The sequence below is a fragment of the Rhodoferax sp. genome, assembly GCF_028714215.1.
Taxonomy (GTDB): domain Bacteria; phylum Pseudomonadota; class Gammaproteobacteria; order Burkholderiales; family Burkholderiaceae_C; genus Rhodoferax.
This window is the reverse complement of sequence record NZ_JAQTMS010000003.1, coordinates 115,343-171,257: the sequence shown is the minus strand read 5'-3', so window position 1 is coordinate 171,257 and position 55,915 is coordinate 115,343. Positions and strand designations below refer to the sequence as shown.

Annotated in this window: 53 protein-coding genes (1 of these 53 only partly in view); 22 read left to right on the top strand and 31 right to left on the bottom strand. The window is 60.4% G+C overall.

The window, feature by feature from the left end:
- Positions 1–122: 122 nt before the first annotated feature.
- Positions 123–572 (bottom strand): GrpB family protein, encoded by a 450-nt coding sequence (locus tag PHS32_RS02715; protein ID WP_301077248.1) that lies wholly within the window; start codon positions 570–572, stop codon positions 123–125.
- A 350-nt stretch (positions 573–922) separates the two neighbouring features.
- Between PHS32_RS02715 and rlmB the strand changes: the two genes are divergently transcribed.
- The 4 genes from rlmB (at position 923) to PHS32_RS02695 (ending at position 4,199) form a co-directional block, all read left to right on the top strand.
- Positions 923–1,690: a 23S rRNA (guanosine(2251)-2'-O)-methyltransferase RlmB gene (gene rlmB, locus PHS32_RS02710; protein WP_301077247.1), complete on the top strand. Its 768-nt coding sequence runs from the start codon at positions 923–925 to the stop codon at positions 1,688–1,690.
- A 42-nt stretch (positions 1,691–1,732) separates the two neighbouring features.
- Positions 1,733–2,173 (top strand): hypothetical protein, encoded by a 441-nt coding sequence (locus tag PHS32_RS02705; RefSeq protein WP_301077246.1) that lies wholly within the window; start codon positions 1,733–1,735, stop codon positions 2,171–2,173.
- Between the two features lie 13 nt (positions 2,174–2,186).
- Positions 2,187–3,062, top strand: coding sequence for a TIGR00730 family Rossman fold protein (locus PHS32_RS02700; protein ID WP_301077245.1), 876 nt, complete (start codon positions 2,187–2,189; stop codon positions 3,060–3,062).
- Between the two features lie 78 nt (positions 3,063–3,140).
- A complete protein-coding gene (locus PHS32_RS02695) occupies positions 3,141–4,199 on the top strand; it encodes an amidohydrolase family protein (protein ID WP_301077244.1) in 1,059 nt (352 codons plus the stop codon).
- Between the two features lie 43 nt (positions 4,200–4,242).
- On the opposite strand, the gene fnr is transcribed toward PHS32_RS02695, so the two are convergent.
- The 8 genes from fnr to PHS32_RS02655 all read right to left on the bottom strand — a co-directional run bounded on the left by fnr (position 4,243) and on the right by PHS32_RS02655 (position 11,357).
- Positions 4,243–5,046, bottom strand: coding sequence for a fumarate/nitrate reduction transcriptional regulator Fnr (gene fnr, locus PHS32_RS02690; RefSeq protein ID WP_301077243.1), 804 nt, complete (start codon positions 5,044–5,046; stop codon positions 4,243–4,245).
- A 179-nt stretch (positions 5,047–5,225) separates the two neighbouring features.
- Positions 5,226–6,179 carry a Gfo/Idh/MocA family oxidoreductase gene (locus tag PHS32_RS02685; RefSeq protein ID WP_301077241.1) on the bottom strand — a complete coding sequence of 318 codons (954 nt, stop codon included), beginning with the start codon at positions 6,177–6,179 and terminating at the stop codon, positions 5,226–5,228.
- A complete protein-coding gene (locus tag PHS32_RS02680) occupies positions 6,169–7,032 on the bottom strand; it encodes a class III extradiol dioxygenase subunit beta (RefSeq protein ID WP_301077259.1) in 864 nt (287 codons plus the stop codon). The genes PHS32_RS02685 and PHS32_RS02680 overlap by 11 nt, the downstream gene beginning before the upstream one ends.
- A gap of 2 nt (positions 7,033–7,034) precedes the next feature.
- Complete coding sequence (gene ligA / locus PHS32_RS02675) at positions 7,035–7,478, bottom strand: protocatechuate 4,5-dioxygenase subunit alpha (RefSeq protein ID WP_301077240.1); 444 nt, start codon at positions 7,476–7,478, stop codon at positions 7,035–7,037.
- Positions 7,479–7,591: 113 nt separating this feature from the next.
- The gene (locus PHS32_RS02670; RefSeq protein WP_301077239.1) at positions 7,592–8,509 is read right to left on the bottom strand and encodes an amidohydrolase family protein; all 918 of its coding nucleotides are present in this window, start codon (positions 8,507–8,509) and stop codon (positions 7,592–7,594) included.
- Between the two features lie 195 nt (positions 8,510–8,704).
- A complete protein-coding gene (gene ligK, locus PHS32_RS02665) occupies positions 8,705–9,388 on the bottom strand; it encodes a 4-carboxy-4-hydroxy-2-oxoadipate aldolase/oxaloacetate decarboxylase (protein WP_301077237.1) in 684 nt (227 codons plus the stop codon).
- Positions 9,389–9,470: 82 nt separating this feature from the next.
- A complete protein-coding gene (locus PHS32_RS02660) occupies positions 9,471–10,499 on the bottom strand; it encodes an amidohydrolase family protein (protein WP_301077258.1) in 1,029 nt (342 codons plus the stop codon).
- Positions 10,500–10,667: 168 nt separating this feature from the next.
- Positions 10,668–11,357, bottom strand: a complete 690-nt coding sequence (locus PHS32_RS02655; RefSeq protein WP_301077235.1) for a substrate-binding domain-containing protein — start codon at positions 11,355–11,357, stop codon at positions 10,668–10,670.
- A 128-nt stretch (positions 11,358–11,485) separates the two neighbouring features.
- Here PHS32_RS02655 and PHS32_RS02650 point away from each other — a divergent pair, with 128 nt between their 5' ends.
- Both PHS32_RS02650 and PHS32_RS02645 read left to right on the top strand, forming a co-directional pair.
- Positions 11,486–12,397 (top strand): LysR substrate-binding domain-containing protein, encoded by a 912-nt coding sequence (locus PHS32_RS02650; RefSeq protein WP_301077234.1) that lies wholly within the window; start codon positions 11,486–11,488, stop codon positions 12,395–12,397.
- Positions 12,398–12,776: 379 nt separating this feature from the next.
- Entirely contained in the window at positions 12,777–13,181 is a 405-nt protein-coding gene (locus tag PHS32_RS02645) for a type II toxin-antitoxin system VapC family toxin (protein ID WP_301077233.1), read from the top strand.
- A gap of 74 nt (positions 13,182–13,255) precedes the next feature.
- Here PHS32_RS02645 and PHS32_RS02640 read toward each other — a convergent pair whose 3' ends face one another.
- On the bottom strand, positions 13,256–14,227 hold the full coding sequence (locus PHS32_RS02640; protein WP_301077232.1) for a tripartite tricarboxylate transporter substrate binding protein: 972 nt from the start codon (positions 14,225–14,227) through the stop codon (positions 13,256–13,258).
- 222 nt (positions 14,228–14,449) lie between these two features.
- Complete coding sequence (locus PHS32_RS02635) at positions 14,450–15,574, bottom strand: 5-methyltetrahydropteroyltriglutamate--homocysteine S-methyltransferase (protein ID WP_301077231.1); 1,125 nt, start codon at positions 15,572–15,574, stop codon at positions 14,450–14,452.
- Positions 15,575–15,757: 183 nt separating this feature from the next.
- On the opposite strand from PHS32_RS02635, the gene PHS32_RS02630 reads away from it, so the two are divergent.
- The 8 genes from PHS32_RS02630 (at position 15,758) to PHS32_RS02595 (ending at position 23,313) form a co-directional block, all read left to right on the top strand.
- Positions 15,758–16,930, top strand: a complete 1,173-nt coding sequence (locus tag PHS32_RS02630) for an ABC transporter substrate-binding protein (protein ID WP_301077230.1) — start codon at positions 15,758–15,760, stop codon at positions 16,928–16,930.
- 178 nt (positions 16,931–17,108) lie between these two features.
- The gene (locus PHS32_RS02625) at positions 17,109–17,981 is read left to right on the top strand and encodes a branched-chain amino acid ABC transporter permease (RefSeq protein ID WP_301077229.1); all 873 of its coding nucleotides are present in this window, start codon (positions 17,109–17,111) and stop codon (positions 17,979–17,981) included.
- Complete coding sequence (locus PHS32_RS02620; RefSeq protein WP_301077228.1) at positions 17,981–18,958, top strand: branched-chain amino acid ABC transporter permease; 978 nt, start codon at positions 17,981–17,983, stop codon at positions 18,956–18,958. Before PHS32_RS02625 ends, PHS32_RS02620 begins: the two co-directional genes overlap by 1 nt.
- 98 nt (positions 18,959–19,056) lie before the next feature.
- Entirely contained in the window at positions 19,057–19,821 is a 765-nt protein-coding gene (locus tag PHS32_RS02615) for an ABC transporter ATP-binding protein (protein ID WP_301077257.1), read from the top strand.
- The gene (locus PHS32_RS02610) at positions 19,818–20,543 is read left to right on the top strand and encodes an ABC transporter ATP-binding protein (RefSeq protein ID WP_301077227.1); all 726 of its coding nucleotides are present in this window, start codon (positions 19,818–19,820) and stop codon (positions 20,541–20,543) included. Before PHS32_RS02615 ends, PHS32_RS02610 begins: the two co-directional genes overlap by 4 nt.
- Before the next feature lie 43 nt (positions 20,544–20,586).
- Positions 20,587–21,495 carry an NAD(P)-dependent oxidoreductase gene (locus PHS32_RS02605; protein WP_301077226.1) on the top strand — a complete coding sequence of 303 codons (909 nt, stop codon included), beginning with the start codon at positions 20,587–20,589 and terminating at the stop codon, positions 21,493–21,495.
- A 23-nt stretch (positions 21,496–21,518) separates the two neighbouring features.
- Positions 21,519–22,703, top strand: coding sequence for a 4-hydroxybenzoate 3-monooxygenase (gene pobA / locus PHS32_RS02600; protein ID WP_301077225.1), 1,185 nt, complete (start codon positions 21,519–21,521; stop codon positions 22,701–22,703).
- A 31-nt stretch (positions 22,704–22,734) separates the two neighbouring features.
- Positions 22,735–23,313, top strand: coding sequence for a hemerythrin domain-containing protein (locus PHS32_RS02595; RefSeq protein WP_301077224.1), 579 nt, complete (start codon positions 22,735–22,737; stop codon positions 23,311–23,313).
- Positions 23,314–23,322: 9 nt separating this feature from the next.
- Here the strand turns inward: PHS32_RS02595 and PHS32_RS02590 are convergent, their stop codons facing one another.
- Positions 23,323–26,421, bottom strand: a complete 3,099-nt coding sequence (locus PHS32_RS02590; RefSeq protein WP_301077223.1) for an EAL domain-containing protein — start codon at positions 26,419–26,421, stop codon at positions 23,323–23,325.
- A gap of 431 nt (positions 26,422–26,852) precedes the next feature.
- On the opposite strand from PHS32_RS02590, the gene PHS32_RS02585 reads away from it, so the two are divergent.
- Both PHS32_RS02585 and PHS32_RS02580 read left to right on the top strand, forming a co-directional pair.
- Complete coding sequence (locus tag PHS32_RS02585) at positions 26,853–29,348, top strand: PocR ligand-binding domain-containing protein (protein ID WP_301077222.1); 2,496 nt, start codon at positions 26,853–26,855, stop codon at positions 29,346–29,348.
- Entirely contained in the window at positions 29,338–30,936 is a 1,599-nt protein-coding gene (locus PHS32_RS02580; protein WP_301077221.1) for an HD domain-containing phosphohydrolase, read from the top strand. The genes PHS32_RS02585 and PHS32_RS02580 overlap by 11 nt, the downstream gene beginning before the upstream one ends.
- Before the next feature lie 284 nt (positions 30,937–31,220).
- Here PHS32_RS02580 and PHS32_RS02575 read toward each other — a convergent pair whose 3' ends face one another.
- The 12 genes from PHS32_RS02575 to PHS32_RS02520 form a co-directional block, all read right to left on the bottom strand.
- Positions 31,221–31,484, bottom strand: a complete 264-nt coding sequence (locus tag PHS32_RS02575; protein WP_301077220.1) for a hypothetical protein — start codon at positions 31,482–31,484, stop codon at positions 31,221–31,223.
- 165 nt (positions 31,485–31,649) lie between these two features.
- Positions 31,650–32,249 carry a short chain dehydrogenase gene (locus PHS32_RS02570; RefSeq protein ID WP_301077219.1) on the bottom strand — a complete coding sequence of 200 codons (600 nt, stop codon included), beginning with the start codon at positions 32,247–32,249 and terminating at the stop codon, positions 31,650–31,652.
- Positions 32,246–33,139 (bottom strand): DMT family transporter, encoded by an 894-nt coding sequence (locus tag PHS32_RS02565; protein ID WP_301077218.1) that lies wholly within the window; start codon positions 33,137–33,139, stop codon positions 32,246–32,248. Before PHS32_RS02565 ends, PHS32_RS02570 begins: the two co-directional genes overlap by 4 nt.
- A complete protein-coding gene (locus PHS32_RS02560; RefSeq protein ID WP_301077217.1) occupies positions 33,136–33,771 on the bottom strand; it encodes a hypothetical protein in 636 nt (211 codons plus the stop codon). Before PHS32_RS02560 ends, PHS32_RS02565 begins: the two co-directional genes overlap by 4 nt.
- Before the next feature lie 29 nt (positions 33,772–33,800).
- Positions 33,801–34,757: an ornithine cyclodeaminase family protein gene (locus PHS32_RS02555; protein ID WP_301077216.1), complete on the bottom strand. Its 957-nt coding sequence runs from the start codon at positions 34,755–34,757 to the stop codon at positions 33,801–33,803.
- Positions 34,758–34,798: 41 nt separating this feature from the next.
- Positions 34,799–35,404 carry an XRE family transcriptional regulator gene (locus tag PHS32_RS02550; protein ID WP_301077215.1) on the bottom strand — a complete coding sequence of 202 codons (606 nt, stop codon included), beginning with the start codon at positions 35,402–35,404 and terminating at the stop codon, positions 34,799–34,801.
- A 44-nt stretch (positions 35,405–35,448) separates the two neighbouring features.
- On the bottom strand, positions 35,449–36,153 hold the full coding sequence (locus PHS32_RS02545) for an ABC transporter ATP-binding protein (protein WP_301077256.1): 705 nt from the start codon (positions 36,151–36,153) through the stop codon (positions 35,449–35,451).
- Positions 36,154–36,161: 8 nt separating this feature from the next.
- A complete protein-coding gene (locus PHS32_RS02540) occupies positions 36,162–36,995 on the bottom strand; it encodes an ATP-binding cassette domain-containing protein (protein ID WP_301077214.1) in 834 nt (277 codons plus the stop codon).
- A 3-nt stretch (positions 36,996–36,998) separates the two neighbouring features.
- Positions 36,999–38,306, bottom strand: a complete 1,308-nt coding sequence (gene livM, locus PHS32_RS02535) for a high-affinity branched-chain amino acid ABC transporter permease LivM (protein WP_301077212.1) — start codon at positions 38,304–38,306, stop codon at positions 36,999–37,001.
- Entirely contained in the window at positions 38,303–39,229 is a 927-nt protein-coding gene (locus PHS32_RS02530) for a branched-chain amino acid ABC transporter permease LivH (RefSeq protein ID WP_301077211.1), read from the bottom strand. The genes livM and PHS32_RS02530 overlap by 4 nt, the downstream gene beginning before the upstream one ends.
- 127 nt (positions 39,230–39,356) lie before the next feature.
- On the bottom strand, positions 39,357–40,490 hold the full coding sequence (locus PHS32_RS02525; RefSeq protein WP_301077210.1) for a branched-chain amino acid ABC transporter substrate-binding protein: 1,134 nt from the start codon (positions 40,488–40,490) through the stop codon (positions 39,357–39,359).
- 76 nt (positions 40,491–40,566) lie between these two features.
- The gene (locus tag PHS32_RS02520; protein WP_301077209.1) at positions 40,567–42,081 is read right to left on the bottom strand and encodes an aldehyde dehydrogenase family protein; all 1,515 of its coding nucleotides are present in this window, start codon (positions 42,079–42,081) and stop codon (positions 40,567–40,569) included.
- A gap of 92 nt (positions 42,082–42,173) precedes the next feature.
- Here PHS32_RS02520 and PHS32_RS02515 point away from each other — a divergent pair, with 92 nt between their 5' ends.
- From PHS32_RS02515 to PHS32_RS02505, 3 genes are all read left to right on the top strand, one after another.
- Entirely contained in the window at positions 42,174–43,349 is a 1,176-nt protein-coding gene (locus PHS32_RS02515; RefSeq protein ID WP_301077208.1) for an FAD-binding oxidoreductase, read from the top strand.
- Between the two features lie 99 nt (positions 43,350–43,448).
- A complete protein-coding gene (locus PHS32_RS02510) occupies positions 43,449–45,173 on the top strand; it encodes a thiamine pyrophosphate-binding protein (protein ID WP_301077207.1) in 1,725 nt (574 codons plus the stop codon).
- A 2-nt stretch (positions 45,174–45,175) separates the two neighbouring features.
- Entirely contained in the window at positions 45,176–46,300 is a 1,125-nt protein-coding gene (locus PHS32_RS02505) for an FAD-binding oxidoreductase (protein ID WP_301077255.1), read from the top strand.
- A gap of 35 nt (positions 46,301–46,335) precedes the next feature.
- On the opposite strand, the gene PHS32_RS02500 is transcribed toward PHS32_RS02505, so the two are convergent.
- From PHS32_RS02500 to PHS32_RS02475, 6 genes are all read right to left on the bottom strand, one after another.
- Positions 46,336–46,932 carry a chromate transporter gene (locus tag PHS32_RS02500; RefSeq protein ID WP_301077206.1) on the bottom strand — a complete coding sequence of 199 codons (597 nt, stop codon included), beginning with the start codon at positions 46,930–46,932 and terminating at the stop codon, positions 46,336–46,338.
- Positions 46,929–47,546, bottom strand: a complete 618-nt coding sequence (locus PHS32_RS02495; protein WP_301077205.1) for a chromate transporter — start codon at positions 47,544–47,546, stop codon at positions 46,929–46,931. The genes PHS32_RS02500 and PHS32_RS02495 overlap by 4 nt, the downstream gene beginning before the upstream one ends.
- A gap of 7 nt (positions 47,547–47,553) precedes the next feature.
- Entirely contained in the window at positions 47,554–48,468 is a 915-nt protein-coding gene (locus PHS32_RS02490; protein ID WP_301077204.1) for a DMT family transporter, read from the bottom strand.
- Positions 48,465–49,403, bottom strand: a complete 939-nt coding sequence (locus PHS32_RS02485; protein ID WP_301077203.1) for a helix-turn-helix domain-containing GNAT family N-acetyltransferase — start codon at positions 49,401–49,403, stop codon at positions 48,465–48,467. The genes PHS32_RS02490 and PHS32_RS02485 overlap by 4 nt, the downstream gene beginning before the upstream one ends.
- A 65-nt stretch (positions 49,404–49,468) precedes the next feature.
- Positions 49,469–51,640 (bottom strand): 3-hydroxyacyl-CoA dehydrogenase NAD-binding domain-containing protein, encoded by a 2,172-nt coding sequence (locus PHS32_RS02480; RefSeq protein WP_301077201.1) that lies wholly within the window; start codon positions 51,638–51,640, stop codon positions 49,469–49,471.
- Entirely contained in the window at positions 51,640–52,845 is a 1,206-nt protein-coding gene (locus PHS32_RS02475; protein ID WP_301077200.1) for an acetyl-CoA C-acetyltransferase, read from the bottom strand. Before PHS32_RS02475 ends, PHS32_RS02480 begins: the two co-directional genes overlap by 1 nt.
- Before the next feature lie 126 nt (positions 52,846–52,971).
- On the opposite strand from PHS32_RS02475, the gene PHS32_RS02470 reads away from it, so the two are divergent.
- Both PHS32_RS02470 and PHS32_RS02465 read left to right on the top strand, forming a co-directional pair.
- Complete coding sequence (locus PHS32_RS02470) at positions 52,972–54,135, top strand: acyl-CoA dehydrogenase family protein (RefSeq protein ID WP_301077199.1); 1,164 nt, start codon at positions 52,972–52,974, stop codon at positions 54,133–54,135.
- Positions 54,135–54,716, top strand: coding sequence for an MOSC domain-containing protein (locus tag PHS32_RS02465; protein WP_301077198.1), 582 nt, complete (start codon positions 54,135–54,137; stop codon positions 54,714–54,716). The genes PHS32_RS02470 and PHS32_RS02465 overlap by 1 nt, the downstream gene beginning before the upstream one ends.
- Here PHS32_RS02465 and PHS32_RS02460 read toward each other — a convergent pair.
- Complete coding sequence (locus tag PHS32_RS02460) at positions 54,700–55,599, bottom strand: acyltransferase (protein ID WP_301077197.1); 900 nt, start codon at positions 55,597–55,599, stop codon at positions 54,700–54,702. The genes PHS32_RS02465 and PHS32_RS02460 overlap by 17 nt on opposite strands.
- Before the next feature lie 251 nt (positions 55,600–55,850).
- On the opposite strand from PHS32_RS02460, the gene PHS32_RS02455 reads away from it, so the two are divergent.
- On the top strand, positions 55,851–55,915 hold the start of the coding sequence (locus PHS32_RS02455) for a hypothetical protein (protein WP_301077196.1). It continues 538 nt past the right edge of the window; 65 of the gene's 603 nt are visible here — the first part of the coding sequence; it begins with the start codon at positions 55,851–55,853; its stop codon lies beyond the right edge, outside the window.

Here is a 55,915-nt window from a genome sequence, read left to right as displayed (position 1 = left end):
ATCTTGCCTGCTCCAAATTCTCCGGTACAGTTTGACATTGGCGGTCCTATGTTGTGTTTGGCCTCAGATACCAATGACAACGCGCCTTCGGGCGGGACCGCCGACTCAGCCGTATGAAATATTCAGGTTAGTTCGGCGTAATCGGCAGCGAGCTTTGGACTGTCGCGCAATGCATCACGAAAAGCCAACCGTTCACGCCACAGCTGACTGCCTATGGGAACAAGGTGCAGATGGTGCGTTCTGCTGCTGGGTGTGGGCTTGCAAAACCAGTGCATGACCTCCGGCTTGTAAGGGTAGTACACGTACCCCGCTTGCACTACTGCGTCAATTGCCGGCAGCGACGCCTTCAGTGTGTGAACTGGGGCCATCATGTCGATGACGGGCTTGGCCGCGAGCATGGGCACTGCAGTGCTTCCAATGTGTTCGATGCCACCCACGAGCCATGGTGCAAGTACGCTTTCGAGATGTAGCCGTTCAAGTTCGAATTTCGAGGGCCAGGAGATGTCGTAGGCCAAGACCTCGACAGGTGCTTGTGCAGTCGGTTGATCAGTCGAAGAAGAAAGTGGGTTCATGACACTCGTAAGCTTGGTATCGATTCAAGGGTATCGTAGCGCCGGTCTACGCGAAAGGTGAAATTGCCGCTTTCGCTGTCTTTACCGGCTCAACCGACTGCGACGCTTGGCAAGCAAGAAACGCGGCCCGTGTATTTCAATTCCGTGTACCAGGCACATCGTCGGGCAGGTGGATTGGGTATCCGGGCGCCGGCCCCATTCGCGGTGGCACTGAGCAGGCTTGTCAGCCGAGGTGTTAAAACAATAGCGACGGCGAACCGGAGAAGCAGGCCCGCGAGCGTGGGCCAGAGAACGGATACCCAGTCCGCCTGCCTGCCAGCATGCATATGACAACCCGCGATAATCAGCCCATGTCTTCGCCCAAAGTTTTATTCGGCTTTCACGCCGTCGGTGTGCGCCTCAAAACGGCACCCAAATCGATTGTCGAAATTTATTTCGATCCGACCCGGCGCGATGCCCGCATGCGCCAGTTTCTGGAAAAGGCCAACGAGGCCGGCGCGCGCCTGATCGAGGCTGACGGTGTGCGGCTGGCCAAGCTGTGCGGCAGCCACGGGCATCAAGGGGTGGCGGCGCGGGTGCAGGAGCTGGCGCAGGTGAAATCGCTGGACGAGTTGCTGGAGCAACTGGAAGCCGCCCAAGCCGACAAGCCGATCACCGAGCGCGAGGCGCCATTGATCCTGGTGCTCGACGGCGTCACCGATCCGCACAACCTGGGGGCTTGCCTGCGGGTCGCCGATGGCGCCGGTGTGCACGCCGTGATCGCGCCCAAGGACCATGCCGCCGGCATCAATGCGACGGTTGCCAAGGTGGCCAGCGGTGCCGCCGAAACGGTGCCCTATTTCATGGTGACCAATCTGGCGCGCACGCTGAACGAGCTGAAGGAACGCAACATCTGGATCATTGGCACCAGCGATGTCGCCCCCAAGACGATTTACCAGGTGGACCTCAAGGGTCCGGTGGCGCTGGTACTGGGCGCCGAGGGCGAGGGCATGCGAGCGCTCACCGGCAAGACCTGCGATGAACTGGTCAGCATTCCGATGCGCGGTGCGGTTGAGAGCCTGAACGTGTCGGTGGCCAGCGGCGTCTGCCTGTATGAAGCCGTGCGCCAGCGTAGCTGACGCCCCCTTGCCAATCCAATTCAACCAACAGCCAAGCCCACCATGCCATCGAAAATTTTGCGTTTCACCCTGCTTCTCCTCATCGTCTTGCTGCTGCTCGCCGGTGGCTGGCTGTGGCTCACCCTGAACTGGAGTTATTCGCAGGGAGAGCGCGCCGGCTACGTGCAGAAGCTGTCCAAGAAAGGCTGGCTGTGCAAAACCTGGGAAGGTGAAATCGCCATGGTGACCATGCCCGGTGCGATTCCTGAAAAATTTGAATTCACGGTGCGTGACGAGGCGATGGCGCAAAAGATCAACCGGCTGGCTGGCAAGCGGGTGGTGCTCGATTACCAGCAGCACCGCTTCATTCCGTCGTCCTGCTTCGGCGAGACCGAATATTTCATCGGCGACGTCAGGGAAGTGCTGGACAGCCCGGCGCCCCAGGCGCCAGCCGCCCCGCTGGCGCCCAGCGCCGCGCAAGGTCAGTTGTCGCAGCCACGTTGAAGCCTGAACCGCCATGAAGAAAGCAGAGCACCTGAGCGAGCGTCGCCTGGCCGACGCCTGGGCGGAATTGCAGAACTACGCGGATCAGGGCAATCCGCTGGAAGCCGACGCTTATCGACTGGCTTTTGCCGACCCCGAGTTCTTGTTGCGGCGTGAAACCCGCGGTATCCGTTTTCAGCTGGAAATGCTCAAGCCCGATCTGGACCAGACCGAGCAAGGCATAGAGAACACGGTGGTCGTTTTTGGCAGCGCCCGTTTTCCCTCGCCGGAAGAAGCGCAACTGTGTCTGCAACAAGCACAGGCCAGCGGCGATGCCGGTGCCCTGGCACTGGCGCAACGGAAGTTGAGAAACGCCCATTACTACGACCAGGCGCGCCTGTTTGCCCGCCTGGTCGCTGGCTATAGCAAGCAGCAGCGGCCTGAGGAACGGCTGTTCATTGCCACCGGGGGCGGTCCCGGCATCATGGAAGCGGCCAATCGTGGCGCCCACGAAATGGGCGCTCTGAGCGTCGGTTTGAACATTGCCCTGCCGCATGAACAACATGCCAATCCCTACGTCACACCCAGCTTGAGTTTCAAGTTTCACTACTTTGCGCTGCGCAAGATGCATTTCATGATGCGCGCCAAAGCCCTGCTGGCCTTCCCCGGTGGTTTTGGCACGCTGGATGAATTGTTTGAAGTCATCGCCCTGGTGCAGACCGCCAAAGCCAAGCCGGTGCCGATTGTTCTGTTTGGCAGCGACTACTGGAAGCGCCTGGTCAACATGGATGTGCTGGTCGAGGAAGGCGTCATAGGGGAACAGGATCTGGCGCTGTTCACCTACGTCGACCAGCCGCAGGCAGCGTGGGATGTGATCCGGACTTTTTATGGCCTCGGCGCGGTACCTTGACGCGCTGGCCGGCTTGACGGCATCGGCCAGCCGGTCCGCCGGCTGAGCAGCCTGGCCAAGGTGTTGCCTGGAGACGGTATGAACAATAGCTGGTCCAGAAGGTCTCTTGTCAAGGCGGCTTGCGCCGTCGCCGGGGCACCGCTGTTGTTTCCGCTCCGGGGTCAGGCCCAGGCGCTGGCCCCATTCAGCCCCGATGTGTTGGAGCAGCGCCGTGCCCTGTTGGCCGGATACCGCGAAACCCTTCGCCGCATGCAAGGCCAGTCCAAGCTACCCATCATCGACATCGAACACCATTGGGGAGGAAAGTTCAGCGGCCGCCAGTTGATCGACAAGATGAATCAAAGCGACGTTGCGCTGACCTGGCTGGGTGCCAATGAACGCAATGGCAGTGGGTCCTCGATCGAAGCCTGCAAGGAATTTCCGGATCGACTGGTGGCCACCGTGATCCATGGCGATGGACCGCGTTGGCATGGCCATGATTTGTCGCTGGTTCAGGAGATCGACCGCGACGTTCGTTCCGGCGGCTACTTTGCCATGGGCGAGTTCGAATCGCGTCATTACGTCTCCAATTCGAACAACCGCGATATTCACATGCCGCTGGAGTCGGCGTCTTTTCATGGCGTTTTCAAGGTGGCACAGGACACCGGGCTGCCGTTCCTGCTGCATCACGAGGCCGAGGATGAGTTGCTGCCCGAGCTGGAGAAGATGCTGCAGCTCCACCCGCAAGCCAAGGTGGTCTGGTGCCATGTGGGGCGGAACCGAAACCCGCAAACCTGGACCCAGTTTCCGTCGGCAGAGGGGGTCGAGAAATTCATTCTCAAGTACCCGAATCTGCATTTCGATATCGTGCAAAGCGGGCAGAACAGTGTCTTTCCGCCGACCGGTGCGATGGACTCGATTCTTTACTACGGCGGCAAATGGCCGGTGCTGCGGCCAGAATGGGTCAAGCTGTTCAATGCTTACCCCGAGCGCTTCCTGATTGGTTCGGATACCAATACATTTCGCTGGAACAACTACGACCAGGTGATGTTCAGATTGCGCTCGGGCGTGCTTAGGGTCCTGACGCCTGACGCGGCCGAAAAGATCGCCTTCAAGAACGCCTGGCGCCTGATGAGTTCGGAGGAATGGAAGTCTTGATTTGCGGCGCGGGCGTTGCGGCCGGCGGCACCGGCACCACCGGTCAGATCAGGGGATGCTTATGCGCCCGCATATCGGCAATGCGGGTCAAGCGGTCCAGGTTGGTGATACGGATGTGGCGCTGCTCGACTTTGAGCAGGCGCAGCTTCTGGAACGCAGAGAAGGTTCGGCTGACGGTCTCCAGCGTCAGGCCCAGGTAGCTGCCGATGTCGGCGCGCGTCATGCGCATGTGGAAATCGCTTGCCGAATAGCCCCGTGCCGCCAGCCGCTGCGACAGGTTCAGCAAGAAGGTCGCCAGCCGTTCCTCGGCCGTCATGTTGCCCAGCAACACCAGCAGTCGAAGTTCGCGCACGATTTCCTGACTCATTTGCTGCATCAGGGTGCGCCGTAACGGGGCGTTGCCGGTGGTCAGCTCGGTCAAAAATTCGAAGGAAACAGCGCACACCTCGGTGTCCTCCAGCGCGGTGGTGCTGCTGGCATGCTGGCCTTCGGCAATGCCGTCCAGCCCAATCAGTTCTCCGGCCATGTGAAAAGCGCTGACCCGCTCCATCCCCTCTGCCGTCGTCAGGCTCGATTTCAGGTTGCCGCTGCGCACCTCGTAGAGGTATTTAAAGGGTTCTCCCTCCCGGTACAGCCGCTGACCGGTCTTGATCCGGCGGCGACTGAACACAACGCTGTCCATGCAGTCCAGACCATTGTTGGCCATGCCGCTGGGTAGGCACCACTCGCGCAGATGGCAGTGGGAACAATGCGGCTTGGCCACGCCGGCTGTTGCCTGACTCGCGTCGGGCCGCGCAGGCAGGAGGGGCATCGGTTCGGCAAGAATTTCGGGTGGCGTGGCGGCCATGGCTTTCTTGGATGAACGGGAAACCTTCAACCAGCGGCGTACTGTGAAGTTGGCCGGATTGTAGGGCCGTCCACCTCTGCCACGGACCAACCAGGGCTTTTGTGCAATGTGACTGAAATATGACGCATCGGCAAGGACGGCTGCGTCATTTGTTGCCGGAGCCCGGCTCGATGCCGGCTTTAGGGGGCGTTCAACTGCTGTTCCAGATCGTGCAGCACCTGGTAGCAGGGCAGCACCTGCGCCACGGCGCTATTGGGCGCGCGGCCCTCGCGGATGGCGGCGAAGAATTCGCGGTCCTGCAACTCGATGCCGTTCATGGACACTGCCACCTGGCTGACGTCGATTTTTTCTTCCTTGCCGTTGAACAGGTCGTCGTAGCGCGCGATGTAGGTGGCGCTGTCGCCGATGTAGCGGAAGAAAGTGCCCAGCGGGCCGTCGTTGTTGAAGCTCAGCGAGAGCGTGCAGATGGCGCCGTTGGCGGCCTTGAGCTGGATGCTCATGTCCATCGCAATGCCCAGCGTCGGGTGGATCGGGCCCTGGACGGCGTTGGCTTTGACGATCGGGCTGCCGCACTGGTAGGCGAACAAATCCACCGTGTGCGCGGCGTGGTGCCACAGCAGATGGTCGGTCCATGAGCGCGGCTGGCCCAGGGCGTTCATGTTGGAGCGACGGAAGAAGAAAGTCTGCACATCCATCTGCTGGATGTTGAACTTGCCCGCTGCAATCTGCTGCCTGACGTACTGGTGGCTGGGATTGAAGCGCCGGGTGTGGCCGCACATGGCCACCAGGCCGGTCTGCTCCTGTGTGGCGGCCACTTCCAGCGCACCCCGCAAGCTGTCGGCCAGCGGAATTTCCACTTGCACATGCTTGCCGGCTTGCAGGCAAGCGATCGCTTGCCGGGCATGCATTTGCGTCGGCGTGCACAGGATGACGGCGTCCACTTCTTTCAAGGCCAGGCTGTCGCCCAGCTCGGTGCCGACGTGGCCAATGCCATATTGGGCCGCTACTTCTTTGGTCTTTTCCAGATCGCGGCTGATCAGCGAAACGACTTCGACGCCGTCAATGTTCTTGATGCCGTCCAGGTGCTTGATGCCGAAGGCGCCGGCGCCGGCGAGGGCGACTCTAATTGTCATGGGAGTTCTCCAAAATCAGGTGACCAACGGCAGTGTTGCTGGCCGGTACATGGTAGAAGCGGTGCACGACCTTGGGCTTGGCGCCGCCGGCCACGTCGGCCATGGCGCCGCGCGCGATCAGCCACATCACCAGCTCGATGCCCTCGGAGCCGGCTTCGCGCACATAGTCGATATGCGGCATGCTGGCCTGGCCTTCGGGGTCGGCAATCAAACGGTCCAGGAAGGCGTTGTCGAACGCCTGGTTGATCAGGCCGGCACGCGGCCCCTGCAATTGATGGCTCATGCCGCCGGTGCCCCAGATCTGGACGTTGAGCGGCTGGTCATACGACTCCACAGCGCGGCGGATCGCCTTGCCCAGCTCGAAGCAGCGCCGACCCGAGGGCACCGGGTACTGCACCACGTTGACGGCGAACGGAATCACCGGGCAGGGCCAGGCCTGGGGCTGGCCGCACATCAAGGACAGCGGCACGGTCAAGCCGTGGTCCACGTCCATCTTGTTGACTATTGTTAAGTCAAAGTCCTGCTGAATCACCGACTGCGCAATGTGCGCGGCCAACTCGGGGTGGCCTTGCACCACCGGCACCGGGCGCGGACCCCAGCCCTCGTCGGCCGGTTGGTAGGACGCCGCGGTGCCGATGGCGAAGGTCGGGATCAGGTCCAGGCTGAAGGCCGTGGCGTGGTCGTTGTAGACCAGAAAGATGACGTCGGGCTTGCTGTCCTTCAGCCATCGCTTTGAGAAGTCGTAGCCCTTGAATACGGGCTGCCAATACGGCTCCTGGCTCTTGCCCAGGTCCAGTGCCGCACCGATGGCCGGCACGTGGGAGGTGTAGACACTGGCGGTAATCTTGGCCATATTCATGCGCTCGCTGGTCGATGGGGTTGGCCTTGCGGCTGGTGCTGCGCTTGCGCGTCGCCATCTTCGCCGACAAAGCGGTTGCCGGCTATGGAGCGGCCGCCAGCGATCATCATGTCGCGGTACTGTGCTTCGCTCAAGCCGGTCATGCTGCCTGCCATTTGCTGGAAGCTCTTGCCGTCGGTGGCACCGATCTTGGCCAGAAAGTAGATATTGCCGCCCAGGGCAATGCAGCGATTCAGATCGCGCGCCAGCACCGCCTGCTTCTGCGCCTCGGTCATGGGCCATTCGTCCAGGTAGGCGCGCTCGTCCGCCTTGAAACGCTCGCGGTTGGCGGCCTTCATGAGCGACATGCAAAACTGGTTCAGGTGGTAGCCTTTGCGGCTTTGCTCGGCATCGAAAATGGTGGTGCCGGGGATGTCAAGGTAGGGTTTATCGAGTGACATGAAATTTTCCTCCAAGGCCTGTTGTCATGCCGGACCCCGGATCGGAGTCCGGGGCAGGCTTGATCTGGCATCCATGGATTGCGGGTCAGGCCCGCAATGACCGCGTCGTGGGTTCATATTTTTTTCTCCGGCCAATACAAACGGGTCGGGTTGTCGACCAGCAGCTTGTGCTGTAACTCCGGTGTGGTGGCGATATGGGGAATGTAGTCCACCAGCAGGCCATCGTCGGGCATGTGATCCTTCAGGTTCGGGTGCGGCCAGTCGGTGCCCCACAGCACGCGATCCGGAAAAGTCTCCACCAGGCGCCGGGCAAACGGCACCACGTCGCGGTAAGCATTTTGCTCGCCGTTCAATGCAGGCGGGCCGCTGACGCTCAGGCGTTCAGGACAACTCACCTTGCTCCAGATATTGCCGTGCTCGCGCATCAGCTTCACGAACAACTCGAACTCGGGCCCAATGACCGGCTTGCTCACGTCGGGACGGCCCATGTGGTCCACCACCACGGTGGTCGGCAGCGCGGTGAAGAAGTCATACAGCTGGGGCAGGTCCTGCGCCTCGAAGTACACCACCACATGCCAGCCCAGCGGCGCGATGCGCTGGGCAATCTCCAGCAACACCTCGCGCGGCGTGAAGTCGGCCAGCCGCCTGACGAAGTTGAAGCGCGTGCCGCGCACACCGGCGTTGTGCATCTCCTGCAACTGGGCGTCGCTCACGTCGCGGCTGACGGTGGCGACACCGCGCGCCTGGTTGTTGGAGGCTTTCAAGGCATCGACCAGTGCGCGGTTGTCGGTGCCGTGGCAGGTGGCCTGCACGATCACGTTTTTCTCGAACCCCAGATGGTCGCGCAAGGCGAACAATTGCTCCTTGGACGCATCGCAAGGCGTGTATTTGCGCTCCGGGGCGTAGGGAAATTGCGCGCCGGGGCCGAACACATGGCAGTGCGCGTCGACGCTGCCGGCGGGCAACTTGAAGCGGGGCTTGCTGGGGCCGGCGTACCAGTCCAGCCAGCCAGGGGTTTTAGTGAATTCCATGCATTTCCTGATATTGCTATGAATTAAATAGCTTCTCACGCAATATTTGCGGGTGCTATTGGCCTATTTGTTCAAGTGCCACAAGCCTGAGCGGCAAAGCGTTCTGCGCAGGTAAAGGAGGAGCCCGCGCAGCGGGCGGGGGACACGGAGCAGAACGCTTTGCCGCCCAGGCGCTCAGCGCTGCCGCCCAGGCGCTCAGTCCACATAGCGCAGCCCGGCCTTCTCAAGCCCCTCACGCATCTTGTAATAATCCAAACCCAAAACGCCGGAAGCAAAGATGGCACGCTTGGCGCCTTCATTGGCTTCACGCGCTTCGGCGGCGTCGGCCACCTGCATGGCAATGGCGGCCGGCACCACCACCACGCCGTCGATGTCGGCAATCACCACGTCGCCGGGGTTGACGCTGGCACCGGCACACACCACCGGGATGTTGACCGAGCCCAGCGTGGCCTTGATGGTGCCCTTGGCGTGGATGGCTTTGCTGAAGACCGGGAAATTCATGGCGGTCAGGTCTTTCACGTCGCGCACGCCGCCGTCGATCACCAGGCCCACGGCGCCGCGTGCCTGGAACGAAGTGGCCAGCAGGTCGCCAAAAAAGCCGTCCTGGTTGTCGCTGGTGCAGGCCGCCACCACCACGTCGCCGGGCCGGATTTGCTCGGCCGCCACGTGCATCATCCAGTTGTCACCGGGCTGCAGCAGCACCGTGACGGCCGTGCCGCAGAGCTGCGCGCTGTTGTAGATCGGGCGCATATAGGGCTTCATGAGGCCGACGCGGCCCATCGCCTCGTGGATGGTGGCGACGCCGAAGCGCGAGAGCTTGTCCACCGCTGCCTGGTCGGCGCGGGCGATGTTGCGTTTGACGATGCCCAGGTTGTTCATGGTGATCCTCTTCTTTTGTTGCACGAAATAATTGGGGTCAGGTCTGATTCGCTGCGCTCACGAACCCGACCCCAAATATTTCTTATTGGCTCTTGGCGGTTAGCAGCGCATCCAGCCGCGGGAACACGCGCCGCGCATTGCCTTCATAAATCTGGAAACGGTCCGCATCGCTCAGGATTTTGGACGCTTCGATGTAGCGTTTGGTGTCATCAAAATAGTGGCCGGTCTCGGGGTCTATGCCGCGCACGGCGCCTATCATCTCGCTGGCAAACAGCACGTTTTTCACCGGAATCACGGTGTTCAGCAGGTCGATGCCGCTCTGGTGGTAGACGCAGGTGTCGAAGAAGATGTTGTTCAGCAGATGATCCTGCAGCAGCGGCTTCTTCAGTTCTTGCGCCAGACCGCGGAAGCGACCCCAGTGATACGGCACCGCGCCGCCGCCGTGCGGAATCAGGAACCTCAAGGTCGGGAATTCCTTGAACAGATCGCTGGTCAGGCACTGCATGAAGGCGGTGGTGTCGGCGTTCAGGTAGTGGGCGCCGGTGGTGTGGAAGCAGGCGTTGCAACTGGTGCTGACGTGGATCATGGCCGGGATGTCGTACTCCACCATCTTCTCGTAGATCGGGTACCAGTGTTTGTCGCTCAGAGGCGGCGATGTCCAGTGGCCGCCGCTGGGGTCCGGGTTCAGGTTGATGCCGACATTGCCATATTCCCTGACGCACTTCTCCAGCTCTGGGATGCAGCTGGCCGGGTCCACGCCGGGGCTTTGCGGCAGCATGGCGACCGGGACGAAGTTGTCCGGAAACAGCTGGCTCACGCGGTAACAGAGTTCGTTGCAGATGGCGGCCCAGGTGCTTGAGACATTGAAGTCGCCGATGTGGTGCGCCATGAAGCTGGCGCGCGGGCTGAACAGGGTCAGGTCCGAGCCGCGCTCTTTCATCAGGCGCAACTGGTTGGTCTCTATGGTCTCGATCAACTCGTCGTCGCTGATCACCAGCTCCGATGCCTTGGGGCTAACGGATGCATCCTTGATGCCGGCGATCTGCCGGTTGCGCCAGTTCTCCAGCGCTTTCGGCGCCGTGGTGTAGTGACCGTGGCAATCGATGACCATGGGTTTCTTCATAAGGCTCTCCTGGAAATCAAAATTTCAATACGCAACAACGCGCGACGGCTCCGGCACGGAACGCCGTGGAACCGGCTTTGCCGGGCCACTGGCGTTGCCCCCTTGAGGGGGTATGCGGCCACACGAAGTGGGCAAGCAACGGGGGGGAGCGTCATGTCAGGCCGGCTCCATGCCTTGGCGGCGCTTGGCGGCGGCAGCCTCGGGCGAGTTCATGGAGTCCAGCAGCGCGCGCACCGCCTCGCCGTGTTGGCTGCCGCTGCACAGGCCGGCCGAGAAGGTGGTGACGATCTGGATGGCGGGTGGCAGCGGGCCTAGCAGGGTGATGCCCTCCAGGTGCATCAGTTCGCTGAGTTGCTGAAAGCCCAGTTCGACCTCGCCGCTGGCCACCAGCGTACCCACCGGGATGCCGGGCGGCGGCGTCACGATGCGGCCCTGGATGTCCTCGGCAATGCCCCAGCGCTCGAACAGTCTGGCCAATGACACGCCGCTAGGCCCGCTGGAATAGCTGATGCTGCGCGCCGCCAGCACGGCACTGCGCACGGCGTCTTCGGTCGAGATGTCGGGCTTGAGCGCACCGGCGCACACCGCGACGGCCACGCCGGAGCGGACCAGGTCCACCTTGGAGTCTGCCAGCAGGTGACCTGAAGCGATCAGCTTGTCGATGGCGTCGGACGCCAGGATGACGACGTCAAAAGCCTCGCCGGCCTGCACGCGTCTGGCGGCATCGACACCGCCCACCGACTCGATGGCGACGCGCCGGCCCCAGCGCTGCTGGAACGCAGCCACCAGTTCGGCCAGCACCAGGCGCGTGGCCATGGAGGAAATGCCTTTGATCTCGGTGGTCATGGCAGACAGCGGGCGTGAATCAACATGGCAGCGATTCTGGCCCCGGCCAGCTGCTGCGCCAAGGTGCGGCGGTTTCTATCAGGTATCGCAATTCGGCATAATGAGTCGGAAGATATACCCCGAGAAGCATGGACCTCAAACAACTGGAATACTTCGTGCGCGTCGCCGAGCTGGGCAGCTTTACCCGGGCTGCCATTGCGCTGGACGTGGCCCAACCGGCGCTCAGCCGGCAGGTGCGTCTGCTGGAAGTGGAGCTGCGGCAAAACCTGTTGACGCGCAACGGGCGCGGCGCCGTGCCGACCGAAGCCGGCAAACTGCTGCTGGCGCACGGCCACGGCATTCTGCATCAGGTCGAACGCGCCCGGGAGGAACTAGGCCGCGTGCGTGGCTCGCTGGCCGGTCGCGTTGCGGTCGGCTTGCCCAGCAGCGTGGCGCGCGTGCTGACGGTGCCGTTGACACGGGCCTTTCGTCAGCAGATGCCCGATGCCACGATTTCCATCAGCGAAGGCCTGTCCGTGGCCTTGCAAGAGTCGCTGGTGAACGGGCGGCTGGACATCGCGGTGCTGTACAACGCCCAACCCAGCCCGGAAGTGGAAACCTCACCCTTGCCGGAAGAGGAACTGCTGCTGGTGCAGGCCCGCTCGCCTGGCCTGCAGAAAGACCCGGCGCCGGGGCCTATTTCACTGAAAGCGGTGGCGCAATTGCCGCTGGTGATTCCGAGCCGGCCCAACGCCATTCGCATGCATGTGGAGTCGGAGATGGCCAACATCGGTTGTCGCCTGAATATCGCGCTGGAAATCGACGGCGTATCGGCCATTCTGGACCTGGTGGCAGACGGCGCCGGCAGCGCCATTCTGTCGCGCAACGCGGTCGCCAACTCGGTCCGGCCGGCTTCGTATTCGATCCGCGCCATCCACCAGCCGGCGCTGCGCACCAAGGTTTCGCTGGCCACCAGTTCGCTGCGCCCCACCACTTTGACGCAGCAGACCACGCTGACGCTGATACGCCAGACGCTGGAGAGGATCGTCAAGCCGGCGTAGAGACGGCGCCTCGATGTCCGATACCGGACCTTCGCCGCTGCACGATATGGGTCGGCAATGTAGCGATGATTTCAATGACCATACAGACGACAGATTGCCACCAATGTCGTACCATTACAAAATTCAATATAGTAAGGGAATTGAGATGTCTGAATCCACCATCACTGTTAAAGGTCAAACCACCGTGCCGCAGCCCGTCCGTGATTCCATGCACGCTGAGGCGGGAACCAAGTTGACTTGGAGCGTTATGCCCGATGGCACTGCAATCGTGCGGGCCAAGACCAAGTCGATACTTGACTTGGCAGGAACGCTAAAGGCCCCCAAGGGGAAGAGGGTTCGCGTCGAAGACATGAGTCCGTGGCGGTGAAGGCCAACTGACATGGCTGCACTTGATACCAACGTACTTGTACGCTACCTGATCCAGGACGATGTGCGTCAAGGCTTCAAAGCCAAGGAATTGGTGAAGGGCGTATTGACGCGGGGCGAGTCGCTATTCATTCCTATCACTGTCCTCTTAGAGCTTGAATGGGTCTTGCGCTCCAACTATGAGTTCCCCAAAGATCAGATCATCCTTGCCATAGCAAGCCTTCTTGCCGCAAGGGAGCTTGTGTTCGAATCGGAGGCATCGGCAGAAGTTGCACTAGAGCTATTCCGGCAAAACAAAGCTGTCTTTGCGGACTGCATTCATATCGCGTTGGCGCATGCTGCCGGAGAAAGTCCACTATGGACGTTCGACAAAACGGCATCAAAGGTGGATGGCGCGAGCCTCATCAAGGCTGAATAACCGACCAGGGCGCATCTTTGCCGCGCTCGTTGTCAAAACCAACTATCCGCTCGCCATCGTCTCTACCAACCCACTCAATCGGGCTTGATATTGCCGGCCTTGACGACGTGGCTCCAGCGTGTGGTCTCGGCACGAATGAATTCGGAAAACTGCGCCGCACTGCCGGCCTTGATCTCCACCCCCAATTCAGCCATGCGCGTCTGCAGCGCCGGCTCCGCCAGGACTTTCTGCAACTCGGCGTTCAGCCGGGTCACGACTCTCGGGGGCGTCGCCGCTGGCAGCACCAATCCCCACCAGACCGAGACCTCGAAGTCGGGCAGGCCCATCTCGGAGACGGTCGGCACGTCGGGCAGCAGACTCATCCGTTTGGTGCCGGTCACGGCCAGGGCACGCAGCTTGTGCGAGCGGATGTGGGCTATCACCTCGACCGCGTTGAGCGGCATGAACGAAATCCTCTCGCCGAGCAGATCGGTCAACGCCGGCGCTCCGCCTTTGTAGGGCACATGCAATACGTCGATGTGCGCGGCCTGCTTCAGTGCTTCACCCGCCAGGTGACCGGAGCTGCCGTTGCCGGCGCTGGCATAAGTGAGTTTGCCGGGCTCAGCCCTGGCCTGCGCCAGCAGGTCCTTGAAGGTCTGGGCTTTGGACGAGGCGGGCACCACGATCACCAGTGCCGCATGCCCAATCTGGCCGACCGCGGCAAAGTCGCGTTGCGGGTCGAATGTCAGATTTGAAAACAGGCTGCCGTTGGTGGCCAGCGCATTGGCCGTCATCAGCAGGGTGTAGCCGTCCGGTGCCGCCTTGGCAACCGCGTCCATGCCGATGTTGGCGCTGGCGCCCGGTTTGTTGTCGACGATGACCGGCTGGCCCAGACGCTGCGACAGACCTTGCCCGGTGATGCGGGCGATGGTGTCCACGGCACCCCCTGCCGCATAGGGCACCACGATATGAATCGGTTTGGCGGGCCAGGCTTGCGCCAGCGCATGGGGTGCGCAAAACAGGCTGCTGATGGACAGCAACAAGATGCCGAGAATGGGTTTCTTCATGGTTTCTGCTTTCGTCTGAGGTTTGAAAATTCGGTGCTTGCCCCAACCGCAACTCCCTGCCGTTTGTCGACCCGATTGAAGCATCGCCAATGACCGGGATTCTGACGATCGCCCCAGCCAAGCGCAATGTGGATGGACCTCTAGCAGGTATGCTTTTTTGGGATGGCGATCCGCCCCAGTCCCCCGTTTGCGCGCTACAGCCCCGGTGAGGGCAGACCCAGATCAGTGATCGCCCCAGACCTCGCGCGCCGTCTCCACCACCAGTCGCAGCTTGGCGCGTTGCGCCTCCACCGCAATGTCGTTGCCGTGCACCGTGCTGCTAAAGCCGCACTGCGGTGACAGCGCCAACTGCTCCAGCGGTGCGTAGCGCGCGGCCTGGTCGATGCGGGACTTCAAGTCGTCCTTGCTTTCCAGCGCACCGAACTTTGTGGTGACCAGGCCCAGCACCACGGTCTTGCCTTTGGGCAGGTAGCGCAGCGGTTTGAAGTCGCCGCTGCGCACGTCGTCGTACTCCATGAAGTAGGCGTCCAGGTTCATCTCCTTGAGCAGCGCTTCGGCCACCGGCTCGTAGTTGCCACTGGCGGCGTGCGTGCTTTTGAAATTGCCGCGGCACAAGTGCATCGCCAGCAGCATGCCGGGCGGTTTTTGCGCCACCACCAGGTTGATGAATTTGGCGTAGCGGTGCGGCAACTCGTTGGGGTCGTCGCCGCGCTGGCGCGCCGCCTCGCGCATCTTCTCGTCACACAGGTAGGCCAGGTTGGTGTCGTCCATCTGCACATAGCTGCAACCGGCGGCGGCCAGGCTGCGCAACTCGTCGCCGTAGGCGTTGGCCACGTCCTGGTAAAAATCGGGGTCCAGCTCCGGGTAATGCTGCTGGCTGATGCCCGCGCGCCCGCCGCGAAAGTGCAGCATGGTGGGCGAGGGGATGGTGACCTTGGGCGTGTTGCCGCTGCTGACCTGGCTCTTGAGGTACTGAAAATCAGCCAACTGGATGTCTTTGACGTGGCGCACCTTGTCGATCACGCGCATCACCGGCGGCGCCAGTTCCTGCGTCCCGTCGGGCCTTTGGATGGTCACCGGGATGTCGGTCTTGACGCCGCCCATCTGCTCCAGAAAGTCGATGTGAAAGTAGGTGCGGCGGAACTCGCCGTCGGTGATGCTCTTCAAGCCCACGTCTTCCTGAAACTTGACGATCTCGCTGATGGCCTGGTCTTCCACCCGGCGCAATTGCTCCGGGCTGATACTGCCGCCGGCTTTTTGCGCACGCGCTTCCAGCAGGTATTGGGGACGCAAAAAGCTGCCTACATGGTCGTAGTGGGCGGGCAGTTTGGCGGCGGGCTGGGACATGGCGATCTCCGATGTTTGGTTGACGTACCCGCGAAATGGTATGACAAGTCCGGCGCAAATCCGCTGATTTCAGCTATTTCAAATCGTTATAACAAACAGTCGGAAATCGCTATTGCAGCAGGCTGATTTTGCCGTCACAGTAGCGCACGCTTTCGAATTCGATCATTCCCGAGGAGACATAACATGCAAAAGAGACGGTTCCTTCAAGCCACCGCGCTGACGCTCGCGGCGCTGGCCGCTGCCAGTTCCATGGCTCAGGACAACAAGTTCAAGATCGGCCTGATTCTGCCCATGACCGGGCAGCAAGCCACCACCGGACGCCAGATCGAAGCGGCAGCCCGGCTCTACATGGCGCAGAACGGCGACACTGTCGCCGGCAAGAAGATCGAGCTCATCGTCAAGGACGACACCAGCATCCCGGACGTGACCAAACGGCTGGCGCAAGAGCTGGTGGTGAAGGACAAGGTGAACGTGCTGGCCGGCTTCGGCATCACGCCCTCGGCCTTCGCCACGGCACCGATTGCGACCCAGTCCAAAACCCCCATGGTGGTGATGGCGGCCGCCACCAGCAGCATCACGCAGGCCTCACCCTACGTGGTGCGCACCAGCTTCACGCTGGCGCAGGCGGCCGTCGCCATGGGCGACTGGGCGCCCAAAAACGGCATCAAGAAAGTGGTGACCCTGGTCAGCGACTACGGCCCCGGCATCGACGCCGAAAAATACTTCAAGGAGCGATTCATCTTCAACGGTGGCCAGGTGCCGGAGTCGCTGCGGGTGCCCATGCGCAACCCCGATTTCGCCCCCTTCCTGCAGAAGGTGCGCGATCTGAAACCGGACGCCTTGTTCGTCTTCGTGCCCTCGGGCGCCGGCGCCGCCGTCATGAAGCAGTTCCTGGAGCGCGGCATGGACAAGGCCGGCATCAAGCTCATAGGCACCGGCGACGTGACCGACGACGACCAGCTCAACGACATGGGCGATGGCGCCCTGGGCGTGGTCACCTCGCACCACTACTCGGCGGCGCACCCGTCGGCCTTGAACAAGAAGTTTGTCGAGGCCTTCGGCAAGGCCAACAAAGGCATGCGCCCCAACTTCATGGCGGTCGGCGGCTACGACGGCATGCGCGTGATTTACGAGGCGCTGCGGGCGACCAAGGGGCAGGGCGGCGGCGATGCCTTGCTGGCGGCCATGAAGGGGCAGATTTTCGAGAGCCCGCGCGGCCCCATGTTCATCGATGCGCAAACCCGTGACGTGGTGCACAACATCTACCTGCGCAAGGTCGAGAAGCAAAACGGTCAGCTCTACAACGTGGAATTCGACGTTATCAAGGACGTCAAGGATCCGGGCAAGACAAAGTAGCCGTCTGTGAACGCGGGGCGCAGCGACTGCGCAATGCGCGTGCGGTTTTGGGGTGAAAGCACACGCCCTGCTTGTCATGTTTGAACCACCACTGTGGCCGCGCTTTTCACCCCAAAGCCCGGTCGCATTGCACAATCACTACGCCCAGCGGTAAATTTGTGGCACCCATTTCAGAACCATGCTGACCATCCTCTTTGACGGTATCGCCTACGGCATGCTGCTGTTCATTCTGGCGGTTGGCCTGGCCGTGACCATGGGCTTGATGAATTTCATCAACCTGGCGCACGGCGCCTTTGCCATGGTGGGCGGCTACATCACGGTGCTGCTGATGCAGAAATTTGGCGTGCCTTTTCTGCTGTGCCTGCCGCTGGCTTTTCTTGGCTCGGCGCTGCTGGGCGGTGTGCTGGAGCGCACGCTGTACCGTCCGCTGTACCACAAGCCGCACCTGGACCAGGTGCTGTTTTCCATCGGCCTGACCTTCATGGCGGTGGCCAGCGCCGACTATTTCATTGGCTCCAGCCAGCAAATCATTCAACTGCCCGAATGGCTGAAAGGCCGGACCGAACTGGGGCAGGGCGCCTGGATGCTGGGCATGGGCCATTACCGCCTGTTCATCATCGCGGTCTGCGCCGCGCTCACGCTGGGCTTGCAGTACGTGCTGGCAAAGACCCGTTTCGGTTGCCGCCTGCGTGCCTCGGTCGACGATCAACGCGTGGCGGCCGGGATGGGCATCAATGTCAACTGGGTGTTCCTGGGCACTTTCGCGGTCGGCTCGGGGCTGGCCGGGCTGGGCGGTGCGCTGGGCGCCGAGGTGCTGGGGCTGGACCCCAGTTTTCCGCTGAAATACATGATTTACTTCCTGATCGTGGTGGCGGTGGGCGGCACCTCCAGCATCACCGGGCCGCTGCTGGCGGCACTGCTGCTGGGCATTGCCGATGTGGCGGGCAAGTACTACATCCCCAAGATGGGTGGCTTCATCGTCTACAGCCTGATGATCGTGATCCTGGTCTGGCGCCCGCAAGGCCTGTTCGTGCGCCAGGGAGGCAAGTGATGACGAAAGCGCAAAACCAACTGCTCAGGAGTGGTCGCTGGAAGCTCTGGGAGGTTCCGCTGTGCCTGCTGGCGCTGGCCTCGCCGCTGCTGTTGTCCAGCCATGCGCTGATCATCAACGAGATTGCCATCGTCGCTCTGTTCGCGCTGTCGCTGGACCTGATTCTGGGCTACACCGGCATCGTCTCGCTGGGGCACGCCGCCTTCTTTGGCATGGGCGCTTATGCGGCGGCGTTGTTTGCCAAGCTGGTGCTGCCTGATCCGCTGCTGGGTCTGGCGGTTGGCGTGGCGGCGGCCGGTCTGCTGGGCGCCCTGTGCAGTGCCACCATTCTGCGCGGCACCGATCTGACGCGGCTGATGGTGACGCTGGGTGTCGGTCTGATTCTGATGGAGCTGGCCAACAAACTGGACTGGCTGACCGGCGGCGCCGACGGTTTGCAAGGCGTGGTGATGGGACCGCTGCTGGGCCGCTTTGAATTCGATTTGAGCGGACGCACGGCGGCCTGGTATTCGCTCAGCGTGCTGCTGCTGGTGTTTGTGCTGGCGCGGCGTTTTGTCAACTCGCCGTTTGGCGCCACGCTCAAGGCGATACGCGACAACCGGCTGCGCGCCATGGCCATCGGCATTCCGGTGGGACGTCGTCTGGCCGTGGTCTACACCGTGGCGGCGGCCCTGGCCGGCGCCGCCGGCGCCTTGCTGGCACAGACTACCGGCTTTGCGTCACTGGACGTGTTCGAGTTTCACCGCTCCGCCGACGTGATGCTGATCCTGGTGATCGGCGGCGTCGGCTGGTTGTACGGCGGTGTCGCCGGGGCCATTGTGTTCAAGCTGATGCAGGATGCCGTCGCCAGCATCACGCCGCAGTATTGGACCTTCTGGATCGGCTTGTTTTTGGTGCTGCTGGTGCTGGTCGGGCGCGAGCGCCTGATACGCCCCTGGAACTGGTTCAAGCGGCCTTCGCACGGGAGTCAGGCATGAGCGCCGCGCCGGGCCGTTCCCAAGCAAGCTCGCACCGCAGCCCGCAGGGCGAAGGTACTCCAGTGACCGACAGCGTGTTGTCGGCGCAAGGCCTGGTGATGAAATTTGGCGGCATCACGGCCACCAACAAGGTCACGCTCGATCTCCAGAAGGGTGCGCGCCATGCCTTGATAGGCCCCAACGGCGCCGGCAAGACCACGCTCATCAACTTGCTGACCGGCGTGCTGCAACCGACCGAGGGGAAAATCTTTCTGGAAGGGCAGGACATCACCCGGTTGGCACCGTACCAGCGGGTGCGCCGCGGCATGGTGCGCACCTTTCAGATCAACCAGTTGTTCGACTCGCTGACGCCACTCGAAACGCTGGCCATGACGGTGTCGCAGCAGCAAGGCCTGGGCGGCAAATGGTGGCAGGCGCTGGGTGCGCGCCGGGATGTGACCGAGCGCTCTGAGCAGTTGCTGGAACAGTTTCACCTGACGGCACAGATGGCGCAGCCAACCCGGGTCCTGGCCTACGGCAAACGGCGGCTGCTGGAGATCGCCATTGCGCTGGCCTGCCAGCCGCGCGTGCTGCTGCTGGACGAGCCGGTGGCGGGCGTGCCGGCGGGCGAGCGCGAGGAGTTGCTGCAAACGGTGGCGGCACTGCCAGCCGAGGTGTCGATTTTGCTGATAGAGCACGACATGGACCTGGTGTTCAGCTTCGCCAAGCGCATGACCGTGCTGGTCAACGGCACCGTGCTGACGGAAGGCGATCCGGATGAGATTGCCAGCGACTCGCGCGTCAAGGCGGTGTACCTGGGGCATGGCGACGAGATCAACGATGCGATGGAAGTAGCAGGCGCAACGCGGGACGAAGCGCAATGACGGATCTGTTGAAAGTCCAGGACTTGAGCGCTGGTTATGGTGAAGCCGTGGTGCTGCACGACCTGTCGCTGACGCTGGGCGAGGGCCAGACGCTGGCTTTGCTGGGGCGCAACGGCACCGGCAAGACGACCTTCATCAACACGCTGGCCGGTGCCACGCGCCAGCATGCCGGCAGCATCCATCTGGGCGGCGCTGCCTTGCACAAGATGCCGTCGCACGAGCGGGCCGCAGCGGGTATTGGCTGGGTGCCGCAGGAGCGCAATATTTTCAAGTCGCTGACGGTGCACGAAAACCTGACGGCGGTGGCGCGACCGGCACGCAGCGGTCGCGCTTCCAGTCCCTGGACACCGGCGCGTGTCTACCAGCTCTTTCCACGACTGGCGGAACGCAAGACCAACCTGGGTACGCAATTGTCGGGTGGCGAGCAGCAGATGCTGGCGCTGGGCCGGGCCCTGGTGCTCAACCCTACGCTGCTGCTGCTGGACGAACCGTGCGAGGGCCTGGCGCCGATCATCGTGCAGGAATTGCTGCGCGCCATCCGGCGCATCACCCGCGACGAGGGCTTGTCGGCCATCATCGTCGAGCAACACCCGCAGGCGATTCTGGCGATCTCCGACAGCGCCGCCGTGCTGGAGCGCGGTACCCTGGTCTATTCGGGCAGCGCGCTCAGCCTGCAGGAGCAACCCGAGCGGCTCGACAAACTGCTGGGCGTGGCACGCTAGCCGAGGCCCAAAACATTTATCGTTATTGTCAGGAGAGCGCACTATGAAACTGGAACACATGGGCATGGTCGGCTACGGCGAGGTCGGCAAGATCTTTACGGCCGGGATGAAGAGCAGCGTGCTCAGTGTCAGTGCCTGGGACCTCAAGTTCGATGACCCGTCGGCGCGGGATGCTGAGCTGGCCCATGCCGCCCGGGCCGGCGTGCAAGCCTGCGCATCGATGCAAGCGCTGTGTGAAAAAGCAGATTTTGTGATCTCGGCCGTCACCGCTTCCAACACGTTGATGGTGGCGCAGCAGGCTGCAAAACACATTCGCCCCGGCGCCCATTTTCTGGACCTCAACTCGGCCTCGCCAGGCACCAAGCAACAGGCCGCGCAAGTCGTGGCCGCGGCCGGCGCCCATTACGTGGAAGCCGGCGTCATGACCTCGGTACCACCCTACGGCATTCGCGTGCCCATGCTGCTGGGTGGTGCGCGAGCCCAGGCGCTAGCGGAAAAGTTGATTGGCTTTGGCATGAACGCCAAGCCCATCGCAACCGAAATTGGCGTCGCCTCCGCCATCAAGATGTGCCGCAGCGTGATGATCAAGGGGCTGGAAGCGCTGGTCATTGAAAGCTACACCACGGCCAGAAAATACGGCGTCGAGCAACACATGATTCCGACGCTGGCCGAGACTTTTCCGTCCATCGACTGGGAGAAACAAGGCGCTTATTTTTTCAGCCGCGTGGCGCAGCACGGCAAGCGGCGCGCCGAGGAAATGCGGGAAGCCGCCAATACCGTGCGCGAGGCCGGCTTCGCGCCCTGGATGGCCGCCGCCATCGCCGAGAAACACGATTGGGTGGCCCGGCAAAGCGCTGCCGGCGTGTTTGACGGCTTGCCCAAGGACGCCAGTTGGCAACAGTTTGCCGACCGTCTGATCGCCTTGCAGACCGTGCCTGCCACGCTCAAATAGAACCACTTGTAAAAGGAGCCACCATGCGAACCCAAGTTGCCATCATAGGCGCCGGCCCGTCCGGTCTGCTGCTGGGCCAACTGCTGCACAAGGCCGGCATAGCCGCCATCATCCTGGAGCGCCAGACCGGGGACCATGTGCTGACCCGCATCCGCGCCGGCATTCTGGAGCAGGTCTGCATCGATCTGCTGGATGAAGCGGGCGTCGGCCAGCGCATGCACAAGGAAGGCCTGGTGCACGGCGGCATCGAGATGCTCTACATGGGGCAACGCCACCGCATCGACCTGAACCGGCTCACCGGCGGAAAAAATGTGATGGTCTACGGCCAGACCGAACTCACCCGGGATTTGATGGAGGCACGTGCTGCCGCCGGTCTGCCCACGGTCTATGAAGCCGGCAACGTCGCCGTGCATGACTTTGATTCCAAAAAGCCGCGCGTCACCTACGAAAAAGATGGCCAGAAGTTCGAGATCGAATGCGACTTCATCGCCGGCTGCGACGGCTTTCACGGCGTCTGCCGTGCCAGTGCGCCACGCAGCGCGATCACCGAGTTCGAGAAGGTTTACCCATTCGGCTGGCTGGGCCTGCTGTCCGATACGCCGCCGGTGCACGACGAACTCATCTACGTCAACAGCCCGCGCGGCTTCGCCCTGTGTTCGCAGCGCAGCAAAACGCGCAGCCGCTACTACCTGCAAGTGCCGCTGACCGACAAGGTGGAGGAGTGGACCGACGAAGCCTTCTGGCAGGAACTGAGCCTGCGCCTGGACGGCGAGGGCCGCGACAAATTGATCACCGGACCGTCCATTGAAAAAAGCATTGCCCCGCTGCGCAGCTTCATCACCGAGCCGCTGCGCTTTGGCCGCATGTTTCTGGCCGGCGACGCCGGCCACATCGTGCCGCCGACCGGCGCCAAGGGCCTGAACCTGGCCGCCACGGACGTCAAATACCTGTCCAGCGCCATTATCGAGTTCTACCGGGACCACAGCGAGAGGGGCATAGACAGCTACTCGGAGCGCTGCCTGAAACGCATCTGGAAGGGCGAGCGTTTTTCCTGGTGGTTCACCCAGTTGATGCACCGCTTTCCGGACGACGGCGCCATCACAGCCAAGTTTCAGGAAGCCGAACTCGACTACCTGATCCACAGTGAGGCGGGCTCGCGCACCATCGCCGAGAACTACGTCGGCCTGCCACTCGATTTCGGCCACTGAAGCGCACCATCCCACTTACCGGAGACGCCCCATGCTGCACCAGAGCATTCAGATCATTCGCGACGAGCACGCCGTGCTGGCGGCGCTGTTGCGCTCCCTTGAAATGATGCTGGAGCGGGGCGCTGGCAACGAGCCTGAAAACTACTTCGACGCGCTGCGCGCCATGCTGTTTTATATCGACGAGTTTCCCGAACGTCAACATCATCCGAAAGAGTCGGAGCTGCTGTTCCCCCGCGTTGCCCGCCTGGTGCCTGAGACGCAGGCGCTGATTGCCCGGCTGGACCAGGAGCACGCCAGCGGCGAAGCGGCGGTGCGCGAGCTGCAACACCTGTTGCTGGCCTGGCAGTTGCTGGGTGAATCCAGACGCGCCGCCTTTGCCGCAGCGGCCAAGCGCTACCTTGCTTTTTATCTGGAACACCTGCGGTTGGAAGAAACGGTGATCCTGCCGGCCGCCTTGAAGGTGCTGAGCGCTGCCGATTGGCAAGAGCTGGACGCCGCTTTTGCCACCAATTGCGATCCCCTGACCGGAAAATACCCGCGCGACCCGGCCTACGACCAACTGTTCACCCGCATCGTGTCGCGGGCCCCGGCACCGATCGGCCTGGGGTAGGGATCGGCTTCAAGTTCCTATTGCAAATATCTCAAACTCATCGATCGGCAGGGGTCTGCTGTACAAGAAACCCTGGTAGTTGTGGCAGCCCAGATTTGCCAGGAAGTCTCTCTGGGCCACGGATTCGACTCCTTCGGCAATGACCCCCAGTCCCAAACTGTCAGCCAGTGCAACCACCATCTTGGCAATCGCGGCGTCATTGGGATCGGTGAGGATGTCCCTGACAAAGCTCTGGTCGATCTTGAGCTGATCCAGTGGCAGGCGTTTGAGGTAGCTCAGGGACGAATAGCCGGTACCAAAGTCATCGAGCGAGAATCCCACCCCCTTGGCTTTGAGCGCGCTCATCTTGACAATGATGTCTTCCACGTTGTCCACCAGAACGCTCTCGGTGAGTTCGAGTTTGAGACGTTCGGGCCTGACACCGGTCGCTTCCAGGATGCTCAGCACCTCTTCAACAAAATCCGCCTGTCTGAACTCACGGGCACTGACATTCACTGCCATGACCAGTTGCGCCAACCCGGGCCGCGCGGTCCATAGGGCCAGCTGTTGGCAGGCGGCTTTCAGCACCCAACGGCCCAGGGGCAGGATCAAGCCGCTGGCCTCGGCGACCGGAATGAATTCGCAAGGGGGCACCAGGCCACGCTCGGGATGCGGCCAGCGCACCAGCGCCTCTACCCCGCACAGGCGGGCATCGCGTCCCACCTGGGGCTGGTAATACAGAAGAAACTGAGCACCGGTCACTGCCTCACGCAAATCTGCTTCCAGTGCCGCCCGAATCCGGATCGCGGCGCGCATCTCGGGCACGAAGAAGCGCAAGGTGTTGCGTCCAGCCGCCTTGGCCTGGTACATGGCCAATTCGGCACGTTTCATGGGCTCTTCGATGTTTTCCCGTTGTGCGCCGCCGAACAAGGTGACGCCGAGGCTGGCGCTGCTATGGTGCCCGTGACCTTCGAGTTGATAGGGGTGACCCAGGGTGGCCTGGATTTTTCCAGCCACAACCTGTGCCTGGCCGGCAGCCTGTTGCGCATCGCTGTCCAAATCTTCCAGCAGCACAACGAATTCGTCACCGCCCAGCCGCGCCACCAAGTCACCCTCGCGCACGCAGGATGTCAGTCGTTGCGCGATCTGCTTGAGCAGCAGATCGCCTTTGTCATGGCCCAGGGTGTCGTTGAGGGTTTTGAAGTCGTCCAGATCAATGAACAGCAGCGCGTCGTGGTGGCCGTGACGGGCGGCGATGGCCATGGCGTGTTCCAACCGGTCCGTCAGCAGCCTGCGGTTGGGCAAGCCGGTCAAGGGGTCGGAGTAGGCCAGACTCTGGATCTGGCTCTCGGCCTGTTTTCGCTCGGTGATGTCCACAATGACCGCCACCTGGCCCATCAGCTTGCCCTCGGCGTCAAACTTTTTCCGGCCCCTTACGTGGCCCCAGAATTCGCTGCCGTCATGGCGCAAGTAGCGTCTTTCCAGATCGATGCCGCCGGGGTCATTGCCCAAGAAGAGGGCCAGCATTCTCTCCTTGGCGGCGGCTCTTTCCGTGGCGGGCAGGCGCATCACATATTCGCTGCCAATCAGCGCATCCAGCGAACAAGCGAACATCTCCGCCATGTATCGGTTGGCGTGGGTGATGACACCGTTGGTATCCAGATTGAAGATGGCCACATTGGCGGTGTCGTAAATCAGCCGAAGCTGGTCGGCACTCTCATAACTGGCACTTTCCGCCTGCTTGCGCTGGATCGTCATGGCCACTTGATCCGACACGAAGCCCAGCAGTTTTTTGTCCTTGTCCGTATAACGCACCAAGCCCGAATAGCTTTGCACGGCCAGCACGCCTATCGTGCGCGGGCCGATTTTGAGTGGCACACCCAGCCAATCAACCGATTGCGTGCCAACAACCGACGGCGTGGTCTGGCCCCCGGATTTGATCAGCTCTTGAGTCAGCAGCAAGGGCTCGCCAGTTTTCAGCACGGCCTCCGTGAGCCCGCCTTGCCCGATCTTGCGCGGTGATGGCACCGGATCGTGCTCGTCGACAAAATAGGGAAAACTGATCTCTTGCTTGGCCTGATCATGGAGAGCCACGAAGAAGTTGTCGGCCGGCATGAACTTCGCAATGATTTCATGAATCGCCTTGAGCAGATCCGGCAAGTCGTGTGCGGCGTGGGAGGTCTCGGAGATTTCATGCAGGGCTACCTGCAATTGATGGTCTTGCCTTATTTCGCTGTTTGCCAACTCAAACTCCGCCGTGCGCCTGGCGACGCGCCGACGCAGTGTCCAATTCCAGGCGAACAGGGCAACAATGATCAGAAATACCGCGACAAGAACAAAGCCGCCGTAGCGACCGACGCCGTTCCAGACGCCGCCGCCGAGTTTTGTACCTAGCCAGCGGGTCTCGATGGCCGCGCGTTCTCTCGGGCTGATGCGTGAAAAACCGTCCTCGACCAGCTGTTTCAGATCAGCCCTGCCCTTGGCCACCGCCCAGTGGAATTGGCCCACATAAAGCGCGGGAGAATGACGAAACTCATCGGCCGCCCTCTCGCGGTTGAAAAAGTAGACGGCCGGAGGCGTGTCGATACACAGCACACGCACTTCCCGCCGGATCGCGGCCTTGACTTCGGCCTCGTAACTTGGATAGCGTTTGAGGTCGTCAATGCCCTGCGCCAGCAGGTAGTCGATACAGGCATCGCCATCCTTGACGCCAACGGTGAAGCCTTTGATTGAGGCCGCGTCCTTGATGCCACTGACGCTTTGATGGAAGAAGAGCGGAACTTCTATCGTTGCGTAGGGCTTGGAAAAATCATAGATCTTTCGTCGTTCCTCGGTCTCGAACAGGGTGTCGATGACATCCGACTGGCCGCTTTCCATGGTGGCCCGGGCTTTGGCCCAATCCATGGGTCGAAAGTCCACCACTATTCCGGTGCGCTGCTGCCACAAGTCCCACAGGTCTTTCAGTATGCCCTGTATCTGTCCGTTGGAATCGCGAAAGATGTACGGTGGATAGTTGTCGTCAAGGACCACGCGGATCGACGTCGGCGCCGGCGCGGCATTCGTCGCGAGGCTCACAAGAGCGAACAGCAAGAGGAACAGCCAGCGCATGGAAGCGGGAAAAATCGACATGGCCCCAACGATCAGAGTTATGCGGGGACTCTAGCATGGTGAAATGTTGGACAGCGGTCACGCGGAAACTTGGCTTGCGCTGCGCCGCTCATGTTGGATGTGTTTGGCACGTTGGTTAGTTGGCCTCTTGGTTCTCCGCAAAGCTGCCGCCCAGTTGGCGGCGGCCAGACCGCATTGCTGATGCTGGCGGCGGACACGCAGTTGACAGTAACGCAGAGTGAAGAGTCACCCGAGCTGATCGGTCGGCGCGAGTCACGGCCAGAAGCGGTGATTCAGAGAACCATAGGCCCACCTTAGCTGACAAATCCAGCTGATCCTTCAGGCTTCAAACAAGTAGTGCCTGACAGTCGTGCGTTACTCTGGCAACGGTATGGTCTATGATTATGATGCGAATTGAGGGTCGCTCAGCCCCACAAAGCAAGGAGGCGCAGATGGACGGCAATGACAAAGTTGCTGTGTTTGAAAGAAAGCCCGCATCGTATCGCTATGACGAAAAACTGCCGGCAGCGTCTGCGATGCTGGAGGAGGTGTTGAAGGGGACTGACTTTCAGAAATTGTTCGAGTCGTTTTACAACCTCGTCAATATTCCTGTCGCCATCATCGATTTCAACGCAAATGTCCTGTTTTCTTCCCCCTGGCAGCGCATTTGTACCCAGTATCACCGGGTCCATCCTGCGACGTGCGACCGTTGCCTCGAGAGTGACACGCAGTTGGCGACCCAACTCAAAGAAGGGAAAAACTACGCCATCTATTCCTGCCGAAATGGCCTGACTGATAGCGCGGCCCCAATCGTCATCGAAGGAAAACCTGTTGCCAACGTCTTTATCGGGCAGTTCCTGACCAAAGCGCCTGACGAGAGTTGGTTTCGCCAGCAAGCCGAAACATACGGTTTTGAAGTCGACGATTATCTCGCCGCTCTGCATGAAGTCCCCATTGTCGAGGCGGAGAAAATCCCACTCATCATTGATCTGCTGATGCAAATGACCCGCATGGTGACCAATCTCGCAATCGACCGCAAACGTGCGATCGAAAGCCAGGCAAGGCAGTCGATCATTCTCAACACCATCCCCCAAGCCGTATTCTGGAAAGATATTCACGGCAGCTACCTCGGCTGCAATGCCGCCTTTGCCAAGGACGTTGGTATTGCCACGCCGGATGCAATCGTCGGCAAAACCGACTTCGACCTTCCGTGGCCCCGGGAAGAGGCTGAGGCCTATCGTGCTGACGACGCGGTCGTCATTTCAGCCAACCAGGCACGACTGCATATTATCGAGCCAGTCCAACAGGTCGACGGTTCTCGCATTGTGGTCGACACCTCCAAAATTCCACTCGTCGATGCCGCCAACACGCCCTATGGTGTAGTCGGTGTCTATGAGGATATTACCGAGCGCAAGCGCGCGGAAGAAGAGCTGCGCACAACCGAGACATACCGCCGAACACTGTTCGAATCGGCAAGGGACGCCATTCTTATCATGCGCAATGAGCGATTCATTGACTGCAATTCGTCGGCCCTGTCGCTCTACGGCACGGATCGGGAGTCCTTTATTGGACATACGCCGTATGAGTTTTCTCCAGAGCGCCAACCCGATGGCCGCCTGTCAAAAGATATTGCGTTGGAGAAAATCGGCGCTGCCCTGAATGGGACATCCCAGTTCTTCGACTGGAAGCATCTGCGATTGGATGGAACGCGCTTTGATGCAGAAGTCAGCCTGAACCGGGTGGATTTCGGCAAGGAGGTCCTCATCCAGGCGATCGTGCGCGATGTGTCCGAGCGCAAGCGTGCGGAATACGCACTACTGCGCGCCAACCGCGCACTCAAAACGCTATCTGCGGGCAATCTGGCGCTGGTGCGGGCGGCCAGCGAGGACGAGTTGCTGCAGCAGGTCACGCGCGTCATCGTTGAGGAAGGCGGACACCTCCTGGCCACGGTCGACTATTGCAACGACGATGAGGACAAGAGCATCACGCCCATGGCGTGGTCGGGTCTCGATAACACTCGTTACTGGGCCGATAATCTCAGCTGGGCCGATACGGATCATGGCCAGTTGCCCGCGGCCAAGGCTATCCGCAACGGAACGACGCAGATTTGCCATGACATCGCCAGCGACCCGGCATTCGCCCCCTGGAAAGACGCCGCGCTGGTACACGGCTTCGTTTCGAATATTGCCCTGCCTCTGTCCGACGGTGCCAGGATTTTCGGGGGCTTGAGCATCTATTCTGCCGAATCCATCGCCATTGATGAAGAGGAAGTCAGGCTGCTTGAGGAGCTGGCAAATGACTTGGCCTACGGCATCATCAACTTGCGCACTCGCATCGAACACGAGCAACATGCGCTAATCCTGCGACAGAGTCTGGAGCAATCCATTCAAGCCATCGCGTCGACGGTTGAAATACGCGATCCTTACACCGCCGGTCATCAAAGGCGCGTCAGCGACCTGGCATCAGCCATCGCACTTGAGATGGGTTTGCCGGAAGAGCAAATCCATGGCATTCAACTCGCCGCGACCATTCACGACCTCGGGAAAATACAAATCCCGGCAGAGATTCTCTCCAAACCCGGAAAACTCAGCGACGTTGAGTTCATGCTGGTGCGGACACACCCCAAGGCCGGGTACAACATCCTGAAGGACGTGAAATTTCCCTGGCCGATTGCCGATATCGTCTTGCAGCATCACGAAAGGCAAGATGGTTCTGGCTACCCACAGGGACTCAAGGGCACCGAGATTGCGTTGGGCGCGCGCATCATCGCCGTCGCCGATGTTGTGGAAGCCATGCAGTCGCATCGACCCTTCCGGCCCAGCCTGACCTTGGAAAAGGCATTGAACGAAATCGAGCAACAGCGTGGGCAAAAATACGACCAAACTGCGGCGGATGCTTGTCTGGCGCTGTGGCGCACGGGGCGGTTCTCGTTTGCAAATGAACCTTGACATTCAGCCCCTGGCGGTTCACAGGACCAGCCCGAACCAACATCGCTCCATCAGTGGCTGGATGAGGTGGCTGGCAGTAGCCGTCTTGGCTGCCGCAGCGCTTCCCGCTCCTGCCCGCTCACTGCAGGACATTCATGCCAGTGGCGAACTGCGAATCTGTGTCGCGGGCTCCAGCGCACCGCTGTATCAGGCCAATGGCGAGGCATTTGCACGTTTTCTCCAAGTCAAACCCATTGTGATACCGCTGGCGGCTTTCGACGAGCAGTTCCACAACGAGGAAGGTCGCACCGTCGAAGACGCAAGTTACGAACCTCGCCTGCTAGCCAACGGCAGTTGTGATGTCTTTCCCAACGACCTGCATGTCGCACCCTGGCGCGAGTCCAAGATGCAAATCGTGCCGTATTACACGGTCCGCAAAGTCATTGTTGCGCGCTCGGCCCTGAGAGGAAAAATCCACTCCGCCTCGGACCTGGGTGGGTTGAAGGCCGCTGTCCAGGATGGCACGACCTACAACACTTGGCTGGAGAAACTCAACACTGGGGAGTTGGCGCAAAACCGGGTGGTGGTTGTTCATGCCGCCACCGAGAACAGCGTTCGCCAAGTCGCCGACGCCCAAGCCGATTTCACGGTGCTGGGGACAGATGGCGCACTGAAATGGGTGCGTGCCGATCCAACCCGGTTGTCCATTCTCTTTCCCGTCGACGAATCGGTCAGTGTGGGTTGGGGCATCCCAAAGTCCAGCCCTGCATTGGCTACAGAGCTGAAGCGATTCTTCGATGACAGCGCGCGTGTCGGATCCGATCTGGACAGAAACTGGCAGAGTTACTACAAGATCTCGCTGACGGAATACCAACTCTTTCAAGCGTCTTTTGACACCAAGGGCATTGATCTCAAAACCGTCTTGGCTTGGGCTGCCCCGATTGTCATGGTCTTCCTGGCACTGCTGGTCATTCTGCTGACGTGGAGTTTGCGTAATGCGGTACGCCACAAAAAGTCGACCGAAGCCTTGCGCCAGAATCTGGAAGCCACCATTGATGCCATTGCGGCGACCGTCGAATCGCGTGACCCGTACACTGCCGGCCACCAACGGCGGGTGGCTCAACTCGGCGTGGCCATCGCGCGCGAAATGGGTTTGCCGGAAGAGCAAGTCCAAGGCATTCGGCTTGCCGCCACCATTCACGACCTGGGGAAAATACAAATCCCGGCAGAAATTCTCTCCAAACCCGGAAGACTCAGCGAGATTGAGTTCATGTTGGTCCAGACACACCCCAAGGCCGGGTACAACATTCTGAAGGACGTGAAATTTCCCTGGCCGATCCCCGACATCGTCTTGCAGCATCACGAAAGGCAAGATGGCTCTGGCTACCCACAGGGACTCAAAGATGAGCAGATTCTGCTCGAATCGAAAATTATCGCGGTAGCAGACGTTATAGAAGCGATCGCCTCAAATCGGCCGTATCGCCCGGCCTTGGGCATTGATGTGGCATTGCAGGAAATCGAACGCTACCGCGGGGAGAAATATGACCCCAAGGTGGTAGATGCTTGCATCAAATTGTTTCGTGAATTTGGTTTCAAGCTGCCTTCCTGACGCTGGCTCTGCCAGAAGTATGAATTGCGCTGAATCTCCAAGATACGTTTGGAACATCGGCATTGAATCGTGAACCGCCAGCCGCACCGAAAATTTGAATATCCGGAGTCGCTCACGCCGGTTTCGGCCTTTCCAACTGCCGGTGTCAGCAATGCGAAGGGACGCCATCAATTGTGCGACGGCCTTATGGGACCTCGACAGTGAAAATGTTTCTGCCTCCCGTGGGCACCCGGCACTGGTCGAGTCCGGGTGTCCCATTGATTGAATTCGCGCCCACACTGCTGTCATTGGGCTACCGGAAGCAATGCCCGGAACAACTGTGCGGCATCACACCACATTGATTTCCAGCAGAGGGCGGTTTTCAAGTATCCGGTTCCAGCGAAAAGCTCGCAGAGAAGGACGGCCGGGGACCAGCCTGCCTGTTGCGCGTCGGCCGCCACGTCAGTCAACACGGCCATGAGAAAGACCATCGGGTTCAGCAGCACGATGGTGGGCGCGGCAAGACGCAGGCGACGCAGGTTCTCGCGCGCGAATTCTTCCGCGACCAATGCGTTTTCGTCGGCGCAGACATTCAGTCATTCAAAAGGGCGCCGGCGCCATGACAGAAGCGAGTGCAGAGTGCGCAGTACCGCGCCTGACAGAATCGCCCCGACGGCGAACCGGGTTTGCGAAATGAAGCTGTGCCCGTTCACTTAGACTGCCAATAAAGGTTCCTATCTCACCCGGTAAATTTGGCCGGTAGCTGCCCCATCAACGCTGCGTGCATAGGCCATGGCCACGCGCGCAGCTGGCACTGCGTCGAAGCCAATGAAAAATGGCGCGTACGTCCGCAGAGATTCAACCAACACGGAGGCGTTGACCGCATTGATGCGCACGCCACGTAGCAATTCAATCGCCGCGCCGCACACAAAACCCTCGATGGCCCGGTTCACCGCAGAGGCATTGGCCCCCATGCGGATCGGCTCGTCACTGATGATGCCGCTGGTCAGCGTGATTGAGCCGCCGGCGTTTAGATGGCTTTGACCCTGTAGGACCAGTTCTACTTGGCCCATCAGCTTGTTGTTGATCCCAATTCGAAACTGCTCCCCGGTCATCTCGCTCAATAAACCAAAGTGCACACTGCCTACAGTGGCAACGATGGCGTCAATTTTTCCCGTTCTTTTGAATAGCGCCCCAATGCTGGCAGCTTGGGTAATGTCCACCGGATACGTGACACTGCTGCGGCTCGCCTGAATCACCTCGTGGCGTTGGGCGAGTTCGCTGACAACCGCTTTCCCGACGGCACCTGTGGCGCCGACAACCAGAACTTTCATAATCGTTTTCCTACTTTGTTGATGTGCGGTAATTTAGTAAAAGACCGAAGAGACAGGCGCAAATTGCCCAGAATGGCGCCCAACACAATTGCCGCGGCGGCGAACCCGGTTTGTGAACTGAAGCTGTGCCCGTTCACCTGCGTTAGCAACACCGTCGATAGCAGTGGCGTGAGATAAGCCAGCGCGCCGACGGCGCGGGGGTCGCCGTGTTTGAGTGCAATATCCCAGGTCAGGAAGGCCACTCCCATCGGCCCCAGGCCCATGACGATAATCAGCAGCACATTGGCACCGGTTAAAGCCTGAACCGCTGCTGGGCCGAACAAGGCCAAATGCAGCAGCACTGATCCAGCACCGGCCAACAAGCAGCAGGCGGCAATCGCCGAAGTGGGAAATGCCGCCAGTCGGCGGCAACCCAAGGAATAACTGGCCCAGACGAAGGCCGCAACAATGGCACAAAGATAGCCCAGCGCGTATTGTTTTGACAGAGAGACTTGCCCACCGCCCAAAATCAACGCGGCCCCGCCGCAGCCTAAAACAGCACCCAGAATGTGGTGAACACCGAGTCGGTGGCCGGGCAGGAATACCGGTGTCAGCAACACGATCAGCAGGGGCCACAGGTACTGCAGCAGATTGACTTCTACCGCTGGGGCCAGGCCGAACGCGGCGAACACCAGTGCGTGATAGCCAAACAGTCCTCCCACCCCCAATACATAGGTGCCCAAGGGGGCACGCCAGGCGCCGCGCTGCCAGGCACCCACCAAGCCGCCGACCATTAGCGCGAAGCCGGCGCTCAACAGCGGTGGCACCAGCTTCATCCGATCGGCCAGCAGAGCCAGCGAAGCCCACACAACAATCGTAAACAAAGCCGCCGCCAGAGCGCGTGCGTTCATTCTGCGGCGGCGTAGTTCTTGTAGGCGGCAGCCAGGGCGACCACACCACGATAGATTTCGTCCACGCTGGGCGTAACAAAAGACAGACGCAGAGTACGCGAGTCTGCATGTTCGGCGTAAAACGGCGCACCGGGAACGAAGGCCACCCCTTGTGCCACTGCATGAGGTAAAAAATCCAGGGCGTTCATGCCCTTGGGCAAACAGGCCCACACAAAGATGCCACCTGAGGGCGTGTTCCAGGTGAGTGTCGAGTCTGAATCGCCTGCAGGCATCTCGCGCGCCAGTGCTTCAAGCATCGCATCACGCTGCGACTTGTGCGAACCGGTGGTGATCAAAATCTGGGCTGGATCAACCTGCCAGGGTAGCCTCGCTGCCACCACGTCACGCACCGAACCAAAGCCTTCACTGGCGGCATATTGCAGTGCCGCATGCCCATCATGGTGCAAAACCTTGGCGCAGGCGGCTTCGAATTCAGCCACCGGGAAAGTCTTGGGCGAGGGTAGGCCACCGGCAAAGCTGATGATACCGGGACGCTCGGTAATTTTCAGAATTTCACGGATCGCCGAGGGGCCTATCTTGATGGTGCGGCGGGCCAACTTCCAAGGCAAGGTTTTGGCTGTCGTCGTCGTCATGGTTTTCTTCAATCTTTGAGCCGTTTGGTTCAGGCCGCAAGACGGGGTGAAATGGCTAGGCCTTGCAGCAAATGCTCTGCGGCAATCAAGTCGAGCGCGGCGAAACCGACAGATTTAAAGACGGTAACGTCCTGCGCTGAATTGCGCCCGACGGTTTGGGTTGGAGAGACAAGCAACTCGGCGAGTTCGCCGCGCACATCGGTCTCGGCAATCAAACCCGCGCGCAGGGCTTGCAAGACCTCACCGCCTTTTTGTAAGACAGCCTCCCGGGAGTCGGCGAAAAGTCTGACTTTGGGCAAGAGTTGGGGCTCGGCTTCAGCCATGCTGGCGGTGAAAGCACCCATCAACCCAAGGTGGGTACCGGGTTTGACCCAGTCGCTGCGGATGAACGGTGCTGTCGCCGTGGTAACCGCCACCACAATGTCAGCGCTGCTCAGCGCGCTTTGCAGATCGGTGCTGGCGCGTGCTGCGATGCCGAGCTTGGCCAACTGATCAACCGTCGCTTGGGCTTTATCGAGATGGCGGCCCCAAATAATGGTTTCAGACAAATCAAACACGCTGTGGTGTGCCAGTGCCATCGGCACCGAGAGCGCCCCCGTACCCAAAACGACGAGTTTTTTGCTATCGGGTCGGGCCAACAATCGTGCCCCCAGTGCAGCGGTAGCTGCTGTGCGGCGCAGGGTCAATTCAGTCCCATCAATGACGGCCAGCGTGGTACCGTCTTGGCACGAGGTGACCACATAAATGGCAGATACGGCGGGTTTACCCAAGGCATTGTTTTCTGGCCAGATCGACACGATTTTTGTGCCCATCATGCGCTTGGGTCGCCAGGCCGGCATGATCAGCACCGAACTGGCATCGTGGTTAGGATTGAAGAAACTGCGTGGTGGCGACTCAATGGGTTCGAGCAATCCGGTGGCCAGTGCTTGAATCAGCGGACCGTACGGCATCAGGCGAGCCACTTCGTCTCTAGAGATGAATTGCATTTTGGTGTTATAGGTTTTGGCGAAATCCTGAGCCGTGAAAGTTATATCTTTTTGGTCTCTCGTGGGTGGGTGGTGCTTACCCACAGCACTTCTGCGTTCTCTGCGCTGACACTGATGACCCGGTGTCCCATGCGGCTGTCGATATACCATGCGTCGCCCTCACCCAGCCGCACGGGTTCATAAAACTCGGTGAACAGCTCGACTTCACCGCTCAACACGTAGACAAACTCCTCGCCGGTATGGCGGCTCCAATCATCAAAGTCATCAAACGAGCGCGCCAGAATCTTGGTTTTGAACGGGATCATGTCTTTGTTCGACATGGCGTTGCACAGCAAGGTATGGTCATAGAAAGGCGTGTGGTGACTCTGACCAGTCCCCTTGTGCGTGATGCTGCGTCGACCAACGCCTGAAACTTTTTCGGTCGGCTCAAATAATTCGCTGATGTCAATTTTTAATCCAGCGGCCAATTTGATCAGCGCGTCGTAAGTCGGCGACATCAAACCATTTTCGATTTTTGACAAGGTCGATCGCGCCAAGCTGGTCGACTGACTGGCTTGTTCCAGAGTCCAGCCAAGATGGTTGCGCTGCGCGCGTATGCGTTGCCCGAGCAACGCTTCGCTGCTGATCGCTTCAGAGGGTTCTGCCATATCAATTATTCCAAGCAAATGTAGTCATAAAAGTCAGTTTGCGGTCAATGACCGCCCAGGTAAGCCTGACGAACTTCAGGATTCGCCATCAATTCTGCCCCAGTACCCTGCATGCGCACTGCGCCGTTGACCAGCACATAAGCGCGCTGCGCCAAAGCCAGCGCCTGGTTGGCATTTTGTTCAACCAAAAAAATGGTTTTGCCACTTGCCGCAATTTGTTTGAGCGCATCAAACACCGCGGCAATTACCTTGGGGGCCAAGCCCAGTGAAGGTTCATCAAGCAAAATCATGCGCGGCCGGCCCATCAACGCGCGCGCAATCGCCAGCATTTGTTGCTCGCCACCTGACATCGTGCCAGCGCGCTGATTGCAACGTTCTTTCAAACGCGGAAACAGGGTAAACATGCTCGCGCGGTCGGCATCGACATGGTCCAACCCTATTGGCACGGTTCCCATCAATAGATTTTCTTCGACCGTCATGGCCGGGAAAATATGTCGGCCCTCGGGGACTTGGGACAAACCGCGTCTGGCGATGTTGTGCGAGGCAACCTGGGTAATGTCTTCGCCGGCAAAGCAAATGCTGCCTCTGCGCACGCGCGGTTGACCAAAGATGCTCATCAGCAAGGTCGATTTGCCGGCTCCGTTGGCCCCGATCAAGGCCACAATTTCGCCTTCGTTGACATCGAGCGAGACGCCTCGCAGGGCTTGAATCGGCCCATAGTAGGCGTCGATGTTATTAACTTGAAGAATCGGAGTCGTCATACCGAGGCCTCTGTATTCTGGCTCTCATCAACACCCAGGTACGCCAGGATCACCGCAGGTGAACTGGCTACCGCCTGCGCCGTACCCATGGCGATCACTTTGCCGTGATCCAACACCACGATGTGATCGCTAATACCCATCACCAAGCCCATGTCATGCTCGATCAGCAGCACCGTGGCCGCGTGTTCTTGTCGCAATTGTCGAATCAGCGCCGCCAACTCTTCGGTTTCGTGCGGGTTCAGACCGGCGGCGGGTTCGTCCAGGCAAATCAGTCGAGGCTTAGTGCACATGGCCCGTGCAATTTCGAGTCGTCGCTGGTGGCCATAGGGCAAAGTACCTGCCAGACGATTGGCGCAGTCGCGCAAGCCAACCACTTCAAGCCAGCCAATGGCGTTGTCGATCGCTGCATGCTCGGCCGAGCGGTAGGCACGAGTGCGAAAAAATCCGGCCAGCAGATTGTGATTCAACTGATGGTGCTGGGCCACCAGCAAATTTTCCAGCACTGTCATTTCGCGAAACAGGCGGATGTTTTGAAAAGTACGGGCAATGCCAATACGTGCAATGCGGTGCGAGCCGCCAAACAAAGGCGAGGACAAAAGCTGTCCCAGGTCTTGCGAGCGGCCCTCTAGCGCTAATTGCATGCTGCCAGTGCTGGGCGGATAGAAACCCGTGATGCAGTTAAATACCGTGGTCTTGCCGGCGCCATTGGGACCAATCAACGCCGAAATGGAGCCAGCCGCAATACTGAAGTCAACCTCAGCCAACGCTTGGATACCACCAAAGCGCATGCCCAAATTGTGTACTGTGAGCAGCTTGTTGCAGGCAGTCATGGTTTACCTCTCAGCGATGGTGAAGACCGGGCGACGGGTGCGAATCAAACCGCGCGGCCGCCAAATCATCATCAGCACCATCAAGATGCCAAAGGCCAGAATACGAAAGTCGGCAAACTCGCGCAGCATCTCGGGCAGCAATGTCAGCACAAAAGCGGCCACGATGACGCCGACAATGGAGCCCAACCCCCCCAGCACCACAATCGCCAGAATCAGTGCCGATTCGAAGAAAGTGAATGATGTCGGGTTGACAAACCCCTGGTAACTGGCAAAAAACACGCCTGCCAAACCACCGGTCATGGCGCCCATCATGAACGCCGAGAGCTTCACCACCACCGGGTTGATGCCGAGCGAGCGGCAGGCAATTTCGTCTTCGCGCAGCGCCTCCCAGGCGCGGCCCATGGGCATCACGCGCAAGCGGTAGACCCAGAAAATCATCAACGCCAGCACCAAAAACAAGACCACGTAGAGGAATAGAAATTTCATGTTGGTGTTGTATTCCCAACCCATGAACTCGTGAAACGGGGTACCGCCAAATTTGGCAATGCGGGAAAACTCCAGGCCGAAAAATGTTGGTGCCGGTACCGGCAAGCCGTTCGGGCCGCCCGTGACGGCCAACCAGTTGGTCAGCACCAGGCGAATGATTTCACCAAACCCCAAGGTGACGATGGCCAGATAGTCGCCGTGGGTTCTGAGCACGGTAAAACCGAGCAAGCCGCCCAAGGCAGCCGCCAGCAGAGGCGACAAAACCAGGGCCCCCCAAAAGCCCAAACCCCAATGCTGTGCACCCAAGGCCAGAAAGTAGGCCCCAACCGCGTAAAACGCCACAAACCCGAGATCAAGCAAGCCCGCCAAGCCGACCACAATGTTCAGCCCCAATCCGAGCAACACGTAGATCATGGCCAACAGCAAAGATTTCATCACATAGCTGTTGTTGAGAAATACAAACGGCAAGGCAAACGCCACCGCTGCTGCTACAGCGCTGATGATGGCCCATTTTTTCCACTCCTGGGCCGTTTGTACGGTGGCCGCCTGCGCTGTCTTGATGGCCGAGCGCTGTAGACGGTCTTTTAACCAATCGGTATTGAGCGCCGTCAGGAACAACAAGCGACCCATTGTGACGATGACGGCCAGCCATAACGGACGCTGCCAGTTGGCGATGAAGTCAAGGCCCTTCAACTGCAAGCCAGTGATCGGGCCAAACACGATCCAGGCCAAGACAAAGGTGAACAAGGCATCGCGCAGCAGCTCGCGCCATTTGGCCGACGCCTGGGCCGAGACAGTTTGAGAGGATGGATGGCGTGAGTTCATACTTTCTCCACGGCCGGGCGACCCAATAAACCACTCGGTTTAAAAATCAACACGATGATGAGTACCGAGAAAGAAAATACGTCCTTGTAGTCGGTACTGACGTAGCCTGAAAAGAGCGATTCCAGCAGCCCCAGCAGCAAGCCCCCCAGCAAAGCTCCAGGGAGCGAGCCAATGCCGCCCAGAACGGCGGCGGTAAAGGCCTTGATGCCGACGACGAAGCCGATATAGAAATCAAATGAACCGTAATTGAGGGTCACCAGAAAACCGGCGATGCTGGCCGATACCGAGCCAATCACAAAGACCATGGAAATGATCCGGTTGGTGTCAATGCCCAACAGCGTGGCCATTTTGGAATCTTGTTGCGTGGCGCGGCAAGAGCGCCCCAAACTGGTGTAACCAATCAGGTACGCCAGTCCTGCCATGCTGGCCAGCGCCACCACCACGATGACCGTCTGAATGTAGGTGATTTGAAAAAATTGGTCGACCCCAGTGCCGGTCCAGAAACGAAAGGCACCTGACAGGTAGGGCTTGATGCCTTGAGGATTGGGGCCTTGGGCAATCTGCACGTAGGCTTCCAGAAATAGCGACACACCAATGGCTGAAATCAAGGGTGCCAGCATCGGCGAACCGCGCAGCGGCCGGTAGGCCACACGCTCAATCACCCAGCCATAGACCCCCGTGACCAGCATCACCACCAGCAACGCGATGATCAGCACCGGCAGCAGCGCTTGCACGCCAAAAAATGCCAACACGCTCAGGGTAATGCCGGTGATATAGGCCGAGATCATGTAAACATCGCCATGGGCAAAGTTGATCATCCCGATGACTCCGTAGACCATGCTGTAACCGACAGCGATGAGCCCATAAATCATGCCTAGAACCATCCCGTTGACCACTTGCTGGCCGAAAATATGTCCATCCATCGTGTATTCCCGATATCTTTTGAAACACTGGACGCCGCTACATCCTCAATAGTTCCTGATCAAACACCTGTCATGGCCATGGGCCACAACAGGGTGCTGATAGAGTCAATCAGTGATTCAGAATGGCTTACTTGGAAACCCTGACGTAGGTGCCGTCATCCTTGTAGACGCTAACCACGTACGCGGCCGAAGTCAGATCCCCCTTGGCATCCCACGATTTCTTGCCCAGAATTGTGGGGACCGTGTTGGCCTTGATCCATTTGGCCATGGCTGCGCCAGAACTGGAGTTGGCACCCTTCAAAGCCGCTGCCGCAACTTGCACGCCAGCGTAGGTGTACAAAGTGAAGCCAGCCGGCTCGAAGCCACCCTTGCGAATCTTTTCGACCACAGCCTTGCCATCAGGAATCAAACGGGGGTCTTCCCCGAAGGTCACCAAGACACCTTTAAGCACCTGTTTGCCGCCGGCGGCAGTCGCAAAAGTATCCTCAACGGCACCATCGGTCACCATCACCTGGATGTTGAGCCCTTGCTCGCGCACTTGCCGCAACAGGGTACCGGCCTCAGATGACAGGCCAGAAAAGTGAATCAAATCTGCATTGGCGGATTTGATTTTGGTGACCAAGGCGTTGTAATCCTTTTCACCACGGGTCAGCCCTTCGTACATGATCTCCTTGAGACCACGCTTGTTGAGTTGGGCTTGAGTGGCATTGGCCACGCCTTGACCATACGTGTCCTTGTCATGAATCAGCACGACGCGTTTGGACTTGAGTATGTCGACGATGTAGTTACCCGCTACAAAGCCCTGCTGGTCGTCACGTCCACAGGTGCGCAAGACGTTGGGCAGGTTACGTTCGGTCACTTTGGGGTTGGTAGAGGCTGGCGTGATCATCAACATATCTGCCTCGGCATAGGCTTCAGAGGCGGGAATGGTGCTTGACGAACAAAAGTGCCCTACCACCACGTTGACTTTGTCTTTTTCAATCAAACGCGAAGCCACGGTAACTGCTTGCTTGGGCTCGCAGGCATCATCACCAATGACGATTTCAACTTTTTTGCCATTGATGCCGCCGGCGGCGTTGATGTCATCGGCAGCTTGCTGCGCGCCTTTGCGCATTTCTTCACCGTAGGCGGCGATACCGCCGGTCATTGGGCCGGCTACGCCAATTTTGTAGGCCGCTTGCGCCAAGACGTTTGAGGTTGCCAGCAGAGCGGCGGCGGCCACCGATGCACCGATCAAGGTCTTCTTCAGGGAAAATTTCATTTGTCTCACTCCAATATTAAAAATGCTCCTTGCCAGAGAGCGATTAGGCATACACAAGCTACCTGCCCCCTCTGGGCTAGACCTCAAACTGAACACCCTGCGCCAGCGGGAGTTCTTTTGAATAATTGACGGTGTTGGTCGCGCGGCGCATGTAAGCGCGCCAGGCATCCGAGCCCGACTCGCGGCCTCCCCCGGTATCCTTCTCGCCGCCAAAGGCTCCGCCGATTTCGGCTCCGGAAGTGCCAATGTTGACGTTGGCAATACCGCAATCTGAGCCGCTAGCGCTCAGGAAGGTCTCAGCCTCACGCAAGTCATTGCTGAAAATGGCCGACGACAAGCCTTGCGGAACATCGTTTTGCATGGCTACGGCCTCTTCAAAATGTTCGTAGCCCATGACATACAAAATGGGGGCGAAGGTCTCGTGGCGCACAACCTCGGTTTGCATAGGCATTTCGACAATGGCTGGCTTGACGTAATAGGCATTGGAGAACTGCTCCTGTAGAACGCGCGCTCCACCAAACACCACGCCACCCTCCTCTTGAGCCTTCACCAACGCTTCCTGCATGGCCTCAAACGATGCCTTGTCAATCAGTGGCCCGACCAAGGTGCCCGGCGTCAAGGGATTGCCGATGGGCAACGCCTGATAGGCTTTTTTGAGGCGTTCCGTCAAGGCTTGGCGTACGCTGTGGTGCACGATCAGGCGTCTGGTGGTGGTGCAGCGCTGCCCGGCGGTACCGACGGCGGCAAACAAGATGCCGCGCACGGCCAAATCAAGGTCCGCGGTGGGTGCGATGATGACCGCGTTGTTGCCACCCAGTTCCAGCAGGCTGCGACCGAAACGCCGCGCCACATTCGGGCCCACGTCGCGCCCCATGCGGGTGCTGCCGGTGGCTGAAAGCAACGCCACTTTGGTGTGATTAACCAGTGCTTCGCCCACTTCCCGGGCACCAATGACCAGTTGCGACAAACCTTCAGGCGCATCGCCAAAGCGTTTTGCAGCTCGTTCAAACAGGGCTTGGCAGGCCAAGGCGGCCAGCGGAGTTTTTTCGGATGGTTTCCAGACGACCGGATCACCACATACGATAGCTAGCGCGGTGTTCCAGGACCAGACTGCCACGGGGAAGTTAAAGGCACTGATGACACCGACCACACCCAGTGGATGCCAGGTTTCCATCATGCGATGGCCGGGCCGCTCTGACGCGATCGTCAAGCCATAAAGTTGGCGCGAGAGCCCCACGGCGAAATCACAGATGTCAATCATTTCCTGCACTTCACCCAAGCCCTCGGAGAGAATTTTTCCGGCTTCGAGTGAGACCAGCTGACCCAAGTCGTTTTTGGCCAGGCGCAACTCTTCGCCCAGCAAACGAATGAGCTCGCCACGCCGAGGTGCCGGCATGTTGCGCCATGTCAAAAACGCTTGATGCGCACTATTGACGATCTGTTCCACCTGTTGCTGACTGTGTACCGGAAGTCGGCCCAGTTCGCTGCCATCAATCGGTGATGCGACCCGTAGCGTGCCACCGGTGTAGGTGGGTGGGGCAACGCCAAAACGTTGCATGAGAGAAAGAAGAAGCGCATTTGCGGTGGGCATGGGATGACTCGATTAAGAAAAAAGGTTTCGTAAAGGGAATTATATTTACTTATAATAAATAAAGTTGATATTTTTACAACTAATTTGTTTTTATGAAAAAAGTTGATGTAGTCATTGTGGGTGGGGCTGCTGTTGGCAGCTCGGCGGCTTACTTTTTGGCATCCCAAGCTGACTTCAGAGGGTCTGTGCTGGTGGTGGAACAAGACTTCACCTACGAAAAATGCGCCACCACACTCTCAGCGGCGTCGATACGACACCAGTTTTCGACCCCTGGCAACATTCAGATGTCGCAGTTCGGGACGCAGTTCATCAAGCACATTGGTGAGCATCTGTCGGTCAATGGCGAGGCACCTGAAGTCAGCTTTCACGAAGGCGGCTATCTGTTCCTGGCCTCCAATGCCGGGCGCGAAATTCTGCAATCCAACCACCGCGTGCAACGCGGTTTGAATGCTGATGTGGTCTTGTTGACGCCAGCGCAACTGCAACAGCGCTTCGCCTGGATGAATACCAATGACTTAAGTGCCGGCTCCTTGGGCTTGTCGGGCGAAGGTTGGCTTGATGCCTACGGATTGCTGCAAGGCTTCAGGCGCAAGGCGCTTTCCTTGGGTGTGCAGTACCGCCAAGCCCAAGTCATGGGCATTAACCGACAGGGTCACCATATTCAATCGGTGAGTCTGTCCGACGGCTCGACGGTGGCTTGCTCTGTGGTCATTAACGCTGCCGGCACCGGTGCCCACTTACTGGCGCAAAGCGCGGGCATCGTGTTGCCGGTTGAGTCACGCAAACGCTGTGTTTTCCATTTCACCTCGCCCGCAAAAGTTGACCCTTGCCCGCTGGTAGTTGACCCCAGTGGCGCCTATTTCCGGCCTGAGGGGAGCGGCTTTATTTGCGGCATCTCGCCGCCAGAAGACCAAGACCCTGAATGCTTTGACTTCGAGGTGCAGCACGCGTTGTTTGACGAAGTGCTGTGGCCGATATTGGCAACACGAGTTCCCGGCTTTGAGGCCGTGCGCATGAAAAATGCGTGGGCCGGACACTACGACATGAACACTTTGGATCACAACCTGATCCTCGGCGCGCACCCGGAAGTGGACAACTTGTTGTTTGCAAACGGCTTTAGTGGCCACGGCATGCAGCAATCCCCCGCTGTCGGCCGGGCCTTGTCAGAGCTGGTGACCTATGGCGAATACCGCACTCTGGATCTCTCGGCCTTCGGTTGGCAGCGCATTATTGCCAACCAACCCCTGCTGGAAATCAATGTCGTGTGATGTTGATTCCGGCGCCAGTCGAACGCCGCCTGCGATGGCCACAAAAGCACCAGCACATTGATTCATAAACAGAAACATTTCGTCCAAGGAAATAGAGACATGGCAACATCGCAAACAGGTGGTCAAATCCTGGTGGACCAGCTCAAGATTCATGGTGTCGGACACGTGTTTTGTGTGCCTGGAGAGAGCTTCCTGGCCGTTTTGGATGCGCTCTATGATGCACCGTCGATTGAAGTCACCGTCTGTCGCCAGGAGGGAGGGGCGGCCATGATGGCCGAGGCACACGGCAAACTTACCGGTCGCCCCGGGATCTGCTTTGTGACGCGAGCGCCCGGAGCCACAAACGCATCGGCTGGTGTTCACATCGCCCGACAGGACTCCACACCCATGATCCTGTTTGTCGGTCAAGTCGAACGTGATGCACGCGAGCGTGAAGCGTTTCAGGAGTTGGATTACCGCGCGGTGTTTGGTAATCTCGCCAAATGGGTGACCGAAATCGATGAGGTGGGCCGCTTGCCCGAATTGATATCCAGAGCATTTCATGTGGCTACCTCGGGGCGTCCCGGTCCGGTGGTCATTGCTTTGCCCGAAGACATGTTGACCGAAGTACTGGCGCTGGCCCATGCTGAAGCCTGCACAGGTCGACCTGTGTTGCCCTATCAGGTCATCGAAACCGATCCTGGCACAACGGCCATGCTTGAGTTGCAGAAGCGACTCGAAGCCGCCCAGCGCCCCTTGATGATTCTGGGGGGTAGCCGTTGGTCAGCCACTGCGGTGGAGCACATCACCTTGTTTGCAGAGCACTATCAGTTGCCGGTGGCTTGCTCGTTCCGGCGGCAGATGCTCTTTTCAGCGGAGCATGCCTGCTACGCCGGTGACTTTGGATTTGGAGCGAACCCGAAATTGATCAAACGTGTCAAACAGGCCGATTTGGTTTTGCTGGTCGGTGGCCGATTCTCTGAAGTGCCCTCCCAGGGCTATACCGTGTTAGATATTCCGGTGCCTCAACAAGCCTTGGTGCATGTCTATCCAGATCCGGATGAACTCGGGCGTGTTTACCGCGCCGATTTGCCGATTCATGCTTCTCCCGCGGCCTTTGCATTGGCCGCATCCCGACTTCAAGTGGCAAAAAACGCGGCGTGGTGCGATTGGACAAACGAAGCCCATGCTGATTTTGTGCAATGGACCGATCCGACGCCAATCCGCATTCCTGGCCAGTTGCAGATGGCCGAGGTCATGCGTCATTTGCGCCAGGTTTTGCCCGCAGACAGCATCATGTGCAACGGTGCGGGCAACTTTGCGATATGGGTGCATCGCTTCTGGCCATTTCGCCATTACGCCACCCAACTCGCTCCCACCAGTGGATCCATGGGCTATGGCCTGCCCGCAGGCGTCGCCGCAAAACGCTTATGGCCAGAGCGCAGCGTGGTCGTGTTTGCCGGAGATGGCGACTTCTTGATGCATGGGCAAGAACTGGCCACCGCCGTGCAATACAAGCTCCCCATCCTGATCATTTTGCTTGACAACGGCATGTTCGGGACGATTCGCATGCATCAGGAGCGCAACTACCCCGAACGCGTGGTAGCCACGCAGTTGCAAAATCCTGACTTTGCCGCTTACGCCCAAGCTTTTGGTGCCTATGGTGAGCGCGTCACCGACACGGCGGCCTTTGGACCCGCCTTGCAGCGTGCCATGGCCAGTGGTCAGCCCGCGCTGTTGCATTGCCTGATTGACCCGCAGGCCATCACGCCCACGGCTACTTTGGATTCATTACGTCAGCAAGCCTTGTGCGCGCAACGCTCTGGTTCGGATGAAGGTTCATGAAAATGACTGAAAAATATGACTTTCTTATCATTGGCGCGGGCATTGCCGCAGCATCGGTTGGCTACTGGCTTGCACCCCATGGTCGCGTGATCCTGCTCGAGCGGGAATCCCAGCCAGGTTATCACGCCACGGGGCGCTCGGCAGCATTGTTCATGGAGAGCTACGGCACACCCCAGGTGTGTGCCCTGAGCAAGGCCAGTCGCACCTTTTTCGAGACACCACCGGCCGGCTTTTGCGAGCATCCACTGATCTCCCCACGCGGGGCCATGATGGTGTCCACGCAGGGACAGGACGCATTACTGGCCGAGCACTGGGACATCCTGCGCGCCAACACGCCGCGCGCGCAACTGCTCGACAGCGTCGCCACCTGTGCGTTGGTACCGGTGCTTCGCCCTGAAAAGGTTTTGGGTGCCCTGCTGGACCCTGACGCCGTTGACATTGATGTGGATGCCCTGCATCAGGGTTACTTGCGCGGAGTGCGGCGCGCTGGGGGTAAAGTGATGTGCAACGCCGAAGTGACCACGCTCCAGCGATCTGGAGACCTGTGGCAGGTGCAGGCCGGCGGAGTCAGCTATGAGGCTCCGATAGTGATCAATGCCGCCGGCGCCTGGGCCGATGTGGTGGCACAACTTGCCGGTGTGAAGCCCATCGGCCTGGAGCCACGTCGGCGCTCGGCGTTCATCTTCGCACCACCCGAAGGTATCGCGACTGCCCATTGGCCGATGGTGTTTGACATCGGTGACGATTGGTACTTCAAACCCGATGCCGGCATGCTACTGGGCTCCCCCTCCAACGCCGACCTCGTGGTCCCGCAGGATGTCCAGCCAGAGGAATTGGACATTGCTCTGGGAATCTACCGCATTGAGGAGATGAGCAACCTGAAGATTCGCCGGCCGACACGCACTTGGGCTGGTTTGCGCTCGTTTGTTTCCGACGCAGGCCATGTAGGCGGCTTCGACCCTCAGGTGCCCGGTTTTTTCTGGGTCGCGGCACAAGGCGGCTCGGGCATCATGTCATCCGCTGCCATGGGTGAATCGTGCGCCTCACTGGTGCGCGGCCTGCCATTGCCGGATCACGTTGCCGCTTATGGGCTGAGCGCTCAAATGCTCAGTCCTGCCCGTTTCTGAATATACCTGCGTGAGTCCGAGATGATCTCCTTACCCTAAACCCAGCCCAGCCAGCCCAGCAGTCCGCCGGCGGCCAACAGCCATAGCAGGTGTAGCCGGGTGCGCCAGATCAGCAGGGTGGTCAGGGCGGTGAGCAGCCACATGGGCCAGTTCTTCAGCGCGCTGCCGTGGCTGACGGCCAGAATCCAGCCGGTGGCAATCAGCAGCGCAATCACGATAGGCGCCATGCCTTGCTTGAAGGCACGTACCGCTCGCAGTTCGCGGTTTTGATGGCCCCAGCGCGCCGCCGCGAAGGTCAGGGTGGTGCTGGGAACCAGGATGCCAATCATGGCCAGCAAGGTGCCCAGCGCGGCATAAGGCCAGGCACTGGCACCGGCGCTGACGCCGCCGCCGGCATTGATGCCGACATTCCAGCCCAGCAGCGCGATGAACAACACGTTGGGACCGGGGGCCGCCTGTGCCAGCGCGATGGAAGAAGTGAACTGGATGTCGCCCAGCCAATGCTGCTCATCCACCAGATAGCGGTGCATGTCGGGTGCCGTGGTGATGGCACCGCCCACGGCCAGCAGTGACAGCGACAGGAAATGGGTCAACAGCGCCAGCCAGTCGGAGGCCGTCAAGGCCAGCATCATGGCTTGGTCCCCGCCAGCGCGGAGCGGCCCAGTTGCCGATAAGCCCAGGCCCAGGCCAGTCCGCCGAGGCCCAGCAGCACCCAGATCAAAGGCACGTGCAGCAGGGCCACCGCGATAAACGTCAGGACGGCCAGCGCCCAGCAAACGGCGCGGCCCAGGACGTTGGTTTTCAAGGCACTGATCAGTTTCAGACCGGTGGCGGTGATCAGGCCGGCCGCCACCGCGCCCATGCCGCGCAGCGCGCCCTGCGCCCCGGGCGAATCGGAAATGCCGGTGAAGACGGCCGCCAGCGCCAGCACGATCAGGAGAGGAAAGGTCAACATGCCGGCCAGCGCCACCAGGGCGCCGCGCAAGCCGAAGTAGCGGTCGCCAATCATCAGCGACAGGTTGACCACGTTGGGGCCGGGCAGAATCTGCGCCACCGCCCAGTCTTCCAGAAACTGCTCGCGCGTCAGCCACTGTTTCTTCTCCACCAGTTCGCGCTGCACGATCGCCAGCACCCCGCCAAAGCCCTGTAAAGCCAGCCAGGTGAAGGACCAGAACAGATCGGTCAGCGAAGCGGGCCGCGGCTGCCCGGTGGCGGCGGGCGCCGGTAGAGGGAGGCTTTCAGGCATTCGCCAATTATCGCCGTGCCTGGTCCGCCGGCGAGCGGGTGGCCAGCCATAACCCCACGGCAATCAAGACGATGGCAGCGGCCAGCCAGACATCGAAGATTTCATGTAGCAGCCAGGTTCCCAGCAGGGCGGCCGTCAAGGGGTTGAGCGCCAGAAAAATGGTGACGCGGGTTGGCGACTCATGCTTGAGCGCGTAGAGCCAGAGAAAATAGCCGATGCCGCTGGAGGCGCCGATAAACGCAACGATGCCCCAGGCTTGCGGCCGCAGCGTCAGGACGCGCAGCGGCCAGTCTTCCGGCAGTGCCAGCACAGCCAGCGCCAGCGCCGAGATCAGCATGGCAAAAGCGCTGACATTGAGGGTTGGATAGCGTTGCAGGTAAGGCCGGTAGAACACGCTGCAGACGGCGCCGACGCAGGCGCTGGAGAACACCGCCAGTTCACCCCACCAGGGGCCGCTGCCGACCTGCGCCAGCTTGGGCGTCATCGACAGCGCCACGCCAGCGATGGACAGCAGCACGCCCAGCAGCAGCCGGGTGCTGATGGGCTCGCGGCCCAGCAGGCCGGACAGCAGCAGCGTCAGCAGGGGAAACAGGCTGAAGATCAGGGCCGCCTGCGCCGCGCCTACCGATTGCAGCCCATAGTTGAGCAGGGCGATCAGCAAGGCAAACTGGCCCAGGCCCAGGGCCGCCATCGCCGCCAGGTCCGCCAGGGGCACCTGGGCGATGGCGTTCCAGGTTCTCCGGTCGGCCGTCACCGCGCCCAGCGGTTTGAAGACAAACGGCAGCAGACACAAAAAACCGAAGCCATAGCGCAGCATCGCCAGCGTCAGCGGCGCCACCTCGGCCACCACCATGCGCGAGGCCACGATGGCGGCGCCGACCTGGATGCCGGTGGCGGCAGCGGCCAGCAGGGCCAGCTTCAAAGCTTCAGTTCCCAGTGCTCGCCGACCAGGTCCTGGCCGAAGCCGTGGTAGGGCTCGCTCTTGACCAGCTTGAAACCGCGCCTGGCATAAATGTCGCGCGCCGCGCCCAGACAACTGTTGGTCCACAACACCATTTTCTTGTAGCCCTTGTCGCGCGCGAAGGCGATGCACTGGTCGGTCAGGCGCGCGCCCAGTCCCAGCCCGCGCGCCCGCGGCGCCAGGATCAACATGCGCAACTGGGCCACGGTTCTGGATTTGCGCACCACAAAGACCGAGCCGACGCGCTGGCCGTCCAGTTCGGCCATCCAGCAGTGCTCCCATGCCGGCTGGTGGTTGCGCAGGTACTTGGCGACGATGTCCGCCACCAGGGCTTCGAACTGGTTGTTCCAGCCGTATTCGCGGGCATAGATTTCGCCGTGCTGCTGCACCACCCAGCCCATGTCGCCGGCTTGCGGGTCGCGCAGCAGGATCGACTGGGTCGGGCTCCTGCGGGCCGGCTCCAGCAACTGCTGCATCCGCTCCATGGCGGCTATCACCTGCTGGCGCTGGCTGTCGGCCAGCGGTGCCAGCAGGGCCGCCGCCTCGTCGCGCGATTTTTGCTGCAGGGGCGCAAAAGCCGCGTGCCCGGCGGCCGTCAGCGCCAGCAGGCTTTGCCGCGCGTCGGCAATGGAGGGTACCCGGGCCAGCCAGTTTTTGGCCTCGAAGCGACGCAGGATGCGGCTCAAATAACCGGTGTCCAGCCCCAGGTCGCGGCCCAGTTCGGTGGCGGTGGGCTGGTCGCGGTGCGCCAGCTCGTACAGCACCCGCACCTCGGTCAGCGACAGCTCGCTGCCGAGGTAGGGGTCCAGCACGCCGATGCGCCGGGTGTAGAAACGGTTGAAGCCGCGCACCGCCTCGATGTGCGACTTGGTGGCGGCAGGCGGGTTGATGTTCATGCCTGACATCGTCAGGCAATTGCTTGACTATGTCAAGTACTTTGAATCCGGTACTGTGAACCTCGTCAATAAACCGGTTGATAGCGCTGGAGCGTTGCCTTGACCTCGTCCGTCAGCGCAAAACCGGCCCCGAAGGCGGCTGCCAGTTGATCGGCGCGTTTGACGAAGGCATCTATCCCCATGCCGTAGATGAACTGCAGGGCGCCGCCGGTCCAGGCCGGGAAGCCGATGCCGAAGATGGAGCCGATGTTGGCCTCGTGCACGCTGGTGAGCACGCCTTCGCTCAGGCAGCGGGCCGTTTCCACCGCCTGGCGATACAGCAGGCGGTCTTTCAGGTCAGTGATGTTCCACCGGGCATCGGGCTTTTCAAACAGCGGTTTGAGTTGCGGCCAGAGGTATTTCTTGGCGCCTTTCTCGGTCGGGTATTCGTAGAAGCCGGCGCCGCCGGCGCGGCCGGGCCGCTGGTACTCTTTCACCATCCTGGCCACCAGTGCCTCGCCCGGGACGGCGACGTAGTTTTTGCCCTCGGCTGCGTAGTCGGCACGGGTCTGCTCCATCACGTGCAGGCTCAGGCTCAAAGTGGTTTCGTCCAGCACCGCCAGCGGGCCTACCGGCATGCCGCACTGGATGCCGGCGTTCTCGATCGCCGGCGCCGGTATGCCTTCGCCCAGCATCGCCACGCCTTCCATGACGAAGGTGCCGAAGACGCGGCTGGTGAAGAAGCCGCGCGAGTCGTTCACCACGATCGGCATCTTGCCGATGGCTTGCACGTAGTCGAAGGCCCGCGCCACCGTTTCGTCGCTGGTCTGCTGGCCGCGAATGATCTCCACCAGCTTCATCTTGTCGACCGGGCTGAAGAAGTGGATGCCGATGAATTTCTCCGGTGCGGCGCTGGCCTTGGCCAGGCCGCTGATCGGCAGGGTGGAAGTGTTGGAGGCAAAGAAGCCGCCCCCTTTGTCAGGTCCAGCCAGCATCGGCTCGGCTTCCCTAGTGACCCTGGCCTTGAGTTCGCGATTCTCGAACACGGCTTCGATGATCAGGTCGCAGTCTTTCAGGTCGGACGTGTTGCCGGTGGCCTGGATGCGGCCCAGGATCTTTTGCTGCTCGTCGGCGCTCATGCGGCCTTTGTCGACCCGCGCCTGGGTCAGTTTGGCGCTGTGGGCCTTGCCGGCCTCGGCCTTCTCCTGGCTCACGTCCTTCAGCACCGTGGCGATGCCCTTGCTGGCCTGCGCGTAGGCAATGCCGGCGCCCATCGCGCCGGCGCCCAGCAGACCGACCTTGGCCGGCTTGAACCGGGCCACGCCGGCGGGCCGCGACTGGCCGCTCTTGATGGCATTCAAATTGAAGAAGAAGGTGTTGATCATGGCGCGCGCCACGCTGCCGGTCATCAGCTTGGCCAGATAGCGGCTCTCGATGCGCAAGGCGGTCGGCAAGTCGACCTGCAAGCCTTCCACCATGCAGGCCATGATGGCCTCGGGGGCGGGGTAGAGGCCGCGCGTCTGCTTCTTGATCATGGCCGGGGCCACCACCAGCATCATCGCCACCTTGGGGTTGGACGGGGTGCCGCCCGGCACCTTGTAGTCCTTGTCTTCCCAGGGATGCTGGGCCTTCGGGTTGGCGGCAATCCAGGCCACTGCCTTGGCCCGCATCTCGGCGGCGGCGCCGTCGCCCGGTGCCACCAGTTCATGCACCAGTCCCAGGCCTTTGGCCTCGGAGGGCGAAAAAGTCTTGCCCTCCACCAGATAAGGTTGAGCGCCCATCAAGCCCAGGTGGCGCGTCATCTTGGTCACGCCGCTGGCGCCGGGCAGCAGACCCAGCGTCACCTCGGGCAGACCGAACTGGATCTTGCGGTCGTCGATGGCGATCCGGTGGTGCCCCACCAGGGCCACTTCCCAGCCGCCGCCCAGGGCCGTGCCGTTGAGGCAGCTGACCACCGGTTTGCCCAGAGTTTCCAGGGTGCGGAAGTTCTTCTTGACGCGTTCAATTTCGGCGAAGATGGCGCTGGCGTCCGTGACCTTCAGACGCATGGCACCCTTCAGGTCGGCGCCGGCGAAGAAGGTCGATTTGGCCGACGCCAGGATGATGCCCTTGATTTTGTCCTGATCCTTCAGAACCTGCGCCACCAGTTCCGACATGTCTTCCTGCCATTGCAGGCACATGGTGTTGACCGGCGAATTGGGTTCGTCGAAAGTGATGCTGGCGATGCCGTCGTCAAGTTGGTATTGGATGGTCTTCATTAGATTCTTTCCACGATAGTCGCAATGCCCATGCCGCCGCCCACGCACAAGGTGGCCATGCCGTAGCGCAACTGGCGCCGGTGCAGTTCGTCGATCAAGGTGCTCAGGATCATGGCGCCGGTGGCGCCCAGCGGATGCCCCATGGCAATGGCGCCGCCGTTGACGTTGACCCGGTCGTGCGACACGCCCATCTCTTTCATGAAACGCATCACCACCGCGGCAAAGGCTTCGTTGACTTCAAACAAGTCGATCTGGTCTATCGTCAGACCGGCCTTGGCCAGCGCCTTGCGCGCCGCCGGCATCGGGCCGGTCAGCATGATGGTGGGGTCGGCGCCGCTCAGTGCCGCCGCCACAATGCGGGCCCGTGGCGTGAAGCCGTGGGTCTTGCCGGCCGCTTCCGAGCCGATCAACAGCGCGGCGGCGCCATCGACGATGCCGCTGGAGTTGCCGGCGTGGTGCACATGCTGGATGCGCTCCACCTGCGGGTAGCGCGTGAGGGCCACCTGGTCGAAACCCATGCCGCCCATTTGATCGAAAGCCGGTTTCAGTGAGGCCAGCCCTTCCAGCGTGGTTTGCGGCTTGATGAACTCGTCCTCGGCCAGAATGACCTGGCCCAGGAAGTCGGTGACGGGCACCAGCGAGTGCGAGAAATAGCCGCTGGCGCGGGCCTTGGCGGCGCGTTGCTGGCTCTCCAGCGCGAACGCGTCGACGTCCTGGCGCGAAAAGCCTTCCAGCGTGGCAATCAGATCGGCGCCAATGCCTTGCGGCACGAAAGCGGTCTGCGAATTGGTTTCCGGGTCCATCGCCCAGGCGCCGCCGTCGGAGCCGATCGGCACGCGGCTCATGCTCTCGACGCCACCGGCCACCACCAGTTCTTCCCAGCCGGAGCGCACTTTTTGCGCCGCCAGATTGACCGCTTCCAGGCCCGAGGCGCAAAAACGGTTGACCTGCATGCCCGAGCAGGTGAAGTCCCAGCCGGCTTTCAGCGCCGCCACCTTGGCGATGACCGAGCCTTGTTCGCCGACCGGCGACACCACGCCCATCACCACGTCGTCCACCTGGGCGGTATCGAAGTCGTTACGGCGCTGCAACTCGGTCAGCACGCCGGCCAGCAGGTTGATCGGTTTGACTTCATAGAGGCTGCCGTCTTTCTTGCCTTTGCCGCGCGGCGTGCGGATGGCATCAAACACAAATGCTTCGGTCATGGAGACTCCAGTGGGGGGAAGGAATTAAAAAAATAGTGGGCGGCGAGAGGTCCGGATGCAGTATATTCTTTTCGCAAAGCGATTGCTTTGTATAAATACTCTAATTCTTGTCAAACAGGTGACAGCATGATCCAGCGAACTCTTTTTAGCGCCGACCACCAGGCCTTTCGCGACAGTTTTCGTCGCTTCATCGAGAAGGAAATTGCCCCTTTCCATGCCGCCTGGGAAGAGCAGGGCTATGTCGACCGCGCGGTCTGGAACAAGGCCGGCGAGAACGGCTTCCTGTGCCTGAGCATGCCGGAGGAATACGGCGGCGCCGGCGCCGACAAGCTGTATTCCATGGCGCAGATCGAGGAGCTCAGCGCGGCCGGCTTCTCCGGCATCGGCTACTCCCTGCACAGCGAGATCGTGGCGCCCTACATCCTGCACTACGGCACCGCGGAGCAAAAGAAAAAATACCTGCCGCAACTGGCCAGCGGCGCCATGATTGGCGCCATTGCCATGAGCGAGCCAGCGGCCGGCTCCGACTTGCAGGGCATCAAGGCGACTGCCATCCAACAGCCGGACGGCAGCTATCTGCTCAATGGCAGCAAGACCTTTATCACCAACGGCTGGCACGCCGACCTGGTGATCGTGGTCGCCAAGACCAACCCGCAAGCCGGCGCCAAGGGCACCAGCTTGTTGCTGGTGGAGCGCGGCATGCCGGGCTACTCGGTCGGCAAGCGGCTGAAAAAACTGGGCCTCAAGGCGCAGGACACCTCCGAACTGTTCTTCGACAATGTGCGCTTGCCGGCCGCCAATCTGCTGGGCGGGCCGGCCCATGAGAACCGGGGCTTCATCTGCCTGATGGAGCAGTTGCCGTGGGAGCGCCTGCAAATCGCCATCGGCGCCGTCGCTGCGGCGCAGGCGGCCATTGACTGGACCGTGGACTATGTGAAGGAGCGCAAGGTGTTCGGCCAGAGCGTGGGCGCGTTCCAGAACACGCGCTTCACCCTGGCCGAGCTGCAAACGGAGGTCCAGGTGGCGCGCGTCTTTGTCGACAAATGCGCCGAGCTGCTGCTGGCCGACACGCTGGACACGGCGACCGCCAGCATGGCCAAGTACTGGTGCAGCGACTTGCAGTGCAAGGTGATGGACCAGTGCGTGCAACTGTTCGGCGGCTACGGTTATATGTGGGAATACGCTATCACCCGTGCCTACGCCGACGCCCGCGTCCAGCGCATCTACGGCGGCACCAACGAGATCATGAAGGAAGTGATCACCAGGGCCATGGGCCTGGGCGGTAAATAGTGTTCACGCTGCTTGGCGTCCAGACGGCTCCGGCGCGCCGCATCCAGATCGAGGGGCGGTCCATCCTGACCGCTATTCACAAGCTGCCGGTCACCGGCCCGGTCCAGGTTTCTGCCATGGGGCTGTCGGGTGACGAGCAGGCCGATTTGACGGTCCATGGCGGGCTGGACAAAGCGGTCTACGCCTATCCGGTGGAGCATTACCCGTTCTGGCGTGCCCAGCGCACCAAGGCGAGCCTGATGGGCAGCGACGACGCTGCGCTGCCCCTTGGCACGTTCGGTGAGAACCTGACCCTGCAAGGCCTGCTGGAGACGGAGGTCTGGGTCGGCGATGTGCTCAGGTTCGCTGCTTGCGCCTTGCGCGTGACGCAGCCGCGCCAGCCTTGCTACAAGTTCAATGCCGTCATGGGTTTCAGCGGTGCCAGCAAGGTGATGGCGCAAAGCGGCTACTGCGGCTTCTATCTGGCGCTGGAGCAGGCGGGGCATTTAAGCGCCGGCGAACCGTTTGAACTGCTACCGGGTCCGCGACGCCTGAGCATCGCCGAGTCGTTCCAGGCCAAGATGTTCAAGCACTTGCGCTGAGCAGCGTCTCGATCTGCGCATCCTTGTCCAGCCACAGCTGGTGCACCCATTGCTGGTAGGCCTCGCGCACCGCCGCATCGCCGGCGTAATCGCCTTGCGCCAGCTGTTGCGGCACCGGTAACGCACGCACCCGAACCACCACGCGTTGCAGTCTGCCCTTCAGGAATTGCCAGAATTGCGGCGCGCCGTCCGGGTAAACAATGGTCACGTCCAGAATCGCCTGGAACTTGTCGCCCATGGCGTTCAGCGCCAAGGCCAGGCCGCCGGCCTTGGGTTTGAGCAAATGCTTGTAGGGTGACTTTTGCCGCTGGTGCTTGGCCGTGGTAAAGCGCGTGCCCTCCAGAAAATTCATCACGCTGGTGGGGATCAGGGCAAATTTTTCGCAGGCCTGGCGCGTGGTGGCTTGATCCTTGCCGCGCATCTCGGGGTGTTTTTTCAAAAACTCCTCGCTATGGCGGCGCATGAACGGAAAATCCAGTGCCCACCAGGCCAGCCCCATGACCGGTACCCACATCAATTGCTGCTTGAGAAAGAATTTGAGCAGCGGAATGCGCCGGTTGAACAGGTGTTGCAGCACCAGAATGTCGACCCAGGACTGGTGATTGCAGTTCACCAGGTACCAGCTGCGGTAGTTGAGCCCTTCGATGCCTTGCACGTCCCAACGGGTGCGCTGGGTCAGGCGCATCCAGCCGCTGTTGCCGGCAATCCAGGCTTCAGCGATGCGCAGCAGCAGCGGGTCGATCAGCAGCCGCATTTTCTTGATCGGGATGATCAGCTTCAGCAAGGCAAAAATGAGCAGTATCGGGACCCAGAACAGCGCGTTGAGCGCCAGCAGCAGGGAAGCAATCAGGCCCACCACCAGTGGGGGAAGAAAATTAAGCATCGGGCACGGTTCAGTTGGTTTTTGGGGTCGGCTGACGATAGCGTATTTTGAGGCGTCAAGGAAGCATGTGGGTTTCGATCAACCCGGTTGGGGGCTGGAGAGAATGTTACTTGCTTGAGAAAACGCAAGATGGTTTCAGATAGTTTGTAACAGACTGCAATGACTCCAGAATGAAAGTTCTGTGGGGGAGGTTTGATGTCAATCCAGATTCCAAATTCAGCCTCGCCCGCATTTTTCCTGGCAGCTGAATTATGCGAACGCTGGTTGTGATCCCGATTGTCCATACCGAACAGGATATGGGGTCGCTGCTTGAGCA

Bases quoted from the DNA above. Each gene is read 5' to 3' on its own strand.
- PHS32_RS02715 (WP_301077248.1), bottom strand. From the start codon at position 572: ATGAACCCACTTTCTTCTTCGACTGATCAACCGACTGCACAAGCACCT.
- rlmB (WP_301077247.1), top strand. From the start codon at position 923: ATGTCTTCGCCCAAAGTTTTATTCGGCTTTCACGCCGTCGGTGTGCGC.
- PHS32_RS02705 (WP_301077246.1), top strand. From the start codon at position 1,733: ATGCCATCGAAAATTTTGCGTTTCACCCTGCTTCTCCTCATCGTCTTG.
- PHS32_RS02700 (WP_301077245.1), top strand. From the start codon at position 2,187: ATGAAGAAAGCAGAGCACCTGAGCGAGCGTCGCCTGGCCGACGCCTGG.
- PHS32_RS02695 (WP_301077244.1), top strand. From the start codon at position 3,141: ATGAACAATAGCTGGTCCAGAAGGTCTCTTGTCAAGGCGGCTTGCGCC.
- fnr (WP_301077243.1), bottom strand. From the start codon at position 5,046: ATGGCCGCCACGCCACCCGAAATTCTTGCCGAACCGATGCCCCTCCTG.
- PHS32_RS02685 (WP_301077241.1), bottom strand. From the start codon at position 6,179: ATGACAATTAGAGTCGCCCTCGCCGGCGCCGGCGCCTTCGGCATCAAG.
- PHS32_RS02680 (WP_301077259.1), bottom strand. From the start codon at position 7,032: ATGGCCAAGATTACCGCCAGTGTCTACACCTCCCACGTGCCGGCCATC.
- ligA (WP_301077240.1), bottom strand. From the start codon at position 7,478: ATGTCACTCGATAAACCCTACCTTGACATCCCCGGCACCACCATTTTC.
- PHS32_RS02670 (WP_301077239.1), bottom strand. From the start codon at position 8,509: ATGGAATTCACTAAAACCCCTGGCTGGCTGGACTGGTACGCCGGCCCC.
- ligK (WP_301077237.1), bottom strand. From the start codon at position 9,388: ATGAACAACCTGGGCATCGTCAAACGCAACATCGCCCGCGCCGACCAG.
- PHS32_RS02660 (WP_301077258.1), bottom strand. From the start codon at position 10,499: ATGGTCATCGATTGCCACGGTCACTACACCACGGCGCCGAAAGCGCTG.
- PHS32_RS02655 (WP_301077235.1), bottom strand. From the start codon at position 11,357: ATGACCACCGAGATCAAAGGCATTTCCTCCATGGCCACGCGCCTGGTG.
- PHS32_RS02650 (WP_301077234.1), top strand. From the start codon at position 11,486: ATGGACCTCAAACAACTGGAATACTTCGTGCGCGTCGCCGAGCTGGGC.
- PHS32_RS02645 (WP_301077233.1), top strand. From the start codon at position 12,777: ATGGCTGCACTTGATACCAACGTACTTGTACGCTACCTGATCCAGGAC.
- PHS32_RS02640 (WP_301077232.1), bottom strand. From the start codon at position 14,227: ATGAAGAAACCCATTCTCGGCATCTTGTTGCTGTCCATCAGCAGCCTG.
- PHS32_RS02635 (WP_301077231.1), bottom strand. From the start codon at position 15,574: ATGTCCCAGCCCGCCGCCAAACTGCCCGCCCACTACGACCATGTAGGC.
- PHS32_RS02630 (WP_301077230.1), top strand. From the start codon at position 15,758: ATGCAAAAGAGACGGTTCCTTCAAGCCACCGCGCTGACGCTCGCGGCG.
- PHS32_RS02625 (WP_301077229.1), top strand. From the start codon at position 17,109: ATGCTGACCATCCTCTTTGACGGTATCGCCTACGGCATGCTGCTGTTC.
- PHS32_RS02620 (WP_301077228.1), top strand. From the start codon at position 17,981: ATGACGAAAGCGCAAAACCAACTGCTCAGGAGTGGTCGCTGGAAGCTC.
- PHS32_RS02615 (WP_301077257.1), top strand. From the start codon at position 19,057: ATGAAATTTGGCGGCATCACGGCCACCAACAAGGTCACGCTCGATCTC.
- PHS32_RS02610 (WP_301077227.1), top strand. From the start codon at position 19,818: ATGACGGATCTGTTGAAAGTCCAGGACTTGAGCGCTGGTTATGGTGAA.
- PHS32_RS02605 (WP_301077226.1), top strand. From the start codon at position 20,587: ATGAAACTGGAACACATGGGCATGGTCGGCTACGGCGAGGTCGGCAAG.
- pobA (WP_301077225.1), top strand. From the start codon at position 21,519: ATGCGAACCCAAGTTGCCATCATAGGCGCCGGCCCGTCCGGTCTGCTG.
- PHS32_RS02595 (WP_301077224.1), top strand. From the start codon at position 22,735: ATGCTGCACCAGAGCATTCAGATCATTCGCGACGAGCACGCCGTGCTG.
- PHS32_RS02590 (WP_301077223.1), bottom strand. From the start codon at position 26,421: ATGTCGATTTTTCCCGCTTCCATGCGCTGGCTGTTCCTCTTGCTGTTC.
- PHS32_RS02585 (WP_301077222.1), top strand. From the start codon at position 26,853: ATGGACGGCAATGACAAAGTTGCTGTGTTTGAAAGAAAGCCCGCATCG.
- PHS32_RS02580 (WP_301077221.1), top strand. From the start codon at position 29,338: ATGAACCTTGACATTCAGCCCCTGGCGGTTCACAGGACCAGCCCGAAC.
- PHS32_RS02570 (WP_301077219.1), bottom strand. From the start codon at position 32,249: ATGAAAGTTCTGGTTGTCGGCGCCACAGGTGCCGTCGGGAAAGCGGTT.
- PHS32_RS02565 (WP_301077218.1), bottom strand. From the start codon at position 33,139: ATGAACGCACGCGCTCTGGCGGCGGCTTTGTTTACGATTGTTGTGTGG.
- PHS32_RS02560 (WP_301077217.1), bottom strand. From the start codon at position 33,771: ATGACGACGACGACAGCCAAAACCTTGCCTTGGAAGTTGGCCCGCCGC.
- PHS32_RS02555 (WP_301077216.1), bottom strand. From the start codon at position 34,757: ATGCAATTCATCTCTAGAGACGAAGTGGCTCGCCTGATGCCGTACGGT.
- PHS32_RS02550 (WP_301077215.1), bottom strand. From the start codon at position 35,404: ATGGCAGAACCCTCTGAAGCGATCAGCAGCGAAGCGTTGCTCGGGCAA.
- PHS32_RS02540 (WP_301077214.1), bottom strand. From the start codon at position 36,995: ATGACTGCCTGCAACAAGCTGCTCACAGTACACAATTTGGGCATGCGC.
- livM (WP_301077212.1), bottom strand. From the start codon at position 38,306: ATGAACTCACGCCATCCATCCTCTCAAACTGTCTCGGCCCAGGCGTCG.
- PHS32_RS02530 (WP_301077211.1), bottom strand. From the start codon at position 39,229: ATGGATGGACATATTTTCGGCCAGCAAGTGGTCAACGGGATGGTTCTA.
- PHS32_RS02525 (WP_301077210.1), bottom strand. From the start codon at position 40,490: ATGAAATTTTCCCTGAAGAAGACCTTGATCGGTGCATCGGTGGCCGCC.
- PHS32_RS02520 (WP_301077209.1), bottom strand. From the start codon at position 42,081: ATGCCCACCGCAAATGCGCTTCTTCTTTCTCTCATGCAACGTTTTGGC.
- PHS32_RS02515 (WP_301077208.1), top strand. From the start codon at position 42,174: ATGAAAAAAGTTGATGTAGTCATTGTGGGTGGGGCTGCTGTTGGCAGC.
- PHS32_RS02510 (WP_301077207.1), top strand. From the start codon at position 43,449: ATGGCAACATCGCAAACAGGTGGTCAAATCCTGGTGGACCAGCTCAAG.
- PHS32_RS02505 (WP_301077255.1), top strand. From the start codon at position 45,176: ATGACTGAAAAATATGACTTTCTTATCATTGGCGCGGGCATTGCCGCA.
- PHS32_RS02500 (WP_301077206.1), bottom strand. From the start codon at position 46,932: ATGATGCTGGCCTTGACGGCCTCCGACTGGCTGGCGCTGTTGACCCAT.
- PHS32_RS02495 (WP_301077205.1), bottom strand. From the start codon at position 47,546: ATGCCTGAAAGCCTCCCTCTACCGGCGCCCGCCGCCACCGGGCAGCCG.
- PHS32_RS02485 (WP_301077203.1), bottom strand. From the start codon at position 49,403: ATGAACATCAACCCGCCTGCCGCCACCAAGTCGCACATCGAGGCGGTG.
- PHS32_RS02480 (WP_301077201.1), bottom strand. From the start codon at position 51,640: ATGAAGACCATCCAATACCAACTTGACGACGGCATCGCCAGCATCACT.
- PHS32_RS02475 (WP_301077200.1), bottom strand. From the start codon at position 52,845: ATGACCGAAGCATTTGTGTTTGATGCCATCCGCACGCCGCGCGGCAAA.
- PHS32_RS02470 (WP_301077199.1), top strand. From the start codon at position 52,972: ATGATCCAGCGAACTCTTTTTAGCGCCGACCACCAGGCCTTTCGCGAC.
- PHS32_RS02460 (WP_301077197.1), bottom strand. From the start codon at position 55,599: ATGCTTAATTTTCTTCCCCCACTGGTGGTGGGCCTGATTGCTTCCCTG.